The sequence below is a fragment of the Streptomyces sp. NPDC045778 genome, assembly GCF_056431945.1.
This window is the reverse complement of the sequence record NZ_JBWKJZ010000044.1, coordinates 1-56,904: the sequence shown is the minus strand read 5'-3', so window position 1 is coordinate 56,904 and position 56,904 is coordinate 1. Positions and strand designations below refer to the sequence as shown.

Genomic DNA, 56,904 nt, shown 5'->3' with positions numbered 1-56,904 from the left:
ACCGCTGCCGGAGCGATGGGCGCGTCCCCCTGCGTGATATGCGTACGTGGTACGGCAATTCATCGCCGCACCACTGTTGCGCCGGGATCACGCTGGACTATGCGACCGCGGAACGATGCCCACGATTGAGCAATGGTGACGTGAGGAAATCGACACTCTTGTCACTCCCGCCCCCGACTCCGAGTATGTATTCACGCGATCTGTTCGATCAAGTTGCGGGACGGGATAACTTTTATTCGCAAGGGGAAATGTGCGGAGCAAGGCTCGACCGTTCCGCGAAGGGGGAGCCAATTAGGGCCGCGGCGGGGGAAGCCTGGGGCCCGGACGTGACAACGGCCCGCCGGGGGCGCCGGCGGGCCGTGATGACGCTGCGTCAGGCGGTCTCGCCCAGGTCGTAGTCCAGGGTGTAGTTGTGCTTGCCGTCGGTGATGACGACGTTGAAGCTGCCGCTGATGTTCTTCAGCGCGCCGGTGCCGGAGTCGGGCACGACGACGATGTTGAGGTCGCCCTCGCCGCGGGTGGAGACGGCGTTGTGCTGGAGGATGAAGGACCCCTCCTGACCGTTCACGGTGCCGGTGAAGCGCTCGATCGCGACGTAGCCCGCGGAGGTCGGCTCCGGGGTCATCGCCTTGATCAGCTCGGTGACGCTGGTCCCCTCCAGGTCGCCGGTGAAGGTCTTGGTCACGACCACCTTGGACAGTGCGACCCCCTCTTCGGCGTGGTACGGATCCTGCTCGTCCCAGACCAGCTCGAACGTGCCGGTGGCCTTGGTGGTCATGTGGTACTCCCTCAGTCGGTAAACGGTGTGCGGTGGTGGTCTGCTGCTCGGTGCTGCTCGGGTCTACGCGGGACCCTGCGTAGCGTGCATCCCCCAGTGCTGCGGGGTGAGCGCCATGTCCTGGAGCGAGCCCTGCACGAACATCCGCTCCCAGCCCCCGCCCCCCTTCTCCTCGGAGATCCACTGCTTGGTGAAGATCGTACGTGCAGCGGGGTCGACCCGGGCCCGAAGACCCATCAGGTGGTAGTAGTCGGTCACCGAGCGCAGGTGGATGAACCAGTGGATGCGGTCGGAGAGGCCGAACGCCTCCTCGTACAGGTAGATCGTGGCGATGCCGGCCAGGTTCTTGTTCCAGCCCTCGGCAAGGGCCCGGGCGAACTGGCGGCCCTCGGCGCGGAACTCGTAGTGCAGCTCGCCGGTGCGGTGCATCAGGAGCCCGCAGTTCGCGGTGGTGAGGACGTCGCCCGCGCTCTGGTCGCTCTGGTGCGCGGCGGTCGGCACCACGAAGCGCTCCACGTTCTCGCCCTCGGCCTTGACCACGCTGTCCGGTCGTTCCTCGGCGGTGCCGTACATGCCGAAGCTCTGCGGGATCAGCACGGTCTCGCGCAGGCTGCCGTCGACGAACATGCGTTCCCAGGAGCCGCCGCCCCGCTCCTCGGGGATGCGGTTGCGCAGGACGATGTCACGCCAGCCCTCGTCCTGGCTGCCCATCGCCAGTAGCCTCTCGTAGGAGGCGAAGGACTCCAGGTGGATCAGCCAGTGCAGTTGGTCCTCGGTGCCGAAGGTCTCTTCGTACAGGAAGACACTCGCCACACCGGCGTAGTGGCGGTTGATGTGATCGGCCAGTTCCCGGGCGAATTTACGGCCCTCCGAACGGAATTCGGCGCGCAGTTGGCCGACGCGCTCCACAACGACGCCAGAATTTCCGGAATGAAGGAGTTCGGAAAGCGGCACCGATGTCTGCTGGTGCGCGAGCGGGAGGCTGAACGGGGTGGTTATCTCAGTCATGAAGGTCCTGTGCTTTCGGTTCGTCGGAACTCGCGGCGGACTTCCGGTCAGGCCGAAAGTTCCGCGCGCAGCCGGTGCTTGAGCACCTTGCCGGTCGCGCCGCGCGGGAGCGTCGCGGCGAGGCGCACGGTCGAAGGGATCTGATGAGGCGTCAATCGCCCCTTGAGGGAGTCGAGTACGTCGCCCGCGTGTGCGGGCGCGTCGAGGACGAGCACGGCCGTGAGGCTCCGGCCGCCGTCGGGATCCGGCAGGCCGAGCACGGCCGCCTCCCGCACGGCCGGGTGGTCGTACAGGGCGTCCTCGACCTCGACCGAGGAGACCAGCCGGCCGTCGACCTCGACGGCGTCCACCGCGCGGTCGAACAGGTAGAGGTCGCCGTCCGGGCCGATGCGGCCGAGGTCCCGGGTGCGGATCCAACCGTCGCTCCGGAGGGACGAATTGAGGTCCTCGTCCAGATAGCGTCGTCGAGCGAGGTCCGAGCGCAGCCAGATCTCGCCGATCTCGCCGTCCGGTACGGCCGCGCCGTCCGGCCCCGCGACGCGCAGCTCGGTGCCCTGGGCCGGACGCCCCAGCGCGGTCGGGCGCTCCGGGTCGTACGAGCCGAGGATCACCGCGGGCACGGCCTCGCCCTGGGCGTAGGCGGTGTTGATGGTGATGCCCGGCATCATCGCCCGCAACGCCTTGGCGGTGGCGGCGGGCAGCGGCGCGGAGGCGATCGCCACCGTCGTCACGCTGCTGAGGTCGTACCGGTCCGCCAGTCGCCCGGCGGCCATCCGCAGGGCCGTCCAGGGGGTGAGCAGCACGGTCGCGACCCGGTGCTCGGCGATCAGCGAGCCCATCAGGTCGACCTCGTCCGGGTGGCAGAGCAGCACCGTGGACGGCGAGTTGATCGGCATCAGCGAGGCGCTCATCGCGCTCGACGGCGTACCCATGGGCATCGGCGCCAGCATCGGGGCGGAGCCGTCCATCGACCGAAGGCCTGCCGGACGCCGCCCGTGCACCAGCGTGCGGTGTGGATTGGTGTAGGCCTTCGCGGGGCCGGTGGTGCCCGAGGTGTAGAGGATGTCGGCCAGGTCGTCCGGGCCGACCCGGATTTCCACCGGCGCGGTGTCGCCGACGAGTTCACCGGCCGGCACGGTCCAGCCGTCGAGGCCGGGCGGCGGCCGCAGCGCGTCGCCGTGCACCAGGCCCGAGCTTCCGGTCTCGGTCCACCGCCGGAGCAGCTCGGCGTGCGGCAGGGCGGCACCGAGGTGCACGGCCGTCCCGCCGGCCTTGAGCACGCCGAGATAGGCGACGGCGTAGGCGATCCAGTCGCCGTCGGCGAAGTGGAGCACCACCCGGCTGCCGCGGCCGACGCCGCGGGCGAGCAGGGCGCGGGCCGCCGCGTTCGAGCCGGCCTCCCACTCCCCGAAGGTGAGCGTCGCGCCGCCCGCCACGTTGAGGGCGGTCTGCTCGGGCGTCAGGCCGGCCCGTCGGCGCAGCAGCTCGTGGACGGTGTCGGCCCGCTCGGCATCGGCACCGCGTGATCCAGTCGATACGGAGGGCATGGCGCCGAGGCTAGGACCGCGTTCGCCAGGACAGCAGCTCAACACTGAGCACTTCCGCCGGCCTCGCCCGGACGGCGGTCCGAGCCGCCCGCGGGTGCCCAACAGTGAGCAGACCCGGCACCGGCACCGGACGGAGCATGTGGGCCCGCTCCCGGAAGAATGGAACAACGATGGCAGACCAGTTGCAGCCGATGGTGACCGACTGGACCCGCGCGCTCGCGGTGGTGGCGCACCCCGACGACCTGGAGTTCGGCGCGGCCGGCGCGATCGCGGCCTGGACCGCGGCCGGCAAGAGCGTCTCCTACCTGCTGCTCACCCGCGGCGAGGCGGGCATCGACGGCATGGCCCCCGAGGAGGCCGCGGTGGTGCGCGAGGCCGAGCAGCGGGCCAGCGCCAAGATCGTCGGCGTCACGGACGTGGAGTTCCTCGACCACCGCGACGGCGTCCTGGAGTACGGCCTCGACCTGCGCCGGGACATCGCGCACGCGATCCGCAGGCACCGGCCCGAGCTGATCGTGGGTTTCAACCACCACGACACCTTCCCCGGCGGCAAGCGGAACTCCCCGGACCACCGGCACGCCGGCCTGGCGCTGCTCGACGCGATCGGCGACGCGGGCAACCGCTGGATCTTCCCCGAGCCCGGCCTCGAACCGTGGGGCGACGTGAAGTACATCGCCTTCGCGCAGTCGCCGCAGCCGACCCACGCCGTGGACATCACCGAGACCCTGGACCTGGCGATCTCCTCGATCGAGGCCCACGCCGCCTACCTGGAGGGGATCGGCATCAAGGACATCCGCGGGCCGTTCACGTCCATCGCGAACGGCATGGGCGAGCGCTTCGGGAACGTACCGGCGATCACGCTGGAACTCATCACCCGCTGACCCCCCGGCGCGCTCACGGCTGTGCCCTCCTCCCCGGCCCGGGCGAGGAGGGCACAGCCGTGCGGGGATCAGGCCGGGGTCAGCAGGGCCAGCAGCTCGGGGGTGTACAGCTCGGAGACCGGACGGAGCCCGGCCACCGTGTTGAAGTAGCGGCGGACGTGGTCGGGGCTGGACGCCACGGCCTTGAGCAGCATCCGGCGCTTGTCGCGCGCCGACGCCTCGGCGACCAGCAGGGTCGCCTGGTAGTTCTCCATGAACATCGCGTCCCTCGCCTCGGCGAACCGCGCGAGGGCCAGGTCCAGTTCGCCGCCGGGGCCACCGACCGCGTCGCCCACCTCGTCGACCAGGAGCTGCGCCTGGGCGAACGCGTCGGATATCCCCCGGGCCGTCAGCGAGTCCTTGTGGTGGCCGGCGTCACCGATCAGCGCCCAGCCAGGACCCCACGCCTGACGGAAGAAGTTCTGCTGGTCGCCGGTGCCGTAGAGGCGCTCCACCTGCTCCGCTCCCTCCAACTGGGCGTACAGGGCCGGCGCGTTGTCCCGCACGTTCTCCAGGTACGCCTCCTGCGCCCGGGTCTTCACCTCGGCGAACCGGTGCTGCGGGTAGTAGGCCGAGATCAGCACGGCGTCGTTGGTGGGCACCGCCGACACCCAGCCGGTCGGGCCCTCGTACAGCTCGAAGTGCGTCGTCGGGCCCTGCCAGAGCGTGTAGTAGGCACAGGTGAGGCGGGGGTGCTCGACCGTCTTGGGCGCGCCCACCAGCTCGGCCACGGTGGACCGCATGCCGTCCGCGCCGACGACGAGCCGGGCCCGCTCCACGACCTCCCCTCCGCCGCCCGTGGCCAGCCTGACGCCGGTGACCCGCCCGTCCTCCTCGACCAGGCCGGTCACCGCGCAGTCGTCCCGGAACTCCGCGCCCGCGGCGACCGCGGCCTGGACCAGCAGCGGGTCCAGGATGCTGCGGCGCGGCGCGTAGGCCGCCGTGACACCGTCCACGGGCTCCGCGCACCCCTCGACCCGGACGTCGTCACCCAGCTCGTAGACCACGTGGTCCAGCGGCGGGCAGCCCGTCGCCCGGACGGCGTCCAGGAGCCCCCAGCGCTGGAGCTGGAGCACCCCGGTCTGCTGGATGTAGAGCGTGGACAGCTTGTCGGCGGGGAACTTCGACCGGTCGACCAGGAGGACCCGGTACCCGGCACGGGCGAACTGCATGGCGGCCGGCGCCCCGGCGCAGCGCGCCCCTACAACAATCACGTCATACATGCCGTAACCCAACGATCGCTCAACTGTGGAGCCGTCACGCTAGGAGGATTCCGTCGCACGTTCTGCTCATGAGTGAGCGGCCGGGAGGGAAGGGCGGCGGCAAGCTGGACCGTCGACTTCTCCTCTCTGATCCCACCCGAAGGGGTGCACCACATGGCAGTGAAGCAATCGGCCCGGGCGGCGGCCGCCCGGGCCGGCCGGCGGCGTACGGGGCCGGCGCTCGCGGTGATCGCGATATCGCAGCTGATGGTGGTCATGGACGCCACCATCGTCGACGTGGCGTTGCCGAGCATGCAGAGCGATCTCGGGTTCTCCACCGGAGCGCTCTCCTGGGTGGTCAACGCCTACGTGCTGACCTTCGGCGGCTTCCTGCTGCTCGGCGGCCGGGTGGGCGATCTGCTGGGCCGCCGGCGCGTCTTCCTCGCCGGGGTCGGTCTCTTCACCCTCGCGTCCCTGCTCGGCGCCCTCGCGACGTCGACCGGGATGCTGATCGCGGGCCGGGCCTTGCAGGGCGTCGGCGCGGCGGTCATCGCGCCCACCGTGCTCGCCCTCATCACCACCAACTTCCGCCAGGGCAGCCAGCGCAACCGGGCGTTCGGCGTGTTCAGCGGGATGTCATCGGCCGGAGCCATCGTCGGCCTGCTGGCCGGAGGCGTGCTCACCCAGTGGTTCTCCTGGCGCTGGGTGCTGGCCGTCAACGTGCCGATCGGCGTGGTGCTCGCGGTGCTCGCCCTGGTGTCCGTCAAGGAGACCCCGCGCCGCACCGGCCGGTTCGACGTGGCCGGCGCGATCCTCTCCTCGCTGGGCATGGCGGCCCTGGTCGGCGGCCTCGGCTTCGGGCAGCAGCACGGCTGGGCCGCACCCGTCACGCTGACCAGCTTCGCCGCAGCGGTGGTCCTGCTCGGCGCCTTCGTCCGGGTCGAGTCGCGGGTGGAGCAGCCCATCGTGCCGCTGCACATGTTCAAGGACCGCAACCGCCGCAGCGTCTACTTCGTCGCCTTCGCGCTCACCGGGGCGTTCCTGGCGATGTTCTTCTTCCTCACGCTGTACTTGCAGACCGTCCTGGACTACAGCCCGCTGCGGGCCGGTCTGGCGTTCCTGCCGGTCATGGTCTGCATCCTGGTCACCGCCCGCTACACCGCGCAGGTCCTGGTGGGCCGGATCGGTCAGAAGAAGCCGCTGGTCATCGGCATCGCCCTGAACGCGGTGGCGCTCCTTTGGCTGATCGCGCTGTCCACCGGGAGCGGTTACCTCGGCGGGGTGCTCGGCCCGCTCCTGCTCTTCGGCGTCGGCAACGGGCTGATGTTCGTGCCCATGACGATGATCGCCGTGTCCGGGGTCGAGGACCACGAGGCGGGTTCGGCCTCCAGCCTCTTCGACGCCATGACCCAGGTGGGCGGCTCCACCGGACTCGCCGTCCTGGTCGCCGTGTTCGGAGCGGCGGGCGGGCACGACGACGGGGGCTCACCGGACGCGCTGGTCGAGGGCGTCCGGTACGGCTTCGGCGGCGGCGCCGTGCTGGCGCTCGCCGCGCTGGTCGTCGCCGCCGTACTGGTCCGGCCGGTCCGGCCGAAGAAGCGGTTCGCCCCCGAGATCCTCGGCATCCTCGCGCGAAAGCAGCCCGACCGGGTGCCCATCCTGATCGACGGCGGCAGTTTCCTCAGCTACGCGGAGTGGGACCGGCGTTCCAACGCCGTGGCCCACGGCCTGATCGCGCGCGGCGTCCGCAAGGGCGACCGCGTCGCGCTGTTCTACGAGGGCACGGACTGGTCCGGATACGCCGTCGCCTACTTCGGCGTGCTCAAGGCCGGGGCCGCGGCCACCCACCTCAACGGCACCCTGGACGAGGCCGAACTCGCGCGCCGCCTCGGTCACGCGGAGGCGGTCGGCATGATCTACAGCGAGGAGCTGCCGGCCGCGCCGGCCGTGCCCGCGGGCGCCCGCCCCGACTGGCTGGCCACCGTCACCGAGCTGGACAGCGGCGACCACTCACCCGTCGACGTCACCCTCACCGCCGACGACGTCGCCGACATCCTCTACACCTCGGGCACCACGGGCCCGGCCAAGCCGCTCACCAACCCGCACGGCAACCTCAGCTTCGGCCGCGGCCCGGGCTCGGTGCTCCAGGAGACGTTCACCAGCGCGGCGCCGATCCTCACGCCGATGCCGCTCGGCACCGTCTTCAGCGCCGGCACCGTCGGCATCTTCGCGCTCACCACGACCGCGCCGATCCTGGTCTGCCCCGCGGACGACGTCGAGCTGATGGGCGAACTGGTCGAGCGCTACCAGGCCGGTTCGGTCATGCTCACCCCGTGGAACGCCATGCGCCTGGTGGACCTCGGCGTCGCCGACCGGCACGACTTCGACAGCGTGATCACCATCGGCATCGCCTCCGCCCAGCTCCCGCCGCGCTACGCCCGGGCACTCCTCGACCTCATGCCCGACGCGGAGATCATGACGGCGTACGGCGGCGGTTCCGAGGCCGTGCCGGCCAGCATCGGCACCGACTACGACCCGTCCCGTCCGACCCGGGTCGGCAAGCCCCGGCCGGGCACCCAGCTCCGGCTGCTCGACGAGGACGGCAAGCCCGTCAAGGCCGGGCAGGTCGGCGAGGTCTGGCTGCACACGAGGGCGCCCAAGCGCATGCACCTCGACCCGGAGCTGAACGAGCGCACCCACGTCGACGGGTGGACCCGCACCGGGGACTACGCCTACCTGGGGCGCCGCAAAGAGGTCTACTTCTTCGACCGCGGCAACGACGCCATCCGGGTCTCGGGGCAGCTGGTCTCCTCGATCGAGGTCGAGAACGCGCTCTTCGCGCACCCGGCCGTCCGTGAGGCCGCGGCGATCGCGGTGCCGGATCCGGACACCGGCCACACGGTGGTCGCGGTGGTCAGCACCAGCGACCCCGGGGCCGGCGCCGAGCAGCTGCGCGCCTTCGCGGCCGAGCGGCTCTCCCCGCACCAGGTGCCGACGGCGGTCCACCTGGTCGACCGGCTCCCGCGTGGCCCGATGGGCAAGGTGCTCAAGCGCGAACTGCGGGAGCGGTACGCGGCGCCCCAGGCCGAGGTCCTCGGCTGACGGCGGGCTCCGGCGGGAGTGACGGCGTATCCGGTGTGCCGGATACGCCGTCCGGCATGCCGGACGGCGGGCGGGTACGGTACAGGGGCTGTGCCACAGAGCGAGAAGGGGGAGGGCCTTGGGCGGGAGTCGGCTGATCGAGGTGAGCCGGGAGCAGGTGCTGGCGTATCGGATCGCGGCCCACGGGTTCGACCGTTCGTCCCCCGACCCGGACGTGCTCGTCCTCGGCGCGCAGGACACGCCCAGCGGCTCCGCGCGGCTCGCGCTCGCGGCCCGGGGCGCCCGCGAGGACGGCCTGGAGACCGTGTGGTCCTTCCGCGGCGCGCCGCACCTGCACCGGCGGGCCGAACTGCCCTCACTCGCCGCCGCGCTGTGGCCGCTCGACGACGCGGACGCGACCGGGCGGATCAGCACGGCCGTGATCAAGGAGGGGGCGAGGCTCGGCCTCGAGGCCTTCCGGGCCACCGCCGAGGCCTTCCGCTCCTCCGTGACCGGCCCGACGGGCAAGGGCGAGGCCAGCACCGCGGTCAGCGCGGCGGTACCCGCTCCGCTGACGTACTGGTGCGCCCCGTGCGGGGCGCAGCACATCTCCGGGCTGCTCTTCCAGCAGGCGGGCCTGGCGGGCGGCGTGCGGGTCGGCGGGGAGCGGGGCCGGACCGTGCTGTCGCCGCTGGACCCGGGGTTCCCCCTGCCGTCAGCGGCGTCGGGCACCGACCGGCTGATCCGCGCCTATCTGCGCTTCCACGGCCCGGCCGCGCCTGCCGAGGCCGCCAAGTTCCTCGGCACCAAGGCCACCGTCGTCAAGAAGGTGTGGCCGGACGACCTCGCGGAGGTCCGGGTCGAGGGCGCCAAGGCCTGGCTGCCGGCCGAGCGGGTCGACGAGCTGCTGTCCGCGGAGCCCGCGCGGGCCCTGCGGCTCCTGCCCCCGGGTGATCCGTTCCTCCAGGGCAGGGACCGCGGGCTGCTCGTGCCCGACAAGGCGCGGGAGAAGGAGGTCTGGCGGGCGATCGGCGGCCCCGGCGCGGTGCTGGCCGGCACGGAGATCGTGGGCGTCTGGCGGGCCAAGGCGGCAGGCCGCCGGCTCGACCTGACCGTCACGCCGTTCCAGCCGCTGCCCGCGGGGGCCGACAAGGCGCTGGAGGCCGAGGCCACGACGGTGGCCTCGGCCCGTGGCGCCGCGGACGTCGCGCTGCGGATCACCGGCTGACGGTCACCGCCCGGCGGCCAGCTCGCGTACCCGCACGGCCAGTTCGCGCAGGCGGCGATGGGTGAACAGCTCCGTCACCGGCAGCAGCGGGTCGATCCGCTGGGCCACCCGCATCGCTGTCAGGGAGTCGCCGCCGACCTGGAAGAAGTCGCTGTCGCGGCCGACCTGTTCGACGCCGAGGACCTCCGTCCAGGCGTCCGCGACCCGCTGTTCCCACGCGTCCGCGGGCCGGCCCCCGTCGGCGTGGCCGGGCAGGGCGGGGGCGGGCAGCGCGCGGCGGTCCACCTTGCCGTTCGGCGTCAGCGGGAGGCAGTCGAGGAGGACGACCACGGCCGGCGTCATCGCGGGCGGCAGCAGAGCGGCGGCGTGCCGGCGCAGCTCCTCCGTGGTGACCGCCCGGCCGGGGCGGGGCACGGCGTGGGCGACCAGCCTCCCGTCGTGCGCCGCGACCACGCACGCCTTGACCGCGGGGTGCTTCATGACCGCGGCCTCCACCTCGCCGGTCTCGATCCGGACGCCACGGATCTTGACCTGGAAGTCGATGCGGCCGAGCAGTTCGAGGACGCCGTCGGCGCCGTACCGCGCGAGGTCCCCGGTGCGGTACAGGCGTTCGCCGCGGACCGGGCCGTACGACCACTCGGAGAACCGGGCCGCGGTGAGTTCCGCGGCACCCAGGTAGCCGCGGGCGAGCCCGTCGCCCGCGAGGTACAGCTCGCCCGCGACACCGACCGGGACCGGCCGGCCCGCCGCGTCGAGCACGTAGGTGCGCTGGTTGGCCATCGGGCGGCCGTACGGGATGCTCGTCCAGGCCGGGTCGACACGGCCGACCTCGTACACGGTCGAGTGGATCGACGCCTCGGTGGCGCCGCCGAGGACGACGAAGCGCAGCCGGGGCGCGTGCGCCCGGACCCGGTCCGGGAGGGTGAGCGGCACCCAGTCGCCGCCGTTGAAGGAGACCCGCAGCGACGACAGGTCCGTCTCGGCCCGCTCGGCGTGGGTCGCGAGCAGCTCGAGCAACGGCGGGGCCGAGTTCCACACGGTGACCCGGTGCCGGCGCACGAGGTCGGCCCAGTGCGCCGGGTCCTTCTCCCGGCCGCGCTCGGGAACGACCACGGTGCCCCCGGACACGGTGAGCCCGAGGAATTCGTAGACCGACATGTCGAAGCTGAGCGACGACAGCGCGAGCACCGCGTCGCCGGGGCCGAGACCGTACCGGGTGTCCAGGTCGAGCAGGTTGTTGAGCACCCCGCCGTGGCGCAGCGCGATGCCCTTGGGCCGACCGGTGGAGCCGGAGGTGAAGATGACGTAGCACAGGTCGTCGGGGCCCACCTGCTCCTCGGGCGCGGTGGCCTCGTGCCGGGCGACGGCGGCGGCGTCCGTGTCCAGTTCGAGGACGGTCACCGGCGCCCCGGCGAACCGGTCGGCCAGGTCGTGGTGGCTGACCACGAGCGGGCACGCGGCGTCGGCGAGCATGGTCTGCAACCGGGCCTGCGGGTAGGCCGGGTCGAGCGGCACGTACGCCCCGCCCGCCTTCATGACGGCCAGGGTGGCGGTCAGGAAGTCGGCGGAGCGGTGCAGGGCGAGGCCGACCAGGGTGCCCCGCCGCACGCCCAGGGTCCGCAGGTGGCGGGCAAGGCGGTTGGCGGCGGCGTCGATCTCCGCGTAGCCGAGGCGGCGTTCCCCCTCGACGAGGGCCACGGCGTGCGGCCGTTCGGCGGCCTGCCGGGCGAACGCGCCGTGGAGGGTGCCGTCGTGCCGCGGCAGGTCCTGCCGGGTGTCGTTCCACTCCACGAGCATGAGGTGCAGCTCGGCCTCGGTGAGCAGTGGCAGCCGCGACAGCGTGAGGCGGGGGTCGGCCAGTGCCCCCTGGAGCAGGGTGCGGTAGTGGCCCAGAAGGCGGTGCGCGCCCTCGTCGGTGAACCGCCCGGTGTCGAAACCGGCGTCGAGCGCGGGTTCGTCCTGGTCCACCGCGACGCCCAGGGTCAGCTCGCCACCGGCCTCGGGAGCGCTGTCGTGGGCCGGTCGGAGCGCGAGAGCGACCGGGGCCCGCGCCGCGTGGTCCGGTCCGCCCGGCCCGTCCGCCGGCTCGTCCGCCGGCTCGTCGAGGTGAGCGGCGGCCCGCCGGACGAGGTCCTCGAAGGCAGGATCACCGGCGGTGTCGAAAGCCATGATCCGGGAGGAGTCGGGCGTCAGGACGGCGAACGCCACCGTGGGCTGCCCGCTGTAGCGGGACGTCAGTGCGGTGAACGCAGCGAGCAGCACCGCCTCGGCCCCGGTGCCCAGACGGTCCGCCAGGGCACGGACCGCCCGGCCGGTCCCGGCGGGACCGGCCGCTGCGGTGACGCGGCCGCGTCCGGCCGTGGGTATCGGTGCGAGGCCCGCCCGGCAGGCGGGCAGCCGGACGAGGGCTTCGGGGGGCGAGGGACGGTTGCTCACTGCGGGGCCTCCGGGCCGGTGGGCGGGGACGAGAGCGGATAGCCGGGCAACGGGAAGGCCGCGCAGAGTTCCTGGACCTCGGCGCGCACCGCGCGCCGCAGGCGCGGGTCGAGCGTGTGCGTGGTGTCGTCCACACTGACCAAGCCGGTCAGGACGCGGTCGATCAGCTCCACGCAGCGGGTCATCTCGGCCGGGCCCATGCCCCGTTGGGCGAGCGAGTTGGTGCCGAGCCGCAGACCACTGGTCACCATCGCCGACCGGGTGTCGTGGGGGATGCGGTTCCGGTTGGCGAGGATGCCGCACTCCTCCAGGGCACGCTCGGCCACCAGGCCGCTGATGCCGGTCGGGCGGAGGTCGACCACCACCATGTGATTGTCGGTGCCGCCGGTGAGCAGCCGGTGTCCGAGGGCACCGAGGCCTTCGGCGAGGGCGCGGGCGTCCTCCACCGTCCGGCGGGCGGTGACCCGGGCGTCCGCGCCGCCGAGCAGCCCGAACGCCCTTGCCTTCGCGGCGATGGCCGCCGGGTCGGGGGTGCCCTGGCTGCGCGGGAACACCCCGCGTGAGATCAGGTCGGCGAGGGGGGTCCGGCCGTCGGGGCCGGGTGTGTGGCGCTCCGCCCCGATCAGGATCAGGCCGCCCCGGGGGCCGCCGAGCTGCTTGTAGGTGCTGGTGGTGGTGACGTGGGCCAGGTCGATGGGGCTGGGGTGCTCCGCTGCCGCGACAAGGCCCGCGATGTGCGAGATGTCGGCGAGCAGATAGGCGCCCACGTCGTCGGCGATCTCCCGGAACCGGGCGAAGTCGATGTGCCGCGGGTAGGCGCTGGCGCCCGCCACGATGACGCGCGGCCGGTGCTTCCAGGCCAGCTGCTGGGCCTGGTCGTAGTCGATCCAGCCGTCCTCGTCGACGCCGTAGCTGACGGCCCGGTAGTGGTGGCCGGTGACGGACGCGGACGAGCCGTGCGTCAGATGGCCGCCGGCGTCCAGGCCCAGGCCGAGCAGCACGCCGCCGGGCGGCAACAGGCTGGCCAGGACCGCGAGGTTCGCGCTGGAGCACGAGTGCGGCTGGACGTTGGCGTACTGGGCGCCGAACACGGCCTGGGCCCGGATCTCGGCGAGGCGTTCGACGTTGTCGAAGTGGCGGGCGCCGGGGTGGTAGCGGGCTCCCGGGTAGCCCTCGGCCGTGACGTTGGAGAGCACCGCGCCGGCGGCCGCGAGCACCGAGGGAGCGGCGATGCTGGACGAGGCCACCATGGCCAGCGTCCAGTTCTGCTCCGTCAGCTCGCTGTCGAGGAGGTCTGCCAGGACCGGGTCCTGGTCCTCCAGTGCGGTGAGGCCCTTCAGGAGCAGGGCCGTGTGGGGCGTGACGGCGGCGCGACCGTCGGTGTTGCCGGAGTTCAGCACGCGGGTCACCCGGTCCGCTTGGTCAGCCGCTCGCGGACCACGTGCTTGAGTACCTTGCCGTTCGCGCTGCGCGGCATGACGTCGACGAGTTCCCACAGGGCCGGGACCTGTTCCGGGGGCAGGTGGCCGGCGAGGAAGCCGGGCAGCTCCGTCAGCGCGTCGGGGTCGGCGAGCGAGACGGCGGCGGCGATGCTCTGGTCGTCCCCGTCCGCGGGCACGCCGAAGACGGCGGCGGCTCGCACGGCCGGGTGCTCGTACAGCGCGGCCTCCACCTCGATGGTGGAGACGAGACCTGCGGCCGTGCGGATGGCGACGTTGCGCCGGTCGAAGAAGTACAGCAGGCCGTCCTCGTCGACCCGGCCGAGGTCGCCGGTGCGGGTCCACCGGTCGACGTGGACCTTCTCGTTGAGTTCGGGGTTGTCGAAGTAGTACCGCTTGGGCGCGGGGCTGCGCAGCCAGATCTCGCCGAGCGTGCCGGCCGGGACCTCCTCGCCGTCGTCGTCCGCGATGCGCAGCTCGGAGCCGCGCATCGGCCGGCCGGTCGCCAGGGGCTTCTCCGGGTCGAAGGTGTGGCCGATGGAGGCGGGCACGGCCTCGGAGGCCGCGTAGGACATGTTCAGCCGGGCGCCGGGCATGGCGGCGAGCAGCTTGCGGGCGATGGCCGGGGGCAGGGCGGTGGAGGCGTTGGCGATCGTCTCGACCGAGCTGAGGTCGTAGCGCTCGGTGGCGCCGCTGTGCACGAGCTGCATGCCGAGCCACGGCGTGATCATGATCGAGCCGATCCGGTACTTCTCGATCAGCTGGGCCATGCGCTCGGGGGCGTCGATCGGGCAGATCACCAGCGTCGACGGGGTGTGGATGGAGAAGTTGACGGTCGTGGCGCTCGCGGTGGTGCCCAGCGGCATCGGCGTGAGCAGCGGCTCCGGGTCGCCGAACAGGTGGAAGCCCTCGGGCCCGCGGCCGTAGGTCAGGTTGCCGTGCGGGGAGGCCGAGCCCTTGGCCGGCCCGGTGGTGCCGGAGGTGAACAGGATGTCGGCGGTGTCGGTGACCTCGACCGGTACCTTCGGGTCCGTGTCGTCGGCGCTCGCGATGCCGGCGGCCGTCGCGGTCAGGGCGGTGAGCGCGGCCGGCGGGACGACGTCCTCGCCGTGCAGCAGCGCGGCCGCGCCGGTCCACTCCAGGCGCCGCGTGATCTCCTCGGCGCCGACGGCCTGGTTCATATGGGTGGCGGTCGCCCCGGCCTTCAGCACCCCGAGGTAGGCGACCGCGTAGTCGATCCAGTCCAGGCCGTCGAAGCACAGGCCGACGACCGCACCGCGGCCGATGCCCGCGTCGAGCAGCCCGCGGGCCACCGCGTTGGAGCGGCGGTCCCACTCCCCGTAGGTGAGGACCGGGCCGTCGTCGACGTTCAACGCGATCCGGTCCGGCTGGAGTTCGGCCCGTCGACGCAACAGATCGTGGACGGTGAAACCGGTGGTGATCTCCGGCGTGTAGGCACGCTCGGCCATCTGGACTCCTTCTTCGCGCCGACGACGCTCGGTCACCGGCGGAGTGAGTTGTGAGGTCGTACGGACGGACGTCCCGCACAGCCTGACCGTACGAACGGCAGGCCCCTGGTGATGCCCAGGATTGAGCGATCAGCCCCCCGCACCACCCCCTGACTTCGACGCCGAACGCTCACTACCGAGCAGACCGGGCGCGGGCACCGCGGAAATCCTGAGGCGGAACACGTTGACCGCGACGGCACGAGGAGACACCGATGGCGCTACCCGCCGCGTGGAACGTCCTGCGCGCGGCCGAGGGCTCCGATCTCGTACTGGCCTGCGACTTCCCCGCGACCAGCCGCCCGATCGCGACCTTCGCCGAGCTGAGCGGGCTGCTGACCACGGAGTACGGCTTCTGGGAGACCGCCCCGCCGTCGGCCGCCCCGCCGTCGGCCGCCCCGCCGTCGGCCGCCCCGCCGTCGGCCGCCCCGCCGTCGGCCGACGCGGCCGCCGGGCCGACCGGCGAGGATCAGATCGCCCGCTGGCTCGCCGACGTCCGTGCCGCCGGGCGCAGGGTGCACGCCGTCCTGGGCTTCTGCACCGGCGCTCTCTACGCCGGCGCGCTGGCCGAGCGCGTCGCCGCCTGGCAGGAGACGCCGCGGCTGATCCTTCTCGACCCCGAGCCCGCCCGGGCCGGGATGCTGGCCGATTTCTACGACACGCTGGTCAACCGGCGCCTTGCCGGCCTGCTCACCGCGGAGGAGAGCGCCGAGGCGGTCCGGCTGGCGCACGGGCTCGACGGGGGCGACGACTTGATGCTCCTCGCCGGGCAGTACGCCGCACTGGTCCGCACGGTGATCGGTCCCGCCTTCGCGCGGGCCGGCCTGCCGGAGGACCGCGTCGCGGAGTTCGCCGGTGTCTCGGCCGCCTACTTGTACTGGATCGCCGGGGCGGACGCCGTCGACGAGCGGGCGTGCTTGGCATCCGCCACCGCGGTCCACAGCGCGAGCCCGGACGTCGGCCTGCACCTGTACGCCCAGGCCGAGCGGACCGGTCTCGTCGCTCGCACGATCCACCTCGACGTGTCCCACGCCGAGCTGATGCGCGACGCCGGGACCGCCCGGGTGATCGACGACCTGCTGCGCGCCGGCACCGGCACCCCGCACGCGGCCTGACCCGAAGACGCGCGCCCCGGACCCGTGCACCGGACCGGCCGAGGCCGACCCTGACCCGCAGAACCGAAGGAGAACCGACGTGGACACCCCCGACCCCGGGCTGCCCGACCCCTTGCTCGACACCCTGACGACCCTGTGGCGGGAGCAGCTCGACCGCGAGGCCACCGGAAGCCCGGAGATCCGCCCGGACTCCAACTTCTTCGTCCTCGGCGGGCATTCGCTGCTCGGCATCGCCCTGCTCGCCCGCGTCGAGGAGCGCACCGGCCGCAAGCTGCGCCTGGCGGACCTCTTCAAGGCGCCGACACCCCTGCGGCTCGCCGAGCTGATGCGTGCCTCAGGTGACGTCCTCACCCTCTCCACCGAAGGGAACCCCCGATGAACTCCCTGGCGAAGCGCGCGCCGCTGCGCGAATTCCGCCCGGCCCACCTCCAGAGCAGCGTGCCGCTGGAGCAGGCCCTGCACACGGCCAACGCGGGCTTCATCGTGCACCGCAGCGGCCTCATCAAGTACGAGCACCGCGCCGAGGGCCTGGAGTTCGCCTCGGAGCTGGTGGAGCTGATCAACCCCGGGGACGTCGGCCACGTCTCGGTCTTCCTCTACGAGGAACTCTTCGGCACGCACAACCGGCTGCACTGGATCCTGCACCTGAAGCAGCCCAACGACTACGCGCGCCTGCTGGACAAGGTGGACCACGACAAGAAGTGGCGCGAGGTCACCGACCTCGACCGGCTGCCGACCAAGGGGGGCGGCGGCTGGGAGCGGATCTTCGTCGAGGGCAGCATCACCGAGACGATCATCTGCCCGCAGCACGGGGTCGGCCACGGCGACCACGGGCCCGGCGACACCTTCCAGCCCGCCGCGCGCTTCCAGACCCGGCTCCCGGCCGACCAGCTGCTGCACTCGGCCAACTCCGCGCTCACCCTGCACCGGGTGGCCCAGGCCCGCTACGCGGTCCGCGACGAGGCGCGCGCGTTCCTCTACGAGTGGGGCAACGCCGTCAACGACGCGCTGCCCGGCGAGGCGACCGCCTTCCTCTTCGAGGAGATGTGGGGCCGCCAGGACCGTCTGCACACCATGGTCCACCTGGAGTCGATGGACGCCTACGTCAAGCTCGACGACCTGCTCGAACAGAGCCCGGCGATGCGGGACCTGCTGTCACGCCAGTGGATTCCCGACTTCAAGGGCGGGGGCACCTGGGAGCAGCTGTTCGTCGACGGCAGCCTTTCGGAGACCCTCCTGGTCCCGAGCCACCGGGCCTGACCGGCAGACGGCCGCGGAGCGTGCGGAAGGGGCGGGCGCCGGCGCTTCGGGCCGGCGCCGGCCCCGCGGCGGCCGAGCCGAAATGGCTGCGTGCGTCCACGGCGTTCGAGGTACGTTGATGCAGGCGAGCCGGGGGATGACGGCGGGGGAGAGGTCCGAAGCCATGATCCCTCCAGCGCGCCCGTCCGTTGCTGTCGTCCGTCCCGCCAGGAGCCGCCGCTGTGCGGCCCGCGTGCACGCGTGGTGCGCCGGAGCGATACGGGCCGACAGCATCCGCAGCTCAAGAGGCATACCAAGGCAGACCCACCGTGTTCCTGACGATCAGCACGACCGGCACCCCTGAACGCCCCGCGACCGACCTCGGGTTCCTGCTGCACAAGCATCCCGGCAAGGCGCAGGCGTTCTCCACCTCCTACGGCCGCGCGCACGTCTTCTACCCGGAGGCGACCGAGGAGCGCTGCACGGCGGCGCTCCTGCTGGAGGTGGACCCGCTGGCGCTGGTGCGCCGCGGCAAGGGCGGCAAGGGCCGCGGCGGCGCCCCGGACGCGGCCCTCGCGCAGTACGTGAACGACCGTCCGTACGCCGCCTCTTCGCTGCTCGCCGTCGCGCTCAGCGCCGTGTTCTCCAGCGCCCTGCGCGGCGTGTGCAAGGCCCTCCCCGAACGCGCGGAGCAGCCGCTTCCGCTGCGCGCCGAGGTGCCCGCGCTGCCCGCGCGCGGCGGCCCCGACCTGGTGCGCGCCCTGTTCGAGCCGCTGGGCTGGGCGGTGCGCACCGAGCCGGTGCCGCTCGACGAGCGCTTCCCGGACTGGGGCGACTCGCGGTACGTGCGCCTGGTCCTCGACGCGCCGGACGGCACGCTCACGCTCAGCGAGGCGCTGCGCCACCTCTACGTCCTGCTTCCGGTGCTCGACGACGCCAAGCACTACTGGGTCTCGGCCGACGAGGTCGACAAGCTCCTGCGCGCCGGTGAGGGCTGGCTCGCGGAGCACCCGGAGCACAAGCTGATCACCAGCCGCTATCTGTCCCGCCGCTGGTCGCTCACGCGCGAGGCCATGGACCGCCTGGAGCTGGTCAGGCTCGCCGACGCGGACGACACGGACGTCACGGAGATCGACAACGCCGTGAGCGAGGACACCGAAACCGACACCGACACCCACACCGAAACCGACACCCACACCGACGCCGAGGAGCAGCCCGTGCCGCTCGCCGTGCGCCGCCGCGAGGCGATCCTCGCGGCCCTGGAGGCCGCGGGCGCGGCCCGGGTGCTCGACCTGGGCTGCGGACAGGGCCAGCTCGTGCAGGCGCTGCTCAAGGACACGCGGTTCACCAAGGTCGTGGGCGTCGACGTGTCGATGCGCGCGCTCACCGTGGCGGCGCGGCGGCTGAAGCTGGAGCGCATGGGCGAGCGCCAGGCGGAGCGCGTGGAGCTGTTCCAGGGCTCCCTCGCGTACACGGACAAGCGCCTGAAGGGGTACGACGCGGCCGTGCTCAGCGAGGTCGTCGAGCACGTCGACCTGGAGCGGCTGCCCGCCCTGGAGTACGCGGTGTTCGGCTCGGCCCGCCCCCGCACGGTCCTCGTGACGACGCCGAACGTGGAGTACAACGTGCGCTGGGAATCCCTCCCCGCGGGCCACGTCCGCCACGGTGACCACCGCTTCGAGTGGACCCGCGCGGAGTTCCGCCGGTGGGCCGAGTCCGTCGCGGGACAGCACGGCTACACCGTCGCGTTCGCGCCCGTCGGGCCGGACGACCCGGAGGTGGGCCCGCCCACGCAGATGGCGGTCTTCACCCGGGGCGAGCAGCCCGCGCGCACCGACCGGACCGCCCGCGACGACCAGGACCGCGCCACGGAGGTGACGGCGGCATGACCAGGACCCTTCCCGTCACCGACCTCTCCCTCGTCGTGCTCGTCGGCGCGTCGGGCTCCGGCAAGTCGACGTTCGCACGGCGGCACTTCAAGCCGACCGAGGTGATCTCGTCGGACTTCTGCCGCGGCCTGGTGGCCGACGACGAGAACGACCAGAGCGCGAGCCGTGACGCCTTCGACGTACTGCACTACATCGCGGGCAAGCGCCTCGCTGCGGGCCGCCGTACCGTCGTGGACGCCACCAGCGTGCAGAGCGAGAGCCGCAAGCAGCTGATCGAGCTGGCCAGACGGCACGACGTGCTGCCCATCGCCATCGTGCTCGACGTGCCCGAGGAGGTCTGCGCCGAGCGCAACGCGTCCCGGACCGACCGCGCCGACATGCCACGCCGCGTCATCCAGCGGCACATCCGCGAACTGAGGCGCTCCCTGCGGCAGTTGGAGCGCGAGGGCTTCCGCAAGGTGCACGTCCTCAGGAGCGTCGATGAGGTCGAGACGGCCACGGTCGTCACCGAGAGGCGCTTCAACGACCTCTCGCACCTCACCGGCCCGTTCGACATCGTCGGCGACGTCCACGGCTGCGCGCGCGAGCTGGAGTCCCTGCTCGCCGAGCTGGGGTACGTCGACGGCGTCCACCCCGAGGGCCGCACGGCCGTCTTCGTCGGCGACCTCGTCGACCGCGGCCCCGACACGCCGGGCGTCCTGCGCCGGGTCATGGGCATGGTCGCCGCGGGAACCGCCCTGTGCGTGCCCGGCAACCACGAGAACAAGCTCGGCCGCTACCTGAAGGGCCGCAAGGTCCAGCACACGCACGGCCTGGCCGAGACGGTTCAGCAGCTCGACCGGGAGAGCGAGGAGTTCCGCGCCCAGGTGCGGGAGTTCGTGGACGGGCTCGTCAGCCACTACGTCCTGGACGGCGGCGGGCTCGTGGTCTGCCACGCCGGGCTGCCCGAGCAGTACCACGGCCGCACCTCCGGCCGGGTCCGCTCGCACGCGCTGTACGGCGACACGACGGGCGAGACCGACGAGTTCGGCCTGCCCGTGCGCTACCCGTGGGCCGAGGAGTACCGCGGCAAGGCGGCCGTCGTCTACGGCCACACGCCCGTGCCCACGGCGACCTGGCTGAACAACACCATCTGCCTGGACACCGGCGCGGTCTTCGGCGGCAAGCTCACCGCGCTGCGCTGGCCCGAGCGCGAACTGGTCGACGTACCGGCCGAGAAGGTCTGGTACGAGCCGGCGAGGCCGCTGCGCACCGACGCGCCCGGCGGACACGACGGGCGCCCGCTCGACCTCGGTGACGTGCACGGCCGCAGGGCCGTGGAGACCCGGCACGCGGGGCGCGTGACCGTGCGCGAGGAGAACGCGGCGGCGGCCCTTGAGGTCATGAGCCGCTTCGCCGCCGACCCGCGTCTGGTGCCGTATCTGCCGCCGACCATGGCGCCGACGGCGACCTCACGGCGCGACGGCTACCTGGAGCACCCGGCGGAGGCCTTCGCGCAGTACGCGGCGGACGGCGTGGAGCGCGTCGTGTGCGAGGAGAAGCACATGGGCTCCCGCGCCGTGGTCCTGGTCTGCAAGGACGCGGACGCGGCCCGCGAGCGGTTCGGCGTCGACGGGCCCACGGGCTCGCTGTACACGCGCACCGGCCGGCCGTTCCTCGACGACGCGGCGCTGACCGAGGAGATCCTCGACCGGATACGGGCCGCCGTCGGCGCGGCCGGCCTGTGGAAGGACCTTGCCACCGACTGGCTGCTGCTCGACGCCGAGCTGCTGCCCTGGTCGCTGAAGGCCACGGGCCTGCTGCGCACCCAGTACGCCGCCGTGGGCGCGGCGTCCGGCGCGGTCTTCCCCGAAGCCCTGAACGCCCTGGAGGCGGCGGCCGGGCGAGGTGTCGACGTCGGCGACCTGCTCGACGCGCAGCGCGAACGGGCGGCGGACGCCGCCGCGTTCACCGACGCCTACCGCCGCTACTGCTGGCCGACCGACGGGCTCGACGGGGTGCACCTGGCGCCGTTCCAGATCCTCGCCGTCCAGGGCAGAAGCCTCGCCGCGCTGCCGCACGACGAGCAACTGGCCCTGCTCGACCGCATGGTGGAGCACGACGGCTCGGGCCTGCTGCGCACCACGCGCCGCCTGTACGTGGACACGGGCGACGAGGAGTCGGTGCGCGCGGGCGTCGACTGGTGGCTGGAGATGACCGGGCGCGGCGGCGAGGGCATGGTCGTCAAGCCCGTCGGCGCCCTGGTCCGCGACGGCAAGGGCCGCCTGGTCCAGCCGGGCATCAAGTGCCGCGGCCGGGAGTACCTGCGGATCATCTACGGACCGGAGTACACGCGTCCGGAGAACCTCGCCAAGCTGCGCGGCCGCTTCCTCGGCCACAAGCGCTCGCTCGCGATCCGCGAGTACGCGCTCGGCATCGAGGCCCTCGACCGGCTCGCGGACGGCGAGCCGCTGTGGCGGGTCCACGAAGCGGTGTTCGCGGTGCTCGCACTGGAATCGGAACCAGTGGATCCGCGTCTGTGACGTGCCGCGGCGCGCGTGGCACCGGTGTCCCGGCGGGCGTCCTGCCCGGCGGGACACCGGTGGGCCACCGGCGACCGGGCCGTCGGCGACGTGGCGCGTTGTGACGTGTTCCGGGCGCCTTCAACGCGTGTCCCGGCCGCGGAGAGGCGAGGATGGGGGCATGGGATTCCACGTCGACTCCGAGGCCGGGCGGCTGCGCCGCGTCATCCTGCACCGCCCGGACCTGGAGCTGAAGCGCCTGACCCCCACCAACAAGGACGCGTTGCTCTTCGACGACGTCCTGTGGGTGCGGCGGGCAAGACAGGAGCACGACGGCTTCGCCGACGTGCTGCGCGACCGGGGGGTGACGGTCCATCTCTTCGGTGACCTGCTCACCGAGGTGCTGAACGTGCCGGCGGCCCGGCAGCTCGTCCTGGACCGCGTCTTCGACGAGAAGGAGTACGGCCCGCTCGCCACCGACCACCTGCGCGCCACCTTCGAGGCGCTGCCGTCGGGGGAGCTGGCGGAGGCCCTGGTCGGCGGCATGACGAAGCGCGAGTACCTGGAGCGGCACCCGGAGCCCACGTCCGTGCGCTTCCACTGCATGGACCTGGACGACTTCCTGCTCGGCCCGCTGCCCAACCACCTCTTCACGCGCGACACCTCCGCGTGGATCTACGACGGCGTGTCGATCAACGCGATGCGCTGGCCCGCGCGGCAGCGCGAGACCGTCCACTTCGAGGCGATCTACCAGCACCACCCGCTCTTCCACGGCCAGGTCGGCCACGTCTGGTCGCAGGGGCAGGCCGACTACCCCTCCACCATCGAGGGCGGCGACGTCCTGGTGATCGGCAACGGCGCGGTCCTCATCGGCATGAGCGAGCGCACCAAGCCGCAGGCCGTCGAGATGCTCGCGCACAAGCTGTTCGCGGCCGGCTCCGCGCGCACCATCGTGGCGCTCGACATGCCCAAGCGCCGGGCCTTCATGCACCTGGACACGGTTATGACGATGGTCGACGGGGACACGTTCACGCAGTACGCGGGCCTCGGCATGCTGCGCTCGTACACCATCGAGCCGGGTGTCGACGAGCGTGAGCTGAAGGTCACCGACCATCCGCCGGAGCACATGCACCGGGCCATCGCGGCGGCCCTCGGCCTGGACCGCGTCCGGGTCCTGACCGCCACGCAGGACGTGCACGCGGCCGAGCGCGAGCAGTGGGACGACGGCTGCAACGTGCTCGCGGTCGAGCCTGGCGTCGTGGTCGCGTACGAGCGGAACGCGACGACCAACACGTATCTGCGCAAGCAGGGCATCGAAGTGATAGAGATCCCCGGCAGTGAGCTGGGGCGCGGCCGGGGCGGTCCGCGCTGCATGAGCTGCCCGGTGGAGCGTGACCCCGTGGGCGGCTGAACCCCAGGGGGTGCATAGATTTGTGGTTGGTCGTATAGACTTCCAGTATCACGCATTCGCACCCCAGGAGCGCCCCCATGGCGAACGGCTCGACCAGCCTTGACCTCACCGGCCGTCACTTCCTCAAGGAGGTGGACTTCACCGCCGAGGAGTTCCGAGGTCTGCTCGCCCTGGCCGCGGAGCTGAAGGCCGCGAAGCGGGAGGGGCGCGAGCGGCGGCGGCTGAGCGGCAAGAACATCGCCCTCGTCTTCGAGAAGTCCTCGACGCGCACCCGCTGTGCCTTCGAGGTGGCCGCCGCCGACCAGGGCGCGGCCACGACGTACATGGACCCCTCCGCCTCGCACATCGGCCAGAAGGAGTCCGCCAAGGACACCGCCCGCGTCCTCGGCCGGATGTTCGACGCGATCCAGTACCGGGGCGACGCCCAGGAGACGGCCGAGACGCTCGCCGCCCACGCGGGCGTGCCCGTGTACAACGGCCTGACCGACGTCTGGCACCCCACGCAGATGCTCGCCGACGTCCTCACGATGACCGAGCACTGCGCCGAGCCCCTGGAGCGGATCGCGTTCGCCTACCTCGGCGACGCCCGCTTCAACATGGGCAACTCCTACCTGGTCACCGGCGCCCTGCTCGGCATGGACGTACGGATCGTCGCGCCCGAGGCGTACTGGCCGGCGCCGCACGTGGTCGCCCGGGCGCGGCGGCTCGCCGAGAGCAGCGGCGCCCGGATCACGCTCACGGATGAGGTCACCGAGGGCGTCGCGGGCGCGGACTTCGTCGCCACCGACGTCTGGCTGTCCATGGGGGAGCCCGCCGAGGTCTGGGACGAGCGCATCCGCTCCCTTACGCCGTACGCCGTGACGATGGACGTCCTGCGCGCCACCGGCAACCCGGACGTGCGCTTCCTGCACTGCCTCCCGGCCTTCCACGACCTGGAGACGACACTGGGCCGCGCCCTGTGCGAGCGGCACGGCCTGAGCTGGCTGGAGGTCAGCGACGAGGTCTTCGAGTCCCCCCACTCGGTCGTCTTCGACGAGGCGGAGAACCGCCTCCACACCATCAAGGCGGTCCTGGTGGCGACCCTGGCGGGCGGGGGCCTCCGCTAGGGCGCGGCCGTCAGTCTGAACCAGACCGCCTTGCCCGAGGCGGTCGGGCGGTGGCCGCAGGCCGAGCTGAGGGTGCGGATGAGGAGGAGGCCCCGGCCGTGCTCCTGCCAGGGGTCGACCTCGCAGCCGGGGGCGGGGTCGGAGAGGTCGCCGGGTGGCGTGGGGTTGGAGTCGCGCACCTCCACCTGGCACTGCGTCGGCAGCAGCTCGATGAGCAGCTCTATCGGCGCGTGCCCGGGCGCGTGCTCCACCGCGTTGGCCACCAGCTCCGCCGTGAGCAGCTCCGCCGTGTCCGTGTCCGCCGTGGAGCCGATGTCGGTGAGCGCCGTGCGGACCAGGGCGCGCGCGATCGGCACGGCGGCCACCGTGTGCGGCAGCGCGATGCGCCAGCTGGCGGGGGAGTGCGGTTCGGGCAAGTGTGGGTCCGTTCGGCGAGCAGGTGGTCCGGCGCGGTCCTGCTTTCAACCGTACGAATCCTAAGCCGAGGGGCGCCAGGGTCCTCGGTCGGGCCGTTGCCGGACCGTCGGCCCCCCTTCCGAGGCCTCCCCGGGTGGCCGATATCGCGCACTCGTGACGACGGTCATGGAACGGTGATAACTTCGAAGAGGGAACGCGTCCGAGCACGAGCCCGGCCGCGACGCGCCACAGCTCACCCCGTCGCACTCCGCCGAGGAGGCCGCACGTCATGAGTCCCTTCACCGGCTCCGCAGCCCCCACCCCCGAGTGGGAGCATCTGCGCCTGACCGTCGACGAGGGCGTCGCCACCGTCACGCTCGCCCGCCCCGACAAGCTCAACGCGCTCACCTTCGGTGCCTACGCCGACCTGCGCGACCTGCTCGCCGAGCTGTCCCGTACGCGATCCGTGCGCGCCCTCGTGCTCGCGGGGGAGGGCCGCGGCTTCTGCTCGGGCGGTGACGTGGACGAGATCATCGGCGCCACCCTCGCCATGGACACCGCCCAGCTGCTCGACTTCAACCGCATGACCGGGCAGGTCGTGCGGGCCCTGCGCGAGTGCCCCTTCCCGGCGGTCGCCGCCGTGCACGGGGTCGCCGCGGGGGCCGGCGCGGTGCTCGCGCTCGCGGCGGACTTCCGGGTCGCGGACCCCTCGGCGCGGTTCGCGTTCCTGTTCACCCGGGTCGGCCTGTCCGGCGGCGACATGGGCGCCGCGTATCTGCTGCCGCGCGTGGTCGGGCTCGGGCACGCCACCCGCCTGCTGATGCTCGGCGAGCCGGTGCGCGCCCCCGAGGCCGAGCGGATCGGGCTGCTCAGCGAGCTGACCGACGAGGGCAAGGCCGACGAGGCCGCCGCCGCCCTCGCCCGCCGCCTCGCCGATGGCCCCGCCCTCGCGTACGCGCAGACGAAGGCCCTGCTCACCGCCGAACTCGACATGCCGCTCGCGGCCTCCGTCGAGCTGGACGCGGCGACCCAGGCGCTGCTCATGAACGGCGAGGACTACGCCGAGTTCCACGCCGCCTTCACCGCCAAGCGCGCCCCGAAGTGGCGGGGGCGGTGACCGTGCGCGCCACGCCCGCCGCGGCCCCCGCCGTCCGCCGCGCGGCCGTCGTCGGCGGCGGCCCCGGCGGCCTGTACGCCGCCGCCCTGCTCAAGCGCCTCGACCCGGCGCGCGAGGTCACGGTCTGGGAGAAGAACGCCCCGGACGACACCTTCGGCTTCGGCGTGGTCCTCTCCGACGAGACGCTCGGCGGCATCGAGCACGCCGACCCGGTGGTCTACGCGGCCCTGCGGGAGCGCTTCGTACGCTGGGACGACATCGACATCGTGCACCGCGGCACCCGGCACACCTCCGGCGGCCACGGCTTCGCGGCGCTCGGCCGCCGCGCGCTGCTCGCCGTGCTCCACGAGCGCTGCCGCGACCTGGGCGTGGACCTGCGCTTTCGCACCGAGGCCCCGCCCGCCGCCGAGCTTGCGGCGGCGTACGACCTGGTGATCGCCGCGGACGGGGTGCACAGCCGGACCCGGGAGGCGCACGCGGACGTCTTCCGCCCCTCGGTCACCAGCCACCGCTGCCGCTACATATGGCTGGCCGCCGACTTCGCCTTCGACGCCTTCCGCTTCGAGATCGCCGAGACCGAGCACGGCGTGATGCAGCTGCACGGCTATCCGTTCTCGGCGGACGAGTCCACCGTGATCATCGAGATGCGCGAGGAGGTCTGGCGGGCCGCGGGTTTCGCGGACGCCGAGGTGGGCGAGTCCGTCGACCGCTGCGCCAAGGTCTTCGCGGACGCCCTGCACGGCCGCGGACTGCGCTCCAACAACTCGTCCTGGCTGACCTTCCGCACGGTCGTCAACGACCGCTGGTCGCACGGCAACACGGTGCTGCTCGGCGACGCGGCGCACACCGCGCACTTCTCCATCGGCTCCGGTACGAAGCTGGCCGTCGAGGACGCGCTCGCCCTCGCGGCCTGCCTCCAGGAGCAGCCGGACGTGCCGCGCGCGCTCGCGGCGTACGAGGCCGAGCGCCGCCCGGTCGTGGCGTCCACGCAGCGCGCCGCGCGGGCCAGCCTCCAGTGGTTCGAGGAGCTTGACCTCTACCTCGGCCAGCCGCCCCGGCAGTTCGCGTTCAACCTGCTCACCCGCAGCCGCCGCGTCACCCACGACAACCTGCGCCTGCGCGACGAGCGGTTCACGACCGCCGTGGAGCGGGACTTCGGCTGCCCCGAGGGCACGCCGCCCATGTTCACCCCCTTCACCCTCGGCGGCCTCACCCTGCGCAACCGCGTCGTCGTCTCCCCGATGGACATGTACTCCGCCCGGGACGGCGTCCCCGGCGACTTCCACCTGGTGCACCTGGGCGCGCGGGCCCTCGGCGGGGCGGGCCTCGTCATGACCGAGATGGTGTGCGTGAGCGAGCGGGGCCGCATCACCCCCGGCTGCGCCGGGCTCTACACCGACGAGCAGGCCGAGGCCTGGGCGCGCGTCGCGGACTTCGTGCACACCCAGGCGCCCGGCACCGCGCTCGGGGTGCAGCTGGGGCACGCGGGCCGCAAGGGCTCCACCAAGCTCATGTGGGAGGGCATGGACGAGCCCCTGGAGGAGGGAAACTGGCCCCTGGTGGCCCCCTCCGCGCTGCCGTACACCTCACGCAGCCAGGTCCCGCACGAGCTTCGGGCCGACGAACTCCCCGCCCTGCGTGACGAGTTCGTCGCCGCCGCCCGCCGTGCGGCGCGCAGCGGCTTCGACCTCCTGGAACTCCACTGCGCGCACGGCTACTTGCTCTCCGGCTTCCTGTCCCCGCTCACCAACCACCGCACGGACGCGTACGGCGGCTCCCTGGAGGCCCGGCTCCGCTTCCCCCTGGAGGTCTTCGACGCGGTGCGCGAGGCGTGGCCGTCCGAGAGGCCCATGACGGTCCGCGTCTCCGCCACGGACTGGGCCCCGGGCGGCACGACGGCCGACGACGCCGTGGCGTTCGCCCGGGCCTTCGCGGCTCACGGCGCCGACGCGATCGACGTCTCCACCGGCCAGGTGGTCTCCGACGAGGCCCCCGCGTACGGCCGCTCGTACCAGACCCCGTACGCGGACCGGATCCGCAACGAGACCGGCATCCCCGTGATCGCGGTCGGCGCCATCTCGTCCTGGGACGACGTCAACTCCCTCATCCTGGCCGGCCGCACCGACCTCTGCGCCCTGGCCCGCCCGCACCTCTACGACCCCCACTGGACCCTCCACGCGGCGGCCGAGCAGAACTACCAGGGCCCCGCGGCCCCCTGGCCCCACCCCTACCGCGCCGGAAGCCGCCGCCCTCAAACAGGCCGCACGGACGCCCCGAAACCGCGGCTGAGCCTCGACACCGCATGATGCCCTCGCGCTTCCCGGCGCGGGCGGTGCGGGCAGTGCGTGCGAAATCAAAGCTGGGGGCGCACAGTTCTGTTGAGCTCCCTCGAGTGCTCCCTACGCTTCGAGCAATGGTGTTGTCTCGAAAGCGATCCGGTTGATTGCCTTGCAGGCCTTGCGAGTGGCGTGCATACACTCGCGGCACCGGTGCCGTTGCCGCAACCGGAAAGGGGCGGGTAATGAACACACCCAATACGTGGAGTGCGACCACCTGGCGAGAGAAGCAAGGGGTGGCCGCGTCGACTGCGATAGTGAGAATAACCCTGGGCCAAGAGAGCCACACGGTTGTTTCCCGGTGGACCATGTGGCGCGACACGGTAGAAGTGGACGGTCGACTGGTGGAGTCGTCCGTGAACGGGGTCGCCGGAACGCACAGGTTCTTCATCACCGACAGCGAAAGGGAACTCCCCGCTTCCGTCGAGGTCGCGCAGGTCGATTTCCATTACGAGATCCGCCGGGTGGAAGTCGGCGGTTATCCGATTCCCCTGGCGGACTACGGAAAGAATCCGCCTCGCTTCGGCTGAGGTTCCTGCCCGGACGGCAGAGCGGTTCTCCCGCGCCTTGTCAGCGAAGACTGTCGCCGACCGCGGCGAATTCCGCTCCGGCCCGGTGGAGCCGGTCGTGCAGGCCCTGGAAGACCTCCGCCGAGCGCGTCCCCGGCCAGTTCGCCGGGAGGAGGTCCGGGGGCAGGCCCGGGTCGACGTACGGGAGGTGGCGCCAGGTGTCGAGGGCCAGGAGGTAGTCGCGGTAGGCCTGTTGCGGGGGTGTGTCGGGGCGGGTCTGCCAGGCGCGCAGGGTCGGGCCGTGGCGGTCGAGGAAGGCCTCGTGCTGCTTGGCGATGGCGGAGAGGTCCCACCAGCGCGCCACCGCCTCGGCGGTCGGGGTGAAGCCCAGGTGCTCGCCCCGGAAGAGGTCGACGTACGCCGTGAGGCCGAGGCGCTCCAGGGTGTGCCGGGTCTCGTCGTACAGGCGGGCGGGGGCGATCCACACGCCCGGCGCGGCCGTGCCGAAGCCGAGGCCGGCCAGGCGTGAGCGGAGCACGTGGCGCTTGTTGCGCTCCGCCTCCGGGACGGAGAACACGGCGAGGACCCAGCCGCCCTCGCGGCGCCCGCCCGCGGCCGGGTAGATGCGGCGGTCGCCGTCGTCGAGGAGTTGCCGCGCCTCCGCGGACAGCTCGTACCCCGCCGCCCCGCCGGACGTGCGCGCGGGCACGAGGAGCCCGCGCCGCTTGAGGCGGGACACCGACGAGCGGACGGACGGCGCGTCGACGCCCACCGGCGCGAGGAGACGGACGAGTTCGGCGACCGCGACGGGGCCGGGCGCGGCCCGGCCGTACGCTCCGTAGAACGTGACGATCAGGGACCTGGGGGCGTGTTGCTCGGACACGTGATCACTCTAGGCCCCGGACGCGGGCCCCGGCTCCCCGAGTGGATCTTCGGTGCCGGGCGGCGCCGCCGGTTCCCGCAGGCGGAAGCGTTGCAGCTTGCCCGTCGCCGTCCTCGGCAGGGCGTCGAGGAACTCCACATCGCGCGGGCACTTGTAGGGCACCAGCTCCGCCTTGACGAACTCCCGCAGGCGCTCGGCGTCCCGGACCGCGCCCTCGCGCAGCACCACGTACGCCACGGCGATCTGCCCGCGCCGCTCGTCCGGGCGGCCCACGACGGCGGTCTCCACCACGTCCGGGTGGCGCAGGAGGGCCTCCTCGACCTCGGGGCCCGCGATGTTGTACCCGGCCGAGATGATCATGTCGTCGGCGCGTGCCACATAGTGGAAGTAGCCGTCGGCGTCGCGTATGTACGTGTCTCCCGTGACGTTCCAGCCGTGCCGGACGTAGTCGCGCTGCCGGGGGTCGGCCAGGTACCGGCAGCCGACCGGGCCGCGCACCGCGAGCAGGCCCGGCTCGCCGTCGGGCACGGGCGCCCCGGAGTCGTCGACCACGCGCGCGTGCCACCCCGGCACGGGAAGGCCCGTGGTGCCGGGGCGGATCGCCTCGTCGGCGGCGGAGATGAAGATGTGGAGCAGCTCCGTCGCGCCGATGCCGTTGATGACGCGCAGGCCGGTGCGTGCGTGCCAGGCCCGCCAGGTCGCGGCGGGCAGGTTCTCGCCCGCCGAGACGCAGCGGCGCAGCGACGACACGTCGGGGGCGGCGCCCCCCGCGGGCGCGTCGAGCGCGTCAAGCAGCGCGCGGTACGCCGTCGGCGCGGTGAACAGCACGCTCACCCGGTGCGCGGCGATCGCCGGCAACAGCTGCTTCGGGCCCGCCTGTTCGAGCAGCAGGGAGGACGCGCCGACGCGCAGCGGGAAGATGACAAGACCGCCCAGGCCGAAGGTGAAGCCGAGCGGCGGGCTGCCCGCGAACACGTCGTCGGAGCGGGCCTTCAGGACGTGCCGCGCGAAGGTGTCGGCTATCGCGAGCACGTCCCGGTGGAAGTGCATGCAGCCCTTGGGCCGCCCCGTCGTGCCGGAGGTGAAGGCGATCAGGGCCACGTCGTCGGCCGCCGTGTCCACCGCCGCGTACGGCTCCGGCGGGCGGGCCGCCGCGCGGGCCAGGAGGTCGTCGGGGCCCTCGCCGCCGTACGTCGTCACGCGCAGGCCCGGCACCCCGGCCTTGATCAGGTCGTCGACCGCGCGGGCGTCGCACAGCGCGTGCGAGACCTGCGCGATCTCGCACATCGTGGCCAGCTCCTGCGCGCGCTGCTGGGCGAGGACGGTCACCGCGACCGCGCCGGCCTTCATCACGGCGAGCCAGCAGGCGGCGAGCCAGGGCGAGGTGGCGCCGCGCAGCAGCACGCGGTTGCCGGGCACCACGCCCAGCTCGGCGGTCAGGACGTGCGCGAGGCGGTCCACGTGGTCCCGCAGTTCGCCGTACGTCCACACGGTGCCGTCGGCGGCGACGAAGGCGGGCCGGTCGGCGCCGTGCCGCAGGGCCGACACGTCGAGCAGCTCGGCGCCGCAGTTGAGCCGGTCGGGGTAGTGCAGCTCGGGCCGGTCGCGCACCAGGGCGGGCCACTGGTCGCGCGGCGGGAGGTGGTCGCGCGCGAAGGTGTCGACGTGTCCGGTGGGCGCGGCGCCGCTGTCGCCGTAGGTTGCTGCCCCTGTGGTCTCCATGGCGCCTCGCCACCTTTGCCGTCGGGCGTAGTGATGGGCTCGCCCAACGAGCGTATCGTGTTGGTGACGGCAGTCAACACTGCGCGATAACACTCCGGGGCGCGGCACCGCGCCCCGGGCCAGGGGAGGCCCGGGATGACCGACTCGTCGAACGCGTCGACGCCCTCGACGTTCACGCAGTTCACGCAGTCCCCGCACTTTTCGGGGGCCTTGCAATTCTCCCTCCAGCCGGACCAGGCCGCTCGGCGTGACCGGCTCCTGGAGCTGGCGGAGACCCGTCTGCGCCCCCTCGCCGAGAAGGGCGAGCCGGGGCGCGTGAACCGCCCGCTCCTGGCGGCCATCGGCGAACACCGCCTGTACGAAGGCCTGTTCACCCTCGGCGCCCTCGACCTGTGCCTGACCCGGGAGTCGCTCGCCCGCGGCTGCACGGAGGCCGAGACCGCCTACGCCCTCCAGGGCCTGGGCGCCCACCCCGTGCACGCCCACGGCTCGGCGGCCCAGCGGGAGCGCTGGCTCCCGGCCGTGCGCGAGGGCCGCGCCGTCGCGGCCTTCGCCCTGTCCGAGCCGGGCGCCGGCTCCGACGCCGCGGCCCTCGCGCTGCGCGCGGAGCCCGAGCCGGGCGCGGGGCCCGAGCCGGGCGCGGCCCGCGCCTGGCGCCTGACCGGCGAGAAGTCCTGGATCTCGAACGCGCCCGACGCCGACTTCTACACCGTCTTCGCCCGTACGACCCCGGGCGCGGGCGCCCGCGGCGTGACCGCCTTCCTGGTGCCCGCCGACCGCCCGGGCCTGAGCGGCAGCCCGCTCGCGATGCTCTCCCCGCACCCCATCGGCACCCTCACCTTCGACGGCGTCCGCGTGACCAGGGACGACCTGCTCGGCGAGGTCGACCGCGGCTTCGGCGTCGCCATGACGACCCTCAACCGCTTCCGCCCGAGCGTCGGCGCCTTCGCGGTCGGCATGGCCCAGGCCGCGCTCGACGCGACGCTCGCGCACACCGCGGAGCGGGACGCCTTCGGCGGCAAGCTGAAGGACCTCCAGGCGGTCTCCCACCAGGTCGCGGAGATGGCCACGCGCACGGAGGCCGCCCGCCTCCTGGTGTACGCGACCGCCGCGGCGTACGACCGCGAGGAGCCGGGCATCGCGGGCCGCGCGGCCATGGCGAAGCTCTTCGCCACGGAGACGGCGCAGTATGTCGTCGACGCGGCCGTCCAGCTGCACGGCGCCCGCGCCCTCCAACACGGCCACCTGCTCGAACACCTCTACCGCGAGGTGCGGGCCCCACGCATCTACGAAGGCGCGAGCGAGGTCCAACGGTCCGTCATCGCCAAGCAGTTGTACGCCGCCGCCCCCTCCCCGAAGGAGACCGCGTGAGCCTCGACCGCCTCAACCCCGCGGGCCTCTCCCCGGCCACCGGCTTCAGCCACGCCGTCGTGGCGAGCGGCGGCCGCGTCGTCTTCCTCGCCGGGCAGACGGCCCTGGACACCGAAGGCAAGGTCACCGGGACCACCCTGCCCGAGCAGTTCGAGAAGGCCCTGGGCAACCTGCTCACCGCCCTGCACGCCGCGGGCGGCACCCCGGCGGACCTCGCCCGCGTCACCGTCTACGCCACCGACGTCGCCGACTACCGCGCGCACGCCCGGGAACTCGGCGCGATCTGGAAGCGGTTGGCGGGCCGCGACTACCCCGCCATGGCGGTGATCGGCGCGGTGCGGCTCTGGGACGAGGAGTGCCTGGTGGAACTGGACGGCTTCGCGGTGCTGCCCTGAGCCCCCCGGCGGGGCGGCCCTAGCGCGCGGGGGCGAACTTGCGGGAGGAGAAGGCCACCGCGTCCTTCGGGCCCACGCCGCGCGTGATCCACCAGTGGGTCGGCACCTCGCCGTACACGGCGGACAGCTTCGGCGACTGCCAGGACAGGACCACCTCGTCCCCGCCGCCCCCGTCGAAGTCCGCGGCGAAGTGCACCCGCCACTGCCCGCTCCCCGCGCGGATCCGTTGGCCGTCCACCCGCGCGGGCGGCCTCCGGACCAGGCGTGCGACCCGGCGGTCACCCTCGTAGAGGACGGGATCGTCGAGGCCGTCGAGCAGCAGCGCGTCCCGGCCGTCGCCGTCGGGGTCGACGGCCGTGTACGAGCCGCCGGTGCCGGTGCGGTACGTGCGGGCGGGGCCGCCGCCGCCCGGGTAGACGGCGTAGCTCCCGGCGACGTCGTCGTCCTCAACCCCGGCGTCGGGCTCGTCGTTGCGGCCCCCGTCGTCGCCGACGGCGAGGTCACGGGTGCCGTCCCCGTCGAAGTCGCCGAAGGCGTAGCCGTTCCCCTTGCGCACCGGGCGGCCGGTGGCGGCGAGGCCGCCGCCGGGGCGGGCCGCGTAGTACTGGCCCGCCGACTGCTCGCCGTCGTTGCCGTAGTGCACGAACAGGCCGGTGGCGCGGCCCTTGCCCGCGGGGGCGATGTCGTCGGCCCGGATGCCGCCGTACGACGTGAACTCCGGCCGCGGCAGCGTCCGCCGCTCGGTGCGCGCGGGCACGCCCGCGCGGCTGAACGGGCCGAACAGGAGCACCACGGCCGCCCCGTCGGAGCGCAGGCCCGCCAGGTCGTGGCGGCCGTCGCCGTCGAAGTCGCCCCGGACCGTCTCGCCGAAGCCGGCCGCCGCGTCCGGCGCGGGAAGCCGCAGGCGGGTCGGCGCCGCGCCGCGCCGGGGCCCTTGGGGTCCGCCCCAGTTGACGTACTCGACCACGCGGTTCCCTCCGGGAGCCTCCTCGCCGGTACGGGTGACGAAGTCCGCGAAGCCGTCGTCGTCCAGGTCGGCGGTCGTCCCCGGGTACGGCGGGGTGTTCCCGACCGGGCTGGGGTCGGGCACACCAAGGTCCTCGGTGGTGTACAGGGTCCGCGTCGTCGGGTCGAGCCCGCGCGGGGAGCCGAAGACCACGGCGATCTGCGGCACCCCGCCGTGGCTCGCGGGCCAGGCCACCGGCACCGTCATCAGCAGGTCGGGGTGGCCGTCGCCGTTGATGTCGTCCGGGTCGCCGGAGCCCTTGCCGGGCGCGGGCGCGCGGCTCTCGGCCGGGACGACGTCCGGGGCCCGGGATGCCCCGGCCCGCGCGCCGCCGCCGTCGCGGGAGCCGTCAGGCCCGGAGCCGCCGGATCCCGAGCCGTCGGACCCGCCGCCGCACCCCGCGACCAGGGCGAGGGCGGCGAGTACGGAGACGGCGCGGGCCGCGGTGCGAGGAGTCATGGGGGACACCCTCACACCGCGGCCCGCGCCGGTTCCACACAGATGTGCGAGCGGCAGGACAGGACGTCCTTAGATGTCCCGGAACGTCTCGATCTGCGCCCCGACGGAGTTCAGGCGCTCCGCCAGGTCCTCGTAGCCGCGGTTGATCACGTACACGTTGCGCAGGACCGACGTGCCCTCGGCCGCCATCATCGCGAGCAGGACGACCACGGCGGGGCGCAGCGCGGGCGGGCACATCATCTCGGCGGCGCGCCAGCGGGTGGGGCCCTCGACGAGGACCCGGTGCGGGTCGAGCAGCTGGAGACGGCCGCCGAGGCGGTTCAGGTCGGTGAGGTAGATCGCGCGGTTGTCGTAGACCCAGTCGTGGATGAGGGTCTTGCCCTGCGCCGCGGCCGCGATGACCGCGAAGAACGGGACGTTGTCGATGTTCAGGCCGGGGAACGGCATGGGGTGGATCTTGTCGATGGGCGCCTCCAGCTTGGAGGGGCGCACTGTCACGTCCACCAGGCGGGTGCGGCCGTTGTCCGCCGCGTACTCCGCCGAGCGGTCGTGGTCGAGGCCCATCTCCTCCAGGACGGCCAGCTCGATCTCCATGAACTCGATCGGCACCCGGCGGATGGTCAGCTGCGACTCGGTGACCACGGCGGCGGCCAGCAGGCTCATCGCCTCGACCGGGTCCTCGGAGGGGGAGTAGTCGACGTCCACGTCGATGTCCGGCACGCCGTGCACGGTCAGGGTCGTGGTGCCGATGCCCTCGACCTTGACGCCGAGCGCCTCCAGGAAGAAGCACAGGTCCTGGACCATGTAGTTGGAGGAGGCGTTGCGGATCACGGTGGTCCCGGCGGAGCGGGCGGCGGCCAGCAGCGCGTTCTCCGTCACCGTGTCGCCGCGCTCGGTCAGGACGATCGGGCGGTCCGGCGTGACGTCGCGGGCGACGTCGGCGTGGTAGAGCCCCTCGGTCGCCGCGATGTCCAGGCCGAAGCGCCGCAGCGCGATCATGTGTGGCTCGATCGTGCGGGTGCCGAGGTCGCAACCGCCCGCGTACGGAAGCCGGAAGCGGTCCAGGCGGTGCAGCAGCGGGCCGAGGAACATGATGATCGAGCGGGTGCGGCGCGCGGCCTCCGCGTCGATGGCGTCCATGTCGAGCTTGGCGGGCGGCACGATCTCCAGGTCGACGCCGTCGTTGATCCAGCGGGTGCGTACGCCGATGGAGTTGAGGACCTCCAGGAGGCGGTAGACCTCCTCGATGCGGGCGACGCGGCGCAGGACCGTGCGGCCCTTGTTGAGCAGGGAGCCGCACAGCAGGGCCACGCACGCGTTCTTGCTGGTCTTGACGTCGATGGAGCCGGAGAGACGACGGCCGCCGACGACTCGCAGGTGCATCGGACCCGAGTACCCCAGCGAGACGATTTCACTGTCCAGCGCCTCGCCGATGCGGGCGATCATCTCAAGGCTGATGTTCTGGTTGCCGCGCTCGATGCGGTTCACGGCGCTCTGGCTCGTGTTGAGCGCCTCGGCGAGCTGCGACTGTGTCCAGCCACGGTGCTGCCGGGCGTCACGGATGAGCTTGCCGATGCGTACGAGGTAGTCGTCTGCCATGCGCCAGAGGCTATCTCAGATATGAGATGAGGTACGCGCTGGGGTAGGCCATTGGGGGAGTGACCGGTTCCGGCCCGTCAGACGCGAACCGCCGTACGGCCGTTGAGCAGCAGGCAGGTGCCGTGCATCACTGTGCCCGCCCGGCGGGCGTGTTGCACGTCGACGAGGGGGAACTCGGCCACTTGGCGCAGCATCGACGTGGGGCGAGCCCGGGGGCGCGTACGCCCGGGCGCGCGCGAGTCGCCGGGCGGAAGCGAATCAAGCCCGTCCGGCGTTCGAGGACGAGCGCGCAGCGCGAAGCCCGCCCAAGGCCCCGGGGCCAGCGTTTGCGCGGCTGATGTATTAGAGTTATCTCGACATCGAGATATCTGCCGAGGCGCACCGCAGCCGTACGCATCGCCGGTCCGGTGGTAAGGGTTACCTAACTTAGCCTTACCTTAGCGGATCGGCCAGGAAGCGTGACGGCAGGATGCGGTGGAACGCGCACATATATGAAGGAGACTGTCGTGTCGGCGAACAGCTTCGACGCCCGCAGCACGCTGCAGGTGGGCGACGAGTCGTACGAGATCTTCCGGCTGGACAAGGTGGAGGGCTCGGCCCGCCTGCCGTACAGCCTCAAGGTCCTGCTGGAGAACCTGCTCCGCACGGAGGACGGCGCCAACATCACCGCCGACCACATCCGTGCCCTCGGCGGCTGGGACTCGCAGGCCCAGCCCAGCCAGGAGATCCAGTTCACGCCGGCCCGCGTGATCATGCAGGACTTCACCGGCGTTCCCTGCGTCGTGGACCTCGCCACGATGCGTGAGGCCGTGAAGGCCCTCGGCGGCGACCCGGCGAAGGTCAACCCGCTCTCCCCGGCCGAGCTGGTCATCGACCACTCCGTCATCGCCGACAAGTTCGGCACCCACGACGCGTTCTCGCAGAACGTGGAGCTGGAGTACGGCCGCAACAAGGAGCGCTACCAGTTCCTGCGCTGGGGCCAGACCGCGTTCGACGACTTCAAGGTCGTCCCGCCGGGCACCGGCATCGTCCACCAGGTGAACATCGAGCACCTGGCGCGCACGGTCATGGTCCGCAACGGCCAGGCCTACCCCGACACCCTCGTCGGCACCGACTCGCACACCACGATGGTCAACGGCCTGGGCGTCCTCGGCTGGGGCGTCGGCGGCATCGAGGCCGAGGCCGCGATGCTCGGCCAGCCGGTCTCCATGCTGATCCCGCGCGTCGTCGGCTTCAAGCTGACCGGCGAGCTGAAGCCGGGCACGACCGCCACCGACCTGGTGCTCACGATCACCGAGATGCTGCGCAAGCACGGTGTCGTCGGCAAGTTCGTCGAGTTCTACGGCGAGGGCGTCGCCGCCACCTCGCTCGCCAACCGCGCCACCATCGGCAACATGTCGCCGGAGTTCGGCTCCACCGCCGCGATCTTCCCGATCGACGGCGAGACCCTGAACTACCTCAAGCTCACCGGCCGCTCCGAGCAGCAGGTCGCGCTCGTCGAGGCGTATGCCAAGGAGCAGGGTCTGTGGCTGGACCCGGCCGCCGAGCCGGACTTCTCCGAGAAGCTGGAGCTGGACCTCTCCACGGTCGTCCCCTCCATCGCCGGCCCGAAGCGCCCGCAGGACCGCATCGTCCTCGCGAACGCCGCCGAGCAGTTCAAGCAGGACGTCCGCAACTACGTGGACATGGTCGACGAGGCGGGTCAGGAGTCCTTCCCGGCCTCCGACGCCCCGGCGGTCACCAACGGCGTGCCGTCCAACCCGGTCCAGGTCACGGCCCCCGACGGCTCGACCTACGAGCTGGACCACGGCGCCGTCACCGTCGCCGCGATCACCTCCTGCACCAACACGTCGAACCCGTACGTGATGGTCGCCGCCGCGCTCGTCGCGAAGAAGGCCGTGGAGAAGGGCCTGACCCGCAAGCCGTGGGTCAAGACCACCCTCGCCCCGGGCTCGAAGGTCGTCACCGACTACTTCGACAAGGCGGGCCTCACCCCGTACCTGGACAAGGTCGGCTTCAACCTCGTCGGCTACGGCTGCACCACCTGCATCGGCAACTCGGGCCCGCTGCCCGAGGAGGTCTCCAAGGCCGTCAACGACCACGACCTCGCGGTCACGTCGGTCCTCTCCGGCAACCGGAACTTCGAGGGCCGCATCAACCCCGACGTCAAGATGAACTACCTGGCGTCCCCGCCGCTGGTCGTCGCGTACGCCCTCGCGGGTTCGATGAAGATCGACATCACCACTGAGGCCCTGGGTGCCGACCAGGACGGCAACCCGGTCTTCCTCAAGGACATCTGGCCGACCGAGGCCGAGGTCAACGACGTCGTGGCGAACGCCATCGGCGAGGACATGTTCAACAAGTCCTACCAGGACGTCTTCGCGGGCGACGCCCAGTGGCAGGCCCTGCCGATCCCCACCGGCAACACCTTCGAGTGGGACACCGAGTCCACCTACGTCCGCAAGCCCCCGTACTTCGAGGGCATGACGATGGAGACCACCCCGGTCTCCGACATCGAGGGCGCCCGCGTCCTGGCGAAGCTGGGCGACTCGGTCACCACCGACCACATCTCCCCGGCCGGTGCCATCAAGGCCGACACCCCGGCCGGCCAGTACCTCACGGAGCACGGCGTCGCCCGCCGCGACTTCAACAGCTACGGCTCGCGCCGCGGCAACCACGAGGTCATGATCCGCGGCACGTTCGCCAACATCCGCCTGCGCAACCAGATCGCGCCGGGCACCGAGGGCGGCTACACCCGCGACTTCACGAAGGACGGCGCCCCCGTCTCCTTCATCTACGACGCCTCGCAGAACTACCAGGCCGCCGGCACCCCGCTGGTCATCCTGGGCGGCAAGGAGTACGGCTCCGGCTCGTCCCGCGACTGGGCGGCCAAGGGCACCGCGCTCCTCGGCGTCAAGGCCGTCATCACCGAGTCGTACGAGCGCATCCACCGCTCGAACCTCATCGGCATGGGCGTGCTTCCGCTCCAGTTCCCGGCGGGCCAGTCCGCCGACTCGCTCGGCCTGACCGGTGAGGAGACCTTCTCCATCACGGGCGTCACGGAGCTGAACGAGGGCACGACCCCGAGCACGGTGAAGGTCACCACCGACACCGGTGTCGAGTTCGACGCGGTCGTCCGCATCGACACCCCCGGCGAGGCGGACTACTACCGCAACGGCGGCATCATGCAGTACGTGCTGCGCAGCCTGATCCGCAAGTAAGCGGCGACGGCACGCGGCCGAGGGCCGCACCCCCGGAGGCTTCCGGGGGTGCGGCCCTCGCGCGTGCTCACACGGCGATGAGCGACGCCGGCGCTCCGCGGCGCAGCAGGTTCCCGTCCGGGAGCCCGGCGTAGTACAGGCCGGGGAGCGCCCCGAGGAGGCCCTTCTCCTGGACCGGCGCGCCGTGTTCGTCGAAGCCGGTCACGTGCTCCAGGGGGACCTCGGGCGCGGGCCGCTCCTGGGGTACCGCGAAGGGCGCGGGCCACGCCTGCTTCGGGCGACAACGGACACGGGATTCAACCCGCAAGCCGGGGGCACCCAGAACTCCATGGCAACCCGGGCCCCAGTCCTACCGATTGGCGGGCGGCCACCAGGACACGAACAGGGTGATCAACGATGCATGAGATCTCTGAGCGTCCAGGTATGCGTCAGGCGATGCTCCGCCTGCTCGTCGTCCTGCTGGTCCTCTACCTCGTGTGGTTCGCCGTCTCGTACTTCACAGGGGGGCCGCTCGGAGCATCCCTGACCGCGCCACTCCTGCTCCTGGCGCCCGGAGCCGGGATGGCGGCAGTCCGCTACAAGCAGTTCAAGCACCGCTAGTGACGGAGGGTTTCGCCGATGAGCACACATGTGGCCGCAGCGGTTGCCAAGGGCGGAGGAGGCTCGCTGCCGACCTGGCTGTTGGTCGTCCTTCTCGTGATCATGACCGTGCTCGGGCTCTACACGTACGGGATATCGCGCAGGCGCAAGGGGAGGTAGCGCGGAGGTGTGAGCGGGCCGCGCAGGAGTGATGATGTTCGCGAAGCCGCAGCGCGAGCTGACGCTGTTCCTGGCCGTGACCACTGCCTTCGGGGTCCTTGGTGTCATTCTCGGTGTGCGCGGCGGCAACTTCGTTCTGCTCGCGGCTGGAATTCTCGCGCTGGGTGGAAGTGTGACTCTCACCGTAGCGATGGTGTCCCGCCGTACGAGATGAAGTGACGCCCGGCCGGTGCCGTACTGCTGCGCCACCGGGGGCCGGAACACCCGGACAAGACCGCCAGAAGAAGAGAGGGGCGCCGCCGATGAGCACGCATGCAAGGGGAGGTAGGGCGAAGGAGGCGCGCGGTGGGCGTGCCCCCTTCGCCTGCGCTAGCGCTGCGGCCGGCCGCCGTACGGGACCGTGATCAGTTCCAGCGCGTGGCCCGACGGGTCCAGGAAGTAGACGCCCTTGCCGCCGTCGTTGCGGTTGATCTCGCCGGGGTGCTTCTGGTGGGGGTCGGCCCAGTGGGCGAGGCCGCGGGTCGTGATCTTCTCGTAGGCCGCGTCGAATTCGGGTTCCGAGACCAGGAACGCGTAGTGCTGCGGCGTGATGTGTTCCGCGGGGATCGTGGCGAAGTCGAGGGTGACGTCGTTCGCGAGGGTCACCGCGATGAACGGGCCCCACTCGCTGGTGATGTCGAGCCCCAGCAGGTCCGCGAAGAAGGTGGCGGACTCCCGGTTGTCCCGGGCGTGGACGATCGTGTGGTTGAGCTGAACTGACAAGGAATGCCTCCGAGGGCATGTCCCGCACCTCCATGCCTCACCCGGACGGTGACCGGCACGCGATGCTGGCGGGATCTTAGGCAGGCCCTCGGCACCCTGTCGAGCGTCAGTTCGCCGCGTCGAGCCAGGGGCGGCGGCCCTGGCCCGTCGGGTGCGTGCCGGTGACGCCCATGACCACCGAGTACAGGCTGGTCTGCGCGGTGATGAAGAGGCGGTTGCGCTTGGCGCCGCCCCAGGCGATGTTGGAGACGGTCTCGGGCACCTTGAGGCGGCCGATCAGCGTGCCGTCGGGGTCGTAGCAGTGCACCCCGTCGTCCATGGCCGCGGCCCACAGCCGGCCGTCTTCGTCGAAGCGCAGGTTGTCGAAGCGGGCGCCCGCCCGCGCGCCCGCCTCGGCGAAGACCTCGCCGTCCGAGAGCGTGCCGTCGTCGCGTACGTCGAAGACGCGGATGCGGCCGCCCCGGGTGTCGGAGACGAAGAGGCGCCGCTCGTCGGCGGAGAAGACGAGGCCGTTCGGCGCCTCCAAGGAGTCGGCGACCAGGCGCACTTCGCCCGTCCCCGGGTCGATCCGGTACACGTGGTTGCCGCCGATCTCGCTGTCCGCGCGGAAGCCCTCGTAGTCACTGGTGATGCCGAAGTCCGGGTCGGAGAACCAGATCGAGCCGTCCGACTTCACCGCCGCGTCGTTCGGGCTGTTGAGGCGCTTGCCCTGCCAGCGGTCGGCGAGGACGGTGACCGTGCCGTCGTGCTCGGTCCGCGTCACCCGGCGGTTGCCCTGCTCGCAGCTGATGAGGCGGCCCTCGCGGTCCAGGGTGTGGCCGTTGGGGTACCCGGCGGCCCGCCGGAAGACGCCCACGGCACCGGTCTCCTCGTCCCAGCGCAGCATCCGGTCGTTGGGGATGTCGCTCCAGACCACCTGCCGCCAAGCGGGTACGTACAGCGGCCCCTCGGCCCAGCGGCAGCCGGTGAACAGGACCTCCAAGCCGTCGTCGCCGTTCATGCACCGCCCGGTACGGAACCGTTCGTCGAGCATCTCGTACAGCGCGGGCCGTTCCTTCGTCGTGCCTGCCATGGGCCCATCCCTCCGAATGTCATCTGGCTCAGTGCGAAGATTGCAGTACGAGATATGGTGAGGACAAGAACCTGCCGAATGGAGAGTCGTGGATCACATAGACCGGGCCCTGCTGGCGCAGCTCCAGGAGGACGCCACCCGCCCGTACGCCGCCCTGGGCGAGGCCGTGGGGCTCTCCGCGGGCGCCGCGCACGAGCGCGTGCGGAAGCTGCGGGAGCGCGGCGTCATCCGCCGCACCGCGGTGGAGGTCGACCCGGCGGCGGTGGGCAGCGGCGTCCTCGCGTACGTGATGGTCGAATCGACGTCGTGGATGGGCGAGTCGGCGGACGCCTTCGCCGCGCTCCCCGAGGTCCTGGAGGCCCACGTCATCGCGGGCAGCGCCTCGGTCCTGGTGAAGGTCAGGACGGCGACGACGGAGCAGTTGCAGGACGTGCTGCGCCGGATCTACGCGATCGACGGCGTCAGCGGGACGCAGGCCACGGTGGTCCTGGAGACCTTCTTCGAGCGGCCGGTGTCGCCGCACGCGGGCCCCGGCGGGCTCTGCTCGTAGAGCATGGCTGTGGACGGATAGAGGTGGTACCACACCTCAGGGGCGGCCCTGGGGCAGCGCCAGGAAGGCGGCCCAGGTGGCCGGGGTGACGCTGAGGTGGCCCCGGCCGGGGTCCTTGGAGTCGCGGACGTGGATGGCGGCGGGGCGGGCGGCGACTTCGAGGCAGGCTTGCCCGTCCTCGTCGCTGTAGCTGGACTTGAACCACTCAAGCGTGACGCTCTCGCTCATAGCTCTCCTAGCAACTGCTCCAACAGGTCCCTGGTGTGCTCGACGTTGAGGGCTTCCGCGCGCAGCTTTCCATACTTCTGTACGAGGACCGCCACCGAGTCCGGTTCAACGATCAGGTGGCTGCCACGATGGGTCTCCGTGTAGACGAGCCGCTGGTGTTCGGGGGTCTCCAGCACGATGAACGGGCCCGTGAGTGCGGCGGTGGAGGCATGGCGCAAGGGCAGCACCTGCAAGGTGAGGCCCGGCAGTTCGGAGCACTCGCGCAAGTGGCGCAGCTGCTCGGCCTGCACCCTCTTCCCGCCCAGGCGGGTGTGCAGCGCCGCCTCCGCCACCACGAAGCTGACGATCGGCGGGTGCTTGCGCCGGAGGAGGCCCTGGCGCGCCAGCCGTTGGGCGACGAGTTCCTCGATCCTCTTCTCGTCGAACGGCGGAATGCGGTTGCGGAACAGCTCGCGCGCGTACCCCTCCGTCTGGAGCAGGCCGGGCACCAGCATGGTCTCCAGCCACTCGATCACGACTGCCTCTTGCTCCTGGTCCATGAACTCTTCGGCGTACCGGGGAAGCAGGTCGACCTCCGGCATGTGCTCCACGGCGGTCTCGAACGTCCGGTGCGTGCCCAGCAGTTCGTCGAGCCGGATCGCCAGGTCCGGCTTCAGGAGCCGTCGGCCCTGCTCGATGGAGGCGATCTGGTCCTCGCTGAGGGCGAAGTGCTCGGCCAGGGACTTCTGGGTGTACCCGGCACGTGCTCGATGGAGGGCGAGCAGCGCGCCCACCATCTTCCTGGCTGAGGCGTTCTTCCGCGGTCGTCGCTTCGGTCTGCTCATGTGCTCTAACTCCCCGCGAGGGCGGCTGTGTTCACACGTCCAGCCCGTACAACTGATCTGTACGAGTTCGCGTACTGCACACCGAGCGGTGGAACCTGTGACTCTCGTCACGTGAATGCGGAAGCTCCCCCCACGCCCCTGCGTGAACGCCTCTACCGGCGCGAGCGGCAGTCGATCCCCGCGGCCCGGGCGTACACACGCGCCGTGCTCGCCGCCTGGGACATCGAGGATCGGGCGGACGACATCGCCCTCTGCGCAGGCGAGTTGACGACGAACGCCCTCGTCCACGGCGCCCCGCCGGGCCGCGGGTTCAAGCTGCGGCTGCTCCGCGTCGGCGGCACCGTGCGCATCGAGGTACATGACAGCGGCGGCGGCACGCCCCGGCTCGGCGGTGAAGGGGGCACCGGCGAGTCGGGGCGTGGCCTGCTCCTGGTGGCGGCCCTGGCCGACGCGTGGGGGGTCGCGGAGCGTCACCCCGGCAAGGTCGTGTGGGCCGAGTTCGCCGCAGGCGTCAGCGCAGCAGCTCCACCTCCGAGAGGCCGGCCCGGCCCCCGGTGAAGACCAGGCGGTACTTCACGTAGGAGCCGGGGCGGGCCACCGTGAAGGGACGGGTCTGCCGGTCCCAGGCGAAGGTCTGGCCGGCCCGCTTGTCGACGGTCTTCCACTTCTCCCCGTCGGGCGAGCCCTGGAGCACCCACCCGCGCGGAGCCTTCGCGGCGTCAGCCGAGGTGAGGGTGTACTGCACCGCCTTGGTGCGGGAGGAGACCGGCACCACCACGGAGGCCGCCTCGGCGTACGTCGACGAGGAGTTGTCGAACAGCTCGCCCCCGGCCCTGGTCGCGTCCTCGCGCGGCGAGGGAACCTTGTCGTCGTCCGTGACGGACACCGGCTGGGCGCCCTTGCCGGAGCCCCAGGCGGACGGCTTGGGGCCCATGTCGAATTCGAGGACCCCGCCCCGGGCGATCGCGCTGTGCGGCAGGGCGGTGGAGTTCCACTTCTTGCCGTTGACCTTGAGCCCCTGCACGTACACGTTCTTCGCGCTGTTCTTGGGGGCCTTCACGACGAGCGTGCCGCCGTTGTCGAGACGCACGGTCATCTTCTTGAACTGCGGGGAGCCGATCGCGTACTCGCCACTGCCCATGACCAGCGGGTAGAAGCCCAGCGAGGAGAACAGGTACCAGGCGGACTGCTCGCCGTTGTCCTCGTCGCCGTGGTAGCCCTGCCCGATCTCGCTGCCGGTGTAGAGACGGGACAGGACCTCGCGGACCTTCTCCTGGGTCTTCCAGGGCTGCCCGGCCGCGTCGTACATGTACGCGGCGTGGTGCGCGACCTGGTTGGAGTGCCCGTACATGCCCATGCGCACGTCACGGGCCTCCGTCATCTCGTGGATGACGCCCGGGTAGGAGCCGATGAACTCGGGGGACGCCGTCTCGGGCGTCACGAAGTACGTGTCGAGCTTCTTCGCCAGGCCCTTGCGCCCGCCGTACAGGTTCGCGAGCCCGCGCGAGTCCTGCGGGGCGGTGAAGGCGTAGCCCCAGGCGTTGGTCTCCGTGTAGTCGTGGCCCCACACGCGCGGGTCGAACTTCTCCGACGGGACGCGCCAGGCGCCCTTCTTGTCCTTGCCCTGGAAGAACCCGGCCTTGGAGTCGAAGAGCTTCACGTAGTCACGCGCGCGGTTGAGGAAGTAGGAAGACTCCTCCTTGTAGCGCTTGTCGCCCGTCTTCTTGTAGAGGGCCTGGCCCATCTTCGCGATGCCGTAGTCGTTGAGGTAGCCCTCGAGGGCCCAGGAGAGGCCCTCGTGCGTCTCGGACGGGGTGTAGCCGAGGAACGGCGAGGTGGCCATGCCCTTGCGGCCGTAGCCCGGCTTGTCGGGCGCGACCGTCGCGTTCTTCACGGCCGCGTCGTACGCCGCCTTCGCGTCGAAGCCCTTGACGCCCTTCACGTACGCGTCGGCGAACGCCACGTCCGACGACGTGCCGGTCATCAGGTCCGCGTAGCCCGGCGAGGACCAGCGCGAGGTCCAGCCGCCGTCCTTGTAATGCTGCACGAAGCCGTCGACCAGTTCACCCGCCTTCTTGGGAGTGAGGAGGGAGTACGCGGGCCAAGTCGTGCGATAGGTGTCCCAGAAGCCGTTGTTGACGTACGGCTTGCCCTCGACGATCTTGGCGCCGGTGTGGGTGGGGGTGTCCGGGTTCGGCTGCTTGGTGAACGGCGAGGCGTACTTGTACTTCTTGCCGACCTTCTCGAAGCCGGAGTTGGGGTACAGGTAGAGCCGGTACAGGCTGGAATAGAGCGACGTCCGCCGGCCCTCGCTCGCGCCCTCCACCTCGACCCTGCCGAGGATGTCGTCCCACTGCTTCTGGGCCCTGTCCTTGACCTTCGCGAAGGACGTGCCCGCCGGGATCTCCGCGTCCAGGTTCGCCTTCGCCTGGTCGACGCTGATCAGAGAGGTGGCCAGGCGCAGCGAGACCTCGCGGCCCTCGCCCGGCGAGAAGCGGAAGTAGCCGGTGGCATCCGTGGTGCCGCCGCCCTCCAGCTTGCCGCCGCCGGTGACGGGGCGGTCGAAGGTGCCGTACACGAACATGCGGGTCGCGCCCGCCGACAGGCCCGACTTCACGTCGGAGTAGCCGCTGACGATGCCCTTCTCCTTGTCGAGGGTCAGGCCGACGGCGTGCTTGGTGTCACCCGTCTTCTCGATGTTGTCGAAGATCACGCTCGCGTCGTCACCGGGATAGGTGAACTTGAACATCGCCGCGTGGTCCGTCGGCGTCATCTCGGCCTTCAGGCCGTTCTCGAAGGTCACGCCGTAGTAGTGCGGGCGTGCCGTCTCGTTCTCGTGCTTGAACGGCAGGGCGCGCCCGGTGCGGGACGCGTCCGGGGTGTCCTTCGCGACGGACGGCATGATCTGGAACGTCTGCCGGTCGCCCATCCACGGGCTCGGCTCATGGCTCGCGCCGAACGCCTGGAGCGTGGGCAGGTTTTCGTCGTTGTTGCGCCGCGCGTAGTCGTACAGCCAGTCGATGCTGCCCGCGTTGGTCACCGGCGTCCAGAAGTTGAAACCGTGCGGCACGGCCGTCGCGGGGAAGGTGTTGCCGCGGGAGAAGCCGCCGCTGGAGTTGGTGCCGCGCGTGGTGGAGGCGTAGTCCGAAGGATGAGCCTTGGGCTTCGGCGGCGCTTTCTCGGCCAGGGATATGTCGTCCACCCAGCCGCGGAACTTCACCGGGCCCTTCGGGGAGTCGTACGCGACGAGGATCCGGTCCACGGTCCTGCCCGCGGCCACCTCGCCGATCCGCGACGCCACGTCGTTCCACTGGTTGACGTACAGGATCTTCGCGTCGCCCTGCCCGCGCGGCGTGAGCGGGAAGCCGTGCTGGTCGGTGGCCTTCAGGTCGCTCAGATACGTGCCGTCGGTGAAGGCCAGGTCCACGGAGACGTTCGTGGCGTCGTACGGCGCCTTCTTGTACTCCTCGTCGTCCATCGACGGGAAGACCCGGTACCCCAGCTCGGTGTCCCGGCCCACCTTCACGTCCACGTCGAAGACCTTGTTGTACGAGTAACCACGCCCGTCGGCGGTGTGCGTGCCCGCGTAGCGCAGGGCCTGCTTGCCGGTGAAGCCCGCCCACGCCTTCGCCGTCGGCGACCCGGCGGGGCCCCGGTCGACCGCGCTCCGCATCTCCTCGGGCGGCACGGGGTCCGCCGAGCCGCCGACGGACAGCTGGAGGTCGGCGAGCTGGATCTCGCCCCCGCCGTTGTTGGCGGAGATGTCGAGCCGGAAGTGCGTGTACGCGGTGTCGTTCGCGAAGTCGTACGTCTTGGTCAGGAACCGCTCGCCGAAGGTCTCGCCCTCGCGCTTGTCGAGGTCCTTCCAGTCCCGGCCGTCCGTCGAGCCCTGGAGCGTCCAGCTCTTCGGGTCGCGCTGCGCGTGGTCGTTCGCGGACGTCAGCGCGTACCGCACCACCTTGGCGGGGGAGTCGAGCGTGAACTCCACCCAGCCGGACTTGGCGAACGTGAGCCACTTCGTGGACTTCTCGCCGTCGACGAGGTTCTCCTTCACCTCGCCGGAGCCGCTGTGCTCACCGCTGGCCCTGACACCCACGACCCGGTCGTTGACGCCGCCGGGTATCCCGGAGGTGAAGCCGCCGTTCACCCCGGCGGCGCGCTTCTTGCCGTCCGGGCCCGTCTCGACGGTGTTCACCCAGTCCGGCGCGGGCTGGCCCGCCTCGAACGAGGAGCTGAACTCCCGTTCCGCGCGCGGCGTCCGCTCGGGCCCCGCCACGGCCGCGCCCTGCGAGGCGGCGACCACGGTCAGGGCCGTGACCCCGACAAGGAGCCCCCCGCCCGGTCTGCGTCCCCGACGTCTGTACCCCATCCCCTGACTCCCTCCCTGCCCATCCGGACAACGTTGTCACGTGGCTGCGCAAGGACCAGTAGGGCGGCAAGTGGCGAGTGGTGTCAAGGGTGTTGTCCGCGCCGGGAGGCGCCCCCTGGGGGCGGGGGCGCCTCCCGGGCCGCCCCGTCAGCGGCAGAGGGCCTCGTCCACGACCTTGTCCATGCCGTCCCTGACCGCCTGGCCCGGCTGCGTGGTCACGGCGACGTTGACGGAGCGGACCGGCTCGCCGTGCTTCAGGACGACTCCGCCGCGGGTCTCGTAGCCCGTCATGCTGCCGCCGTGGCCCCAGTGGACGCCGCCGCACGACAGGGGCGTCTTCACCAGGCCCAGGCCGTAACCGGCCCCCTTGGGGAAGGGCTTCTCGGCAGGGACGGTCTTCTGCATCTGCTTGAGCTGGGGCTTCTTCAGCAGGCGCCCGTCCAGGAGCGCGGTGAAGAACCGGTTGAGGTCGGAGTTCGTGGACACCATCTGCCCCGCCGCCCAGGCCCAGGACGGGTCCCACTCCGTGGCGTCGGCCAGGGGCGCGCCCGGCGCGGACTGGTAGTAGCCCTGAGGGTGGCGCTCCCGGATGGTCGCGTCGCCGTGGGCGGGGAAGTAGGTGTGGCGCAGGCCGATGCGCTTGATGACGCGCCGGTCGATCTCGTGGGCGATCGAGTGGTGGGTGACCTTCTCCACGAGGAGGCCGAGGACCAGGTAGTTCGTGTTGTTGTACTCCCACTTCTCGCCGGGCTTGAAATGGGCCTCGTGCTTCAGGGCGCGGTCCAGAAGTTCGCGGGGTTCGTAGGGGTGGATGTCGTCGTCGAGGTAGTCGACGTAACTGGGCAGGCCGCTGCGGTGCTGGAGGAGCTGGCGGATGGTGATCTTCCGCCCGTCGATGCCGTCGCCGCGCAGGAGGCCGGGCAGATGGTCGTCGACCTTGTCGCTCAGCCGGACCTTCCTCTCGCCGACCAGCTGGAGCACGACCGTCGCGGTGAACGTCTTGGTGTTGCTGCCGATCCGCACCTGCCCGTCCCGGGGCACCTTCGCGCCGGTGGCGATGTCACCGACGCCCGCGGTGTACGTACGGGTGCGGCCCTCGCGGTCCGTCACGGTGGCCAGGGCACCCGGCGGAACGCCGTCCCCCACCAGGGCGTTCAGCCCCTTCTGGACGGGGTCCGGCGCGGCGGGGGAGGCCGTCGCCGAGGGGGCGAGGGCTCCGAGGGCCATGACCGCGGCGGCCGCCACGGACACGGACGGCACGAGCGAGCGCCGGACGCGGCGCCGCCGCTCGGACGGACGGGACCTCTGCCATGCCTGCGTGCGCATGAGTCAACTCCTCAAGGGGGTGGGGAAGTGGGTACTGGTCGGCTGGTACTTGTCGGCTGGTACTAGTCGGTCGGGCAGGTCAGGTCCCTGGCAGGGAGCCGGCCCGTGGTCAGGTAGCGCGTGGCGGCGTCGTCCGCGCAGGAGTTGGTGCCGTTGACGATGTGGCCCTCTCCTCCGGCGACGGTGACCATCCGGGAGCCGCGCAGGGCCCGGTGCATGGCCCGGGCACCGGCCAGGGGAGTGCTGGGGTCCCACGCGTTCTGCACGATCAGCGCGGGGGTCGCGTTGTCCACCTCGGTCGCGGGCTCGCTGCCGGGTTTCCAGAAGGCGCACGGCTTGATGCCGGAGGCGAAGTCGCCGGACAGCGGGTACCGGGCCTTGTCGCGGACCGCGTCGCGGCGGTACCGCTCCGGGTCGGTCGGCCACGACGCGCGGGTGTCGGCGCAGAGGACGGACCAGGCGGCGGCGGTGTCGTTGTCGGCGGGGAGGGGGGCCTGGGCCGGCGGGGTCGCCTTTACGGCCTCGGTCCGCTTCCCGGTCTCGGTCGCCTTTCCGGTCTCGGTCCGCTTCCCGGTCTCGGTCCCCTTCCCGGCCCCGGCCGCCTTCTTCAGCGCGGCGACCCACGCGGAGGCCTTCCGTACGTGGAAGAACTCGGTGCGCCGAGCGCGGATGCCGTCACCGGTGAGGGGCTGCCCGTCGACGGTGAGGGGCGTGCGGTCGGCCCGCGCGACCAGGTCCCAGAAGGTCTCGCGGACCTCGGCCGGAGTGGTGCCGAGTCCGTAGGCCGTGTGCCGCCGGGCGGCCCACCCGCTCCAGCGCGTGAAGGCGGGCTCGGCCCCCTCCGCCATCGCCTGGAACATGCCGCGCCCGTACCGCGCCGGGTCGGCCGCGCTGTCCAGCACGAAGCGGTCGACGCGCCGGGGGAACATCTGCGTGTACACGGCGCCGAGGTAGGTGCCGTAGGAGAACCCCAGATACGAGATCTTCTTCTCGCCCAGCACGGCACGGAGGACGTCCATGTCGCGAGCGGTGTTGCGGGTGGTGAGGTGCCGCAGTCCGGCGCCTCGCGCGGCCCGGCACTTGGCGGCCACCGTACGGGCCCAACGCACGTCCTTCGCGAAGCTCCGCGCCGCGTACGGGTGCTCCATCTCCTGTTCGCCGCGTGTCAGACCGCAGCCGACGGGGGAGCTGCGCCCGATGCCCCGCGGGTCGAATCCGATGAGGTCGTAGCGTTCGCGTACGGCGTCGGAGATGCGTATCGCCGGGTCGGCCGGCAGATGGAGGCCGGGCCCGCCGGGGCCGCCGGGGTTGAGCAGCAGAACGCCCCGGCGGTCCGCCGCGCTTTCCGCCTTCAGGCGGGAAATCGCGACGGTGGTCTTTTCGCCGCCGGGGGCGCGGTAATCCAGCGGCACCTTGAGGGTCGCGCACTGGAGGGCGGCCGGGCTCTCCATGTCGCAGCGCTGCCAGTGGAGCTTCTGCTGTGTGTACGCACGCAGCGGGTTCCGGGGCGCGGCGGTTCCGGAAGCGGAAAACGCCGTCGCGTGAGGAAGCGCGGAAAGGAAAGCCGCCGCGATACCGGCCGCCAGAAGAGCCGCTCTTCGCGTACTGCGCACCATGATGTCCCCTGCAAGTTCAACCGTTTCAGCAGCCGCCGTACGGTCGACCGCTCGGGGCAAGATCCTGGCTTTCGGGGGCGCGGCCGCACATCGCGGGAAAGCGGGAAAAGGTCCTCCCCCGATCGAGGGAGGCTTTCCGACGGGCCCTCGGGTGATACTGGCCGGACCATGTTGAGGGGAATCCGGCCGCTGCTGCGCGGCTCCACGTATCAGGGCACGCTTCTCGCCGTTCTCGGCGCTCTGGCGAGCCTTCCGCTGCTGCCGTTCGCCATGCTTTCGGCGTTGGTGTGGCCATCCGCGCCCTATGGCGTACAGGTCGCGCTGACGCTGGTCGTCTGGGCGGCGCTGCTGGGCGCGGTGGGCCTCGCCCGCCCCACGCGGCGGGTGCTGATCGCGGCGGCCCGCCGCCTGCTGCGGGTGCCGCTCCCTGACCCGGTGGCCGCGCGGGACGCCGCCGCGCCGTTCGGCGCCGACCGGCTGCGGCCCCCGCTCTGGCTGCTGCTCCACGTGGCGCTCGGCTGGGCGGGGGCGCTCGTGGGCGGGCTGCTGCTCGTCCTGGGCGTGAGCCTGCCGGGGGGCCGGCTCGGCGCCGAGGCGGAGCTGAGCCTGTTCGGCTGGTCGGCGCGGCCCGAGGAGGGCTGGGCGAGCTGGGCGGTGGGGCTCGGCTCCCTGCTCCTCGCGGCGGTCGTGTGCGCCCTGGTGACGGGCGCCCTGCGGTGGCTCGCGCCCCGGCTCCTCGGGCCCTCGTCGGCCGAGCGGCTCGCGCTCGCGGCCGAGCGGGAGCGGGCCCTCGCCGAGCGCAACCGCCTGGCCCACGAACTGCACGACTCCATCGGGCACACGCTCACGGCGACCACGATCCAGGCGGCCGTGGCGGGCGAGGTGCTCGCCGCCGACCCGGTCGCGGCACGGGCCGCCCTGCGCAGCATCGAGGACTCGGCCCGGTCCGCCCTCCAGGACCTGGACTACGTACTCGGCGTGCTGCGCGAGCAGGAGTCGCAGACGGCGCCGACCCGCACCCTGGCCGACCTGCCCGCCCTCCTCGACCGGCTGCGGCACGCGGGCGCGGTGGTGGAGCCCGACCTCTCCGGCGATCTGGCGCAGGTGCACGGGACGCTGTCCCGGGCCGCGTACAGGATCCTGCAAGAAGGCCTGACCAACGCGCTGCGGCACGGGGCGGGCGGCCCGATCCAGGTCCGCGTGGCGGCCACGCGGGAGGCCCTCGAACTCACCGTGGTCAACCGCGTCGGCACCGGCCACGGCACCTTCCCGACCTCCGGCCACGGCCTGCCCGGCCTCGCCGAGCGCGTCCGCCTGCTGCACGGCGAGATCGAGTCCGCCGCGGCCGGCTCCCACCACTGGCGCCTCACGGCCCGCCTCCCCGCACGGCTCCCGGCATGACCGCGTCCGCCGCGGGGGCGCAGGCGCCGGCGAGCCCCGGCGCCACCCAGGTCACCCTCCTCGTCGCCGACGACGACGCCGTGACCCGCAGCGGGCTGCGCTTGCTGCTCGCCGCGCAGCCGGGGATCGTGGTGGTCGGGGAGGCCGCCGACGGTGTCGAGGCCGTCGAGCAGGCGCGGGCGCTGCGTCCCGACGTGGTGCTGATGGACGTGCGGATGCCGCGGCGCAACGGGATCGAGGCCACCCGGCAGCTGCTCGCCGAAACGGCCGCGCCCCCGAAGGTCGTGGTGATCACCACCTTCGAGAACGACGACTACGTCACCGCCGCGCTCAGCGCCGGGGCCAGCGGCTTCGTGCTCAAACGCCTTCCGGTGCCGCAGATCGCGGAGGCGGTGCGCGTGGTGGCGGCGGGGGAGGCGATCCTCTTCCCCTCGGCGCTGCGCCGGATGGTCACCGCCCGCCCGCTGGGCTCCGCCGACGCGCTGCCGCACGCGGCCCTGACGGGCCGGGAGGAGGAGGTGCTGCGCCTGATGGCCACCGGCCTGTCCAACCCGGAGATCGCCGAGTCGCTCACGGTGAGCCTGGAGACGGCCAAGTCCCACGTCGGCAACGTCCTGACCAAGCTCGGCGCGCAGAACAGGACCCACGCCGTGGTGATCGCGTACGAATCGGGCCTGGTGGTACCGGGCTTCACCGGCTGACTGCCCGGCGCGGCGGCGAGGCGGCCGAGGCAGCGCCCGCGGTCGCCCCGCCCACCCCGGCCCGCCCGCGGTCAAGGCACAAGCGGCAGGCGGGAATTGGACTTTCCGAATTGGTCCGTACTATTCGGTGGCAGGCCCGCCATAAAGAGGTCTCAACTCGGAAAAGGTGGCTGCCCAAAGCTGCATTCGATCTTGCTTGCTCCGTGGCGAGTGGACTATACCTGTGCGCGTCCGCACGGCCCGTTCGGCAAGCCGTGGTTCGCCCTTCCGAGGGCCGCCGGACACATCCCGCACCATCGCACGACCCCAGCTTCACTACTCCGCGGTGCCGGGGAGGATCCGGTTCACCGCCTGAGTCCTGGAAGAGAGCGAGGACTTGAGCATGGGATCCACCTCTGGAAAGCCCGGTATGTCCGGCGTCGGCCGCCGCGACCTGATCAAGCGCGGCGCGGCCCTCGGCATCATCACCGTACCCACGATGAGCTTCCTGTCCGCCTGCGCCTCCGGCGGCGGCGATGACGACGAGAAGGCCAAGACGGTCAAGAAGACCAAGGACAACCCCTTCGGCGTCGCCAAGGACAACGACCTGGACGTCTTCATCTTCAAGGGCGGCTACGGCGACGAGTACGCCAAGGCCTGGGAGGCGTCCTTCGAGAAGAAGTACGGCGGCGAGGTCTCCCACAGCGGCGAGCAGGACGTCACCGGAAAGCTCCAGCCCCGCTTCAACAAGGGCAACCCGCCAGACGTCGTCGACGACTCCGGGTCGAAGAAGATGAAGCTCGACACGCTGTACAAGGACGGCCAGCTGACCGACCTCACCCAGCTGCTCGACGCCCCGTCCATCGACGACCCGAGCAAGAAGATCCGCGACATCATGCTGCCCGGCACCATCGAACAGGGCACGTTCGGCGGGAAGTTCCACGCGCTGTTCTACGTCTACGCGGCCTGGGGCCTGTGGTACTCCAACAAGCTCTTCAAGAAGCACGGTTGGGAGGTGCCCAAGACCTGGGACCAGCTCCTCGACATCATGAAGGACGCCAAGTCCAAGGGCATCGGCGGCCTCGCCCACCAGGGCAAGTACCCGTACTACATGAACATCGTGATCATGGACCTGATCGCCAAGACCGGCGGCATGGACGCCGTGAAGGCGATCGACAACCTCGACCCCAAGGCGTTCGTCGGCAACGACGCCGCCGAGCGCGCCATCGAGGCGGTCTACGAGATCGTGGAGAAGGGCCTGCTCATGCCGGGCACCAACTCCCTGGAGCACACCGAGGCCCAGACCAAGTGGAACGAGTACAAGGCGGTCTTCATCCCGTCCGGGTCCTGGCTGGAGAACGAGCAGGCCAAGCAGACGCCCGAGGACTTCGAGATGACGTTCCTGCCGCTGCCGCTGCTCGCCGACTCCAAGATGAAGCTGCACGCCGTGCGCGTCGGCGCCGACGAGCCCTTCATCGTGCCGTCCAAGGCCAAGAACGTCCCCGGCGGCCTGGAATTCCTGCGCCGGATGCTGTCGAAGGAAGGCGCGACCGACTTCGCCAAGAAGGCCAGTTCGCTCTCCGTGCTCGGCCCGGAGTACGTCGACAAGAGCGTCCAGCTGCGCCCCGGCATCAAGACCGCCCTCGCGGCCGTCGACAACTGTCCGGTCCCGGAGCGCTTCAACTTCCGCTACTCGGAGTGGTACGGCGAACTGGACGTCGAGATCCAGAACGCCACCGGTGAACTGATGGCCAAGCGCCTCACCCCGAAGAAATGGCTGGAGCGCTGCCAGAAAGCGGTCGACAAGGAACGCGCCAAGGGCACGGACAAGAACAAGAGGAAGTAGCCACGGGGTTTCAGGCGAGCCAGGAGCAGGGTGTCATGCATCGGAAAAAGTACCCGTTCATCGTGGGATTCCTCGTCCTTCCCGTCGGTCTCTACCTGCTGCTGGTGATCTGGCCCTACATCCAGACCATCAGCTATTCGTTCACCGACTGGAGCGGCGCCTCCCAGAAGTTCAGTTTCGTCGGGTTCGACAATTACAAGGACCTGGCCGAGGACGACGTCTTCCTGAAGGCGCTCCGGCACAACGCCCTGCTCCTGGTCTTCGTACCGACCCTGACCATCCTGCTCTCGCTGTTCTTCGCCTTCATGGTGAACGTCGGCGGGCGGGGCGGCGCGGGCGGTGTCTCGGGCGTGAAGGGCTCCGGCTTCTACCGGATCATCTTCTTCTTCCCGCAGGTCCTGTCCGTCGCGATCCTCGCCATCCTCTTCAAGGCGGTGTACCGCGGTGACGACTCGGGCCTGATCAACGGCAGCCTCCAGGCCGTCGGGCTCGGCGACAAGAACCACCCGACGGAGTGGCTGAACGACCCCGACCTGGTCCTGTGGTGCATCGTCTTCGTGATGATCTGGGCCGGGGCCGGCTTCTACATGGTCCTCTTCTCCGCCGCCATGCAGTCCATCCCGCGGGACATCTACGAGGCCGCGCTCCTCGACGGCGCCGGGCGGATCCAGACCTTCTTCCGGGTGACGCTCCCGCTGCTCTGGGAGACCATCCAGACGGCCTGGGTGTTCCTCGCGATCCTGTCCATGGACGCGTTCCTGCTGATCTCCACGCTCACGTCCCAGGACTTCGGCGGTGGCCCCGACCACGGCAGCGAGGTCATCTCGACGTACCTGATGCGCAACTTCCAGACGTACAGCAAGAGCGGTTACGCCTGCTCCATGGGCGTCGTGATGCTGCTGCTCACCCTGATCGTGTCCATCGTCACGCTGCGGCTCAGCCGCCGCGAGCGCATCGAGTACTAGGGAGGCGCGAGCGACATGACGGCTCCCGCGACACAACCCCCCGTCACCAAGATCGACGTGCCCGGTCAGCGCGGCGGCGGACGCGGCGGCCCCGGCCGCCGCGACGGGATGGAGGGCAAGACCCTCAACGCCTTCTCGCACGGCTTCCTGGTCCTGTGGGCGATCATGATCGTCCTGCCGCTCTTCTGGATCCTGCTCGGCAACTTCAAGACCGACTCGCAGATCAAGTCCAGCGCCTGGACCTGGCCCACCGAGTGGACGTTCGACGCCTTCCAGCGCGGCTGGGAGAAGGGCGTGGGCGACTATCTGCTCAACACCCTCATCGTGATGATCTTCTCGGTCCCGCTCACGATGCTGCTCGGCGCCATGGCGGCCTACGTCCTGGCCCGCTACGAGTTCTTCGGCAACCGGTTCCTGTACTACTTCTTCGTGGCCGGATCGATGTTCCCGGTGTTCCTCGCGCTCGTCCCGCTGTACTTCATGGTCGACCGCCTGGGCATGCTGAACACGTACCAAGGGCTGATCCTCGTGTACGTGGCGTACTCGCTGCCCTTCACCGTCTTCTACCTGTACTCGTTCTTCCGGACGCTGCCCACGGCCGTGCACGAGGCGGCGGTGATCGACGGGGCCTCGCACACCCGGGTCTTCTTCCAGATCATGGTGCCGATGGCGAAGCCGGGCCTGATCAGCGTCGGGATCTTCAACGTGCTCGGCCAGTGGAACCAGTACATCCTGCCGCTCACCCTCATGCAGAAGCAGAGCGGCGGCGACGAGGACCGCTCGATGCTCGCCCAGGGTCTGGTGAGCCTGATGAACCAGGGGAACTACGAGACCGACCTGCCCGCCCTGTACGCGGGCATGACGATCTCCATGATCCCGGTGCTCGTCGTCTACATGTCCTTCCAGCGGCAGGTCCAGTCGGGCCTCACGGTGGCCACCCTCAAGTGAGCCCGGCGCCCCCGAGGCGTCAACCCATCAAGTGAAGACGGAGCCCTCCGCGGGGGGGGGGGGGGGGGGGGGGGGGGGGGGGGCGGGGGGCGGGGGGGGGGGGGCTTGCAGCCCCCCTGCCGGGGATCGGGGGGTCACC

Annotated in this window: 46 protein-coding genes; 26 read left to right on the top strand and 20 right to left on the bottom strand. The window is 71.7% G+C overall.

Translation table 11 applies throughout. From position 1 onward, the window contains the following. Positions 1-373 precede the first annotated feature (373 nt). The 3 genes from AC07GB_RS35985 to AC07GB_RS35975 all read right to left on the bottom strand — a co-directional run bounded on the left by AC07GB_RS35985 (position 374) and on the right by AC07GB_RS35975 (position 3,333). Complete coding sequence (locus AC07GB_RS35985) at positions 374-778, bottom strand: DUF3224 domain-containing protein (RefSeq protein WP_478853075.1); 405 nt, start codon at positions 776-778, stop codon at positions 374-376. Positions 779-841: 63 nt separating this feature from the next. Continuing rightward, positions 842-1,786, bottom strand: a complete 945-nt coding sequence (locus AC07GB_RS35980; RefSeq protein WP_478853073.1) for a DUF6039 family protein — start codon at positions 1,784-1,786, stop codon at positions 842-844. 47 nt (positions 1,787-1,833) lie between these two features. Continuing rightward, entirely contained in the window at positions 1,834-3,333 is a 1,500-nt protein-coding gene (locus AC07GB_RS35975) for a class I adenylate-forming enzyme family protein (RefSeq protein ID WP_478853071.1), read from the bottom strand. A 170-nt stretch (positions 3,334-3,503) separates the two neighbouring features. Here AC07GB_RS35975 and AC07GB_RS35970 point away from each other — a divergent pair, with 170 nt between their 5' ends. Continuing rightward, positions 3,504-4,214 carry a PIG-L deacetylase family protein gene (locus AC07GB_RS35970; protein ID WP_478853069.1) on the top strand — a complete coding sequence of 237 codons (711 nt, stop codon included), beginning with the start codon at positions 3,504-3,506 and terminating at the stop codon, positions 4,212-4,214. A gap of 68 nt (positions 4,215-4,282) precedes the next feature. Here AC07GB_RS35970 and AC07GB_RS35965 read toward each other — a convergent pair whose 3' ends face one another. Beyond that, positions 4,283-5,476, bottom strand: coding sequence for an NAD(P)/FAD-dependent oxidoreductase (locus AC07GB_RS35965; RefSeq protein WP_478853067.1), 1,194 nt, complete (start codon positions 5,474-5,476; stop codon positions 4,283-4,285). 153 nt (positions 5,477-5,629) lie between these two features. Here AC07GB_RS35965 and AC07GB_RS35960 point away from each other — a divergent pair, with 153 nt between their 5' ends. Further along, positions 5,630-8,557: an MFS transporter gene (locus AC07GB_RS35960; protein ID WP_478853065.1), complete on the top strand. Its 2,928-nt coding sequence runs from the start codon at positions 5,630-5,632 to the stop codon at positions 8,555-8,557. 118 nt (positions 8,558-8,675) lie between these two features. Beyond that, the gene (locus AC07GB_RS35955; RefSeq protein ID WP_478853063.1) at positions 8,676-9,764 is read left to right on the top strand and encodes a DNA glycosylase AlkZ-like family protein; all 1,089 of its coding nucleotides are present in this window, start codon (positions 8,676-8,678) and stop codon (positions 9,762-9,764) included. A 3-nt stretch (positions 9,765-9,767) separates the two neighbouring features. Here the strand turns inward: AC07GB_RS35955 and AC07GB_RS35950 are convergent, their stop codons facing one another. The 3 genes from AC07GB_RS35950 to AC07GB_RS35940 are packed head-to-tail and all read right to left on the bottom strand — an operon-like array spanning position 9,768 to position 15,108. Further along, complete coding sequence (locus tag AC07GB_RS35950) at positions 9,768-12,200, bottom strand: non-ribosomal peptide synthetase (RefSeq protein ID WP_478853061.1); 2,433 nt, start codon at positions 12,198-12,200, stop codon at positions 9,768-9,770. Next, positions 12,197-13,609: a serine hydroxymethyltransferase gene (locus AC07GB_RS35945; protein ID WP_478853059.1), complete on the bottom strand. Its 1,413-nt coding sequence runs from the start codon at positions 13,607-13,609 to the stop codon at positions 12,197-12,199. Before AC07GB_RS35945 ends, AC07GB_RS35950 begins: the two co-directional genes overlap by 4 nt. After that, positions 13,606-15,108: a class I adenylate-forming enzyme family protein gene (locus AC07GB_RS35940; RefSeq protein WP_478853057.1), complete on the bottom strand. Its 1,503-nt coding sequence runs from the start codon at positions 15,106-15,108 to the stop codon at positions 13,606-13,608. Before AC07GB_RS35940 ends, AC07GB_RS35945 begins: the two co-directional genes overlap by 4 nt. 251 nt (positions 15,109-15,359) lie before the next feature. On the opposite strand from AC07GB_RS35940, the gene AC07GB_RS35935 reads away from it, so the two are divergent. The 7 genes from AC07GB_RS35935 to argF all read left to right on the top strand — a co-directional run bounded on the left by AC07GB_RS35935 (position 15,360) and on the right by argF (position 24,405). Continuing rightward, complete coding sequence (locus AC07GB_RS35935) at positions 15,360-16,259, top strand: hypothetical protein (RefSeq protein WP_478853055.1); 900 nt, start codon at positions 15,360-15,362, stop codon at positions 16,257-16,259. 79 nt (positions 16,260-16,338) lie between these two features. Continuing rightward, positions 16,339-16,638, top strand: coding sequence for an acyl carrier protein (locus tag AC07GB_RS35930; protein ID WP_478853053.1), 300 nt, complete (start codon positions 16,339-16,341; stop codon positions 16,636-16,638). After that, positions 16,635-17,519, top strand: coding sequence for a DUF6039 family protein (locus AC07GB_RS35925; RefSeq protein WP_478853051.1), 885 nt, complete (start codon positions 16,635-16,637; stop codon positions 17,517-17,519). Before AC07GB_RS35930 ends, AC07GB_RS35925 begins: the two co-directional genes overlap by 4 nt. Before the next feature lie 308 nt (positions 17,520-17,827). Beyond that, positions 17,828-19,387, top strand: coding sequence for a 3' terminal RNA ribose 2'-O-methyltransferase Hen1 (locus AC07GB_RS35920; RefSeq protein WP_478853049.1), 1,560 nt, complete (start codon positions 17,828-17,830; stop codon positions 19,385-19,387). Further along, positions 19,384-21,909 carry a polynucleotide kinase-phosphatase gene (locus tag AC07GB_RS35915; RefSeq protein WP_478853047.1) on the top strand — a complete coding sequence of 842 codons (2,526 nt, stop codon included), beginning with the start codon at positions 19,384-19,386 and terminating at the stop codon, positions 21,907-21,909. The genes AC07GB_RS35920 and AC07GB_RS35915 overlap by 4 nt, the downstream gene beginning before the upstream one ends. A 160-nt stretch (positions 21,910-22,069) precedes the next feature. Next, positions 22,070-23,299, top strand: a complete 1,230-nt coding sequence (locus AC07GB_RS35910; RefSeq protein WP_478853045.1) for an arginine deiminase — start codon at positions 22,070-22,072, stop codon at positions 23,297-23,299. 77 nt (positions 23,300-23,376) lie between these two features. Next, on the top strand, positions 23,377-24,405 hold the full coding sequence (gene argF, locus AC07GB_RS35905) for an ornithine carbamoyltransferase (protein WP_478853043.1): 1,029 nt from the start codon (positions 23,377-23,379) through the stop codon (positions 24,403-24,405). Here argF and AC07GB_RS35900 read toward each other — a convergent pair. After that, positions 24,402-24,821 (bottom strand): ATP-binding protein, encoded by a 420-nt coding sequence (locus AC07GB_RS35900; RefSeq protein ID WP_478853041.1) that lies wholly within the window; start codon positions 24,819-24,821, stop codon positions 24,402-24,404. The genes argF and AC07GB_RS35900 overlap by 4 nt on opposite strands. A gap of 269 nt (positions 24,822-25,090) precedes the next feature. On the opposite strand from AC07GB_RS35900, the gene AC07GB_RS35895 reads away from it, so the two are divergent. The 3 genes from AC07GB_RS35895 to AC07GB_RS35885 all read left to right on the top strand — a co-directional run bounded on the left by AC07GB_RS35895 (position 25,091) and on the right by AC07GB_RS35885 (position 28,784). After that, the gene (locus AC07GB_RS35895) at positions 25,091-25,918 is read left to right on the top strand and encodes an enoyl-CoA hydratase family protein (RefSeq protein WP_478853039.1); all 828 of its coding nucleotides are present in this window, start codon (positions 25,091-25,093) and stop codon (positions 25,916-25,918) included. Beyond that, positions 25,903-28,224 (top strand): bifunctional salicylyl-CoA 5-hydroxylase/oxidoreductase, encoded by a 2,322-nt coding sequence (locus AC07GB_RS35890; RefSeq protein ID WP_478853037.1) that lies wholly within the window; start codon positions 25,903-25,905, stop codon positions 28,222-28,224. Before AC07GB_RS35895 ends, AC07GB_RS35890 begins: the two co-directional genes overlap by 16 nt. A gap of 215 nt (positions 28,225-28,439) precedes the next feature. Next, a complete protein-coding gene (locus tag AC07GB_RS35885; RefSeq protein WP_478853035.1) occupies positions 28,440-28,784 on the top strand; it encodes a hypothetical protein in 345 nt (114 codons plus the stop codon). 40 nt (positions 28,785-28,824) lie between these two features. Here the strand turns inward: AC07GB_RS35885 and AC07GB_RS35880 are convergent, their stop codons facing one another. Then, complete coding sequence (locus AC07GB_RS35880) at positions 28,825-29,646, bottom strand: PaaX family transcriptional regulator (protein WP_478853033.1); 822 nt, start codon at positions 29,644-29,646, stop codon at positions 28,825-28,827. A 9-nt stretch (positions 29,647-29,655) separates the two neighbouring features. Next, positions 29,656-31,368 (bottom strand): AMP-binding protein, encoded by a 1,713-nt coding sequence (locus AC07GB_RS35875; protein WP_478853031.1) that lies wholly within the window; start codon positions 31,366-31,368, stop codon positions 29,656-29,658. A gap of 135 nt (positions 31,369-31,503) precedes the next feature. Between AC07GB_RS35875 and AC07GB_RS35870 the strand changes: the two genes are divergently transcribed. Further along, entirely contained in the window at positions 31,504-32,739 is a 1,236-nt protein-coding gene (locus AC07GB_RS35870) for an acyl-CoA dehydrogenase family protein (protein WP_478853029.1), read from the top strand. Next, positions 32,736-33,134 (top strand): RidA family protein, encoded by a 399-nt coding sequence (locus AC07GB_RS35865; protein WP_478853027.1) that lies wholly within the window; start codon positions 32,736-32,738, stop codon positions 33,132-33,134. Before AC07GB_RS35870 ends, AC07GB_RS35865 begins: the two co-directional genes overlap by 4 nt. Before the next feature lie 19 nt (positions 33,135-33,153). Here AC07GB_RS35865 and AC07GB_RS35860 read toward each other — a convergent pair whose 3' ends face one another. Then, the gene (locus AC07GB_RS35860) at positions 33,154-34,599 is read right to left on the bottom strand and encodes a hypothetical protein (RefSeq protein WP_478853025.1); all 1,446 of its coding nucleotides are present in this window, start codon (positions 34,597-34,599) and stop codon (positions 33,154-33,156) included. Between the two features lie 69 nt (positions 34,600-34,668). Then, positions 34,669-36,198: a helix-turn-helix domain-containing protein gene (locus tag AC07GB_RS35855; RefSeq protein ID WP_478853023.1), complete on the bottom strand. Its 1,530-nt coding sequence runs from the start codon at positions 36,196-36,198 to the stop codon at positions 34,669-34,671. Positions 36,199-36,704: 506 nt separating this feature from the next. Here AC07GB_RS35855 and acnA point away from each other — a divergent pair. Then, positions 36,705-39,419 carry an aconitate hydratase AcnA gene (acnA, locus tag AC07GB_RS35850; RefSeq protein ID WP_478853021.1) on the top strand — a complete coding sequence of 905 codons (2,715 nt, stop codon included), beginning with the start codon at positions 36,705-36,707 and terminating at the stop codon, positions 39,417-39,419. A 67-nt stretch (positions 39,420-39,486) separates the two neighbouring features. Here the strand turns inward: acnA and AC07GB_RS35845 are convergent, their stop codons facing one another. Then, on the bottom strand, positions 39,487-39,726 hold the full coding sequence (locus AC07GB_RS35845; protein ID WP_478853019.1) for a hypothetical protein: 240 nt from the start codon (positions 39,724-39,726) through the stop codon (positions 39,487-39,489). Between the two features lie 116 nt (positions 39,727-39,842). Between AC07GB_RS35845 and AC07GB_RS35840 the strand changes: the two genes are divergently transcribed. From AC07GB_RS35840 to AC07GB_RS35830, 3 genes are read left to right on the top strand one after another with little or no spacing between them, the layout of a single operon-like run. Continuing rightward, positions 39,843-40,019 (top strand): hypothetical protein, encoded by a 177-nt coding sequence (locus AC07GB_RS35840; RefSeq protein ID WP_478853017.1) that lies wholly within the window; start codon positions 39,843-39,845, stop codon positions 40,017-40,019. Positions 40,020-40,037: 18 nt separating this feature from the next. Then, positions 40,038-40,178, top strand: coding sequence for a hypothetical protein (locus tag AC07GB_RS35835; protein ID WP_478853015.1), 141 nt, complete (start codon positions 40,038-40,040; stop codon positions 40,176-40,178). 31 nt (positions 40,179-40,209) lie between these two features. Further along, positions 40,210-40,392: a hypothetical protein gene (locus AC07GB_RS35830; RefSeq protein ID WP_478853013.1), complete on the top strand. Its 183-nt coding sequence runs from the start codon at positions 40,210-40,212 to the stop codon at positions 40,390-40,392. A 155-nt stretch (positions 40,393-40,547) separates the two neighbouring features. On the opposite strand, the gene AC07GB_RS35825 is transcribed toward AC07GB_RS35830, so the two are convergent. Together AC07GB_RS35825 and AC07GB_RS35820 are read right to left on the bottom strand one after the other, a co-directional pair. Then, positions 40,548-40,940, bottom strand: coding sequence for a VOC family protein (locus tag AC07GB_RS35825; protein WP_478853011.1), 393 nt, complete (start codon positions 40,938-40,940; stop codon positions 40,548-40,550). A gap of 106 nt (positions 40,941-41,046) precedes the next feature. Beyond that, a complete protein-coding gene (locus tag AC07GB_RS35820; RefSeq protein ID WP_478853009.1) occupies positions 41,047-42,012 on the bottom strand; it encodes an SMP-30/gluconolactonase/LRE family protein in 966 nt (321 codons plus the stop codon). A gap of 88 nt (positions 42,013-42,100) precedes the next feature. Between AC07GB_RS35820 and AC07GB_RS35815 the strand changes: the two genes are divergently transcribed. Continuing rightward, a complete protein-coding gene (locus AC07GB_RS35815; RefSeq protein ID WP_478853007.1) occupies positions 42,101-42,562 on the top strand; it encodes an Lrp/AsnC family transcriptional regulator in 462 nt (153 codons plus the stop codon). Between the two features lie 36 nt (positions 42,563-42,598). Here AC07GB_RS35815 and AC07GB_RS35810 read toward each other — a convergent pair whose 3' ends face one another. Next, positions 42,599-42,790: a DUF397 domain-containing protein gene (locus tag AC07GB_RS35810; protein ID WP_478853005.1), complete on the bottom strand. Its 192-nt coding sequence runs from the start codon at positions 42,788-42,790 to the stop codon at positions 42,599-42,601. Further along, a complete protein-coding gene (locus AC07GB_RS35805) occupies positions 42,787-43,614 on the bottom strand; it encodes a helix-turn-helix domain-containing protein (RefSeq protein ID WP_478853003.1) in 828 nt (275 codons plus the stop codon). Before AC07GB_RS35805 ends, AC07GB_RS35810 begins: the two co-directional genes overlap by 4 nt. Positions 43,615-43,725: 111 nt before the next feature. On the opposite strand from AC07GB_RS35805, the gene AC07GB_RS35800 reads away from it, so the two are divergent. After that, positions 43,726-44,172: an ATP-binding protein gene (locus AC07GB_RS35800; protein WP_478853001.1), complete on the top strand. Its 447-nt coding sequence runs from the start codon at positions 43,726-43,728 to the stop codon at positions 44,170-44,172. Here AC07GB_RS35800 and AC07GB_RS35795 read toward each other — a convergent pair. The 3 genes from AC07GB_RS35795 to AC07GB_RS35785 form a co-directional block, all read right to left on the bottom strand. Beyond that, positions 44,126-47,983, bottom strand: a complete 3,858-nt coding sequence (locus AC07GB_RS35795; protein WP_478852999.1) for a GH92 family glycosyl hydrolase — start codon at positions 47,981-47,983, stop codon at positions 44,126-44,128. The two genes, AC07GB_RS35800 and AC07GB_RS35795, sit on opposite strands and share 47 nt — an antisense overlap. A 147-nt stretch (positions 47,984-48,130) precedes the next feature. Next, positions 48,131-49,309 (bottom strand): serine hydrolase domain-containing protein, encoded by a 1,179-nt coding sequence (locus tag AC07GB_RS35790; RefSeq protein WP_478852997.1) that lies wholly within the window; start codon positions 49,307-49,309, stop codon positions 48,131-48,133. Between the two features lie 62 nt (positions 49,310-49,371). Next, on the bottom strand, positions 49,372-50,760 hold the full coding sequence (locus AC07GB_RS35785; RefSeq protein WP_478852995.1) for an alpha/beta hydrolase: 1,389 nt from the start codon (positions 50,758-50,760) through the stop codon (positions 49,372-49,374). A gap of 333 nt (positions 50,761-51,093) precedes the next feature. Between AC07GB_RS35785 and AC07GB_RS35780 the strand changes: the two genes are divergently transcribed. The 5 genes from AC07GB_RS35780 (at position 51,094) to AC07GB_RS35760 (ending at position 56,765) form a co-directional block, all read left to right on the top strand. Then, the gene (locus tag AC07GB_RS35780) at positions 51,094-52,326 is read left to right on the top strand and encodes a sensor histidine kinase (protein ID WP_478852993.1); all 1,233 of its coding nucleotides are present in this window, start codon (positions 51,094-51,096) and stop codon (positions 52,324-52,326) included. Continuing rightward, the gene (locus AC07GB_RS35775) at positions 52,323-53,027 is read left to right on the top strand and encodes a response regulator transcription factor (protein ID WP_478852991.1); all 705 of its coding nucleotides are present in this window, start codon (positions 52,323-52,325) and stop codon (positions 53,025-53,027) included. Before AC07GB_RS35780 ends, AC07GB_RS35775 begins: the two co-directional genes overlap by 4 nt. A gap of 382 nt (positions 53,028-53,409) precedes the next feature. Next, entirely contained in the window at positions 53,410-54,852 is a 1,443-nt protein-coding gene (ngcE, locus tag AC07GB_RS35770) for an N-acetylglucosamine/diacetylchitobiose ABC transporter substrate-binding protein (RefSeq protein ID WP_478852989.1), read from the top strand. 35 nt (positions 54,853-54,887) lie between these two features. After that, a complete protein-coding gene (locus AC07GB_RS35765; RefSeq protein ID WP_478852987.1) occupies positions 54,888-55,817 on the top strand; it encodes a carbohydrate ABC transporter permease in 930 nt (309 codons plus the stop codon). Between the two features lie 15 nt (positions 55,818-55,832). Beyond that, positions 55,833-56,765 (top strand): carbohydrate ABC transporter permease, encoded by a 933-nt coding sequence (locus AC07GB_RS35760; RefSeq protein ID WP_478852985.1) that lies wholly within the window; start codon positions 55,833-55,835, stop codon positions 56,763-56,765. Positions 56,766-56,904 lie beyond the last annotated feature (139 nt).

Bases quoted from the DNA above. Each gene is read 5' to 3' on its own strand.
- AC07GB_RS35910 (WP_478853045.1), top strand. From the start codon at position 22,070: ATGGGATTCCACGTCGACTCCGAGGCCGGGCGGCTGCGCCGCGTCATC.
- AC07GB_RS35760 (WP_478852985.1), top strand. From the start codon at position 55,833: ATGACGGCTCCCGCGACACAACCCCCCGTCACCAAGATCGACGTGCCC.
- argF (WP_478853043.1), top strand. From the start codon at position 23,377: ATGGCGAACGGCTCGACCAGCCTTGACCTCACCGGCCGTCACTTCCTC.
- AC07GB_RS35915 (WP_478853047.1), top strand. From the start codon at position 19,384: ATGACCAGGACCCTTCCCGTCACCGACCTCTCCCTCGTCGTGCTCGTC.
- AC07GB_RS35875 (WP_478853031.1), bottom strand. From the start codon at position 31,368: ATGGAGACCACAGGGGCAGCAACCTACGGCGACAGCGGCGCCGCGCCC.
- AC07GB_RS35765 (WP_478852987.1), top strand. From the start codon at position 54,888: ATGCATCGGAAAAAGTACCCGTTCATCGTGGGATTCCTCGTCCTTCCC.
- AC07GB_RS35895 (WP_478853039.1), top strand. From the start codon at position 25,091: ATGAGTCCCTTCACCGGCTCCGCAGCCCCCACCCCCGAGTGGGAGCAT.
- AC07GB_RS35965 (WP_478853067.1), bottom strand. From the start codon at position 5,476: ATGTATGACGTGATTGTTGTAGGGGCGCGCTGCGCCGGGGCGCCGGCC.
- AC07GB_RS35870 (WP_478853029.1), top strand. From the start codon at position 31,504: ATGACCGACTCGTCGAACGCGTCGACGCCCTCGACGTTCACGCAGTTC.
- ngcE (WP_478852989.1), top strand. From the start codon at position 53,410: ATGGGATCCACCTCTGGAAAGCCCGGTATGTCCGGCGTCGGCCGCCGC.
- AC07GB_RS35975 (WP_478853071.1), bottom strand. From the start codon at position 3,333: ATGCCCTCCGTATCGACTGGATCACGCGGTGCCGATGCCGAGCGGGCC.
- AC07GB_RS35985 (WP_478853075.1), bottom strand. From the start codon at position 778: ATGACCACCAAGGCCACCGGCACGTTCGAGCTGGTCTGGGACGAGCAG.
- AC07GB_RS35810 (WP_478853005.1), bottom strand. From the start codon at position 42,790: ATGAGCGAGAGCGTCACGCTTGAGTGGTTCAAGTCCAGCTACAGCGAC.
- AC07GB_RS35820 (WP_478853009.1), bottom strand. From the start codon at position 42,012: ATGGCAGGCACGACGAAGGAACGGCCCGCGCTGTACGAGATGCTCGAC.
- AC07GB_RS35795 (WP_478852999.1), bottom strand. From the start codon at position 47,983: ATGGGGTACAGACGTCGGGGACGCAGACCGGGCGGGGGGCTCCTTGTC.
- AC07GB_RS35935 (WP_478853055.1), top strand. From the start codon at position 15,360: ATGGCGCTACCCGCCGCGTGGAACGTCCTGCGCGCGGCCGAGGGCTCC.
- AC07GB_RS35970 (WP_478853069.1), top strand. From the start codon at position 3,504: ATGGCAGACCAGTTGCAGCCGATGGTGACCGACTGGACCCGCGCGCTC.
- AC07GB_RS35885 (WP_478853035.1), top strand. From the start codon at position 28,440: ATGAACACACCCAATACGTGGAGTGCGACCACCTGGCGAGAGAAGCAA.
- AC07GB_RS35790 (WP_478852997.1), bottom strand. From the start codon at position 49,309: ATGCGCACGCAGGCATGGCAGAGGTCCCGTCCGTCCGAGCGGCGGCGC.
- AC07GB_RS35775 (WP_478852991.1), top strand. From the start codon at position 52,323: ATGACCGCGTCCGCCGCGGGGGCGCAGGCGCCGGCGAGCCCCGGCGCC.
- AC07GB_RS35960 (WP_478853065.1), top strand. From the start codon at position 5,630: ATGGCAGTGAAGCAATCGGCCCGGGCGGCGGCCGCCCGGGCCGGCCGG.
- AC07GB_RS35925 (WP_478853051.1), top strand. From the start codon at position 16,635: ATGAACTCCCTGGCGAAGCGCGCGCCGCTGCGCGAATTCCGCCCGGCC.
- AC07GB_RS35840 (WP_478853017.1), top strand. From the start codon at position 39,843: ATGCGTCAGGCGATGCTCCGCCTGCTCGTCGTCCTGCTGGTCCTCTAC.
- AC07GB_RS35980 (WP_478853073.1), bottom strand. From the start codon at position 1,786: ATGACTGAGATAACCACCCCGTTCAGCCTCCCGCTCGCGCACCAGCAG.
- AC07GB_RS35780 (WP_478852993.1), top strand. From the start codon at position 51,094: ATGTTGAGGGGAATCCGGCCGCTGCTGCGCGGCTCCACGTATCAGGGC.
- AC07GB_RS35835 (WP_478853015.1), top strand. From the start codon at position 40,038: ATGAGCACACATGTGGCCGCAGCGGTTGCCAAGGGCGGAGGAGGCTCG.
- AC07GB_RS35860 (WP_478853025.1), bottom strand. From the start codon at position 34,599: ATGACTCCTCGCACCGCGGCCCGCGCCGTCTCCGTACTCGCCGCCCTC.
- AC07GB_RS35855 (WP_478853023.1), bottom strand. From the start codon at position 36,198: ATGGCAGACGACTACCTCGTACGCATCGGCAAGCTCATCCGTGACGCC.
- AC07GB_RS35830 (WP_478853013.1), top strand. From the start codon at position 40,210: ATGATGTTCGCGAAGCCGCAGCGCGAGCTGACGCTGTTCCTGGCCGTG.
- AC07GB_RS35785 (WP_478852995.1), bottom strand. From the start codon at position 50,760: ATGGAGAGCCCGGCCGCCCTCCAGTGCGCGACCCTCAAGGTGCCGCTG.
- AC07GB_RS35805 (WP_478853003.1), bottom strand. From the start codon at position 43,614: ATGAGCAGACCGAAGCGACGACCGCGGAAGAACGCCTCAGCCAGGAAG.
- AC07GB_RS35940 (WP_478853057.1), bottom strand. From the start codon at position 15,108: ATGGCCGAGCGTGCCTACACGCCGGAGATCACCACCGGTTTCACCGTC.